At 34.9% G+C, this 57,671-nt stretch carries 46 protein-coding genes and 4 pseudogenes; 20 read left to right on the top strand and 30 right to left on the bottom strand.

Features of this window, described 5'->3' with window-relative positions; all coding sequences use genetic code 11:
• Nucleotides 1–61: 61 nt before the first annotated feature.
• The 5 genes from H344_RS0108535 (at nucleotide 62) to H344_RS21665 (ending at nucleotide 4,325) form a co-directional block, all read left to right on the top strand.
• A complete protein-coding gene (locus tag H344_RS0108535; RefSeq protein ID WP_026809938.1) occupies nucleotides 62–442 on the top strand; it encodes a DUF6876 family protein in 381 nt (126 codons plus the stop codon).
• A 505-nt stretch (nucleotides 443–947) separates the two neighbouring features.
• Nucleotides 948–1,319, top strand: a complete 372-nt coding sequence (locus tag H344_RS0108530; RefSeq protein WP_026809937.1) for a BfmA/BtgA family mobilization protein — start codon at nucleotides 948–950, stop codon at nucleotides 1,317–1,319.
• Nucleotides 1,320–1,329: 10 nt separating this feature from the next.
• On the top strand, nucleotides 1,330–2,367 hold the full coding sequence (gene mobB, locus H344_RS0108525) for a MobB family relaxase (RefSeq protein WP_026809936.1): 1,038 nt from the start codon (nucleotides 1,330–1,332) through the stop codon (nucleotides 2,365–2,367).
• A gap of 25 nt (nucleotides 2,368–2,392) precedes the next feature.
• A complete protein-coding gene (locus H344_RS0108520; RefSeq protein WP_240484961.1) occupies nucleotides 2,393–3,952 on the top strand; it encodes a type IV secretory system conjugative DNA transfer family protein in 1,560 nt (519 codons plus the stop codon).
• Between the two features lie 220 nt (nucleotides 3,953–4,172).
• Complete coding sequence (locus tag H344_RS21665; RefSeq protein ID WP_157378196.1) at nucleotides 4,173–4,325, top strand: hypothetical protein; 153 nt, start codon at nucleotides 4,173–4,175, stop codon at nucleotides 4,323–4,325.
• 604 nt (nucleotides 4,326–4,929) lie between these two features.
• Here H344_RS21665 and H344_RS22405 read toward each other — a convergent pair.
• Nucleotides 4,930–5,154, bottom strand: a pseudogene (locus H344_RS22405) (transposase); the annotation flags it as partial.
• 1,356 nt (nucleotides 5,155–6,510) lie between these two features.
• Here H344_RS22405 and H344_RS0108495 point away from each other — a divergent pair.
• From H344_RS0108495 to H344_RS0108465, 7 genes are all read left to right on the top strand, one after another.
• Nucleotides 6,511–8,244, top strand: a complete 1,734-nt coding sequence (locus tag H344_RS0108495; RefSeq protein ID WP_026809934.1) for an AAA family ATPase — start codon at nucleotides 6,511–6,513, stop codon at nucleotides 8,242–8,244.
• Between the two features lie 168 nt (nucleotides 8,245–8,412).
• Nucleotides 8,413–9,558 carry a HEAT repeat domain-containing protein gene (locus H344_RS0108490; RefSeq protein WP_157378193.1) on the top strand — a complete coding sequence of 382 codons (1,146 nt, stop codon included), beginning with the start codon at nucleotides 8,413–8,415 and terminating at the stop codon, nucleotides 9,556–9,558.
• An 11-nt stretch (nucleotides 9,559–9,569) separates the two neighbouring features.
• Complete coding sequence (locus tag H344_RS0108485) at nucleotides 9,570–11,006, top strand: glycosyltransferase family 2 protein (protein WP_026809932.1); 1,437 nt, start codon at nucleotides 9,570–9,572, stop codon at nucleotides 11,004–11,006.
• A 66-nt stretch (nucleotides 11,007–11,072) separates the two neighbouring features.
• Entirely contained in the window at nucleotides 11,073–13,928 is a 2,856-nt protein-coding gene (locus tag H344_RS0108480) for a YaiO family outer membrane beta-barrel protein (protein WP_034256347.1), read from the top strand.
• Nucleotides 13,929–13,989: 61 nt separating this feature from the next.
• Nucleotides 13,990–16,062, top strand: coding sequence for a DUF4838 domain-containing protein (locus H344_RS19900; protein ID WP_169514956.1), 2,073 nt, complete (start codon nucleotides 13,990–13,992; stop codon nucleotides 16,060–16,062).
• A gap of 9 nt (nucleotides 16,063–16,071) precedes the next feature.
• Nucleotides 16,072–16,593: a DUF1573 domain-containing protein gene (locus H344_RS0108470; RefSeq protein ID WP_026809930.1), complete on the top strand. Its 522-nt coding sequence runs from the start codon at nucleotides 16,072–16,074 to the stop codon at nucleotides 16,591–16,593.
• Between the two features lie 316 nt (nucleotides 16,594–16,909).
• Nucleotides 16,910–17,602: a LytR/AlgR family response regulator transcription factor gene (locus H344_RS0108465; protein ID WP_026809929.1), complete on the top strand. Its 693-nt coding sequence runs from the start codon at nucleotides 16,910–16,912 to the stop codon at nucleotides 17,600–17,602.
• 399 nt (nucleotides 17,603–18,001) lie between these two features.
• Here H344_RS0108465 and H344_RS0108460 read toward each other — a convergent pair whose 3' ends face one another.
• The 3 genes and pseudogenes from H344_RS0108460 to H344_RS0108450 form a co-directional block, all read right to left on the bottom strand.
• Nucleotides 18,002–18,409, bottom strand: a complete 408-nt coding sequence (locus H344_RS0108460; RefSeq protein WP_026809928.1) for a response regulator — start codon at nucleotides 18,407–18,409, stop codon at nucleotides 18,002–18,004.
• Nucleotides 18,410–18,532: 123 nt separating this feature from the next.
• A pseudogene (locus H344_RS22350) lies at nucleotides 18,533–18,619 on the bottom strand (DUF6747 family protein); the annotation flags it as partial.
• Between the two features lie 440 nt (nucleotides 18,620–19,059).
• Complete coding sequence (locus H344_RS0108450) at nucleotides 19,060–19,572, bottom strand: ferritin family protein (protein WP_026809927.1); 513 nt, start codon at nucleotides 19,570–19,572, stop codon at nucleotides 19,060–19,062.
• A 207-nt stretch (nucleotides 19,573–19,779) separates the two neighbouring features.
• Between H344_RS0108450 and H344_RS19895 the strand changes: the two genes are divergently transcribed.
• Both H344_RS19895 and H344_RS0108440 read left to right on the top strand, forming a co-directional pair.
• Nucleotides 19,780–20,451 carry a recombinase family protein gene (locus tag H344_RS19895; RefSeq protein WP_084148753.1) on the top strand — a complete coding sequence of 224 codons (672 nt, stop codon included), beginning with the start codon at nucleotides 19,780–19,782 and terminating at the stop codon, nucleotides 20,449–20,451.
• Nucleotides 20,452–20,462: 11 nt separating this feature from the next.
• Nucleotides 20,463–22,328, top strand: a complete 1,866-nt coding sequence (locus tag H344_RS0108440; protein ID WP_026809926.1) for an AAA family ATPase — start codon at nucleotides 20,463–20,465, stop codon at nucleotides 22,326–22,328.
• Between the two features lie 202 nt (nucleotides 22,329–22,530).
• On the opposite strand, the pseudogene H344_RS19890 reads toward H344_RS0108440, so the two are convergent.
• The 13 genes and pseudogenes from H344_RS19890 to H344_RS0108375 form a co-directional block, all read right to left on the bottom strand.
• Nucleotides 22,531–23,677: pseudogene (locus H344_RS19890) on the bottom strand (IS256 family transposase); the annotation flags it as partial.
• A gap of 443 nt (nucleotides 23,678–24,120) precedes the next feature.
• The gene (locus tag H344_RS0108430) at nucleotides 24,121–24,810 is read right to left on the bottom strand and encodes a hypothetical protein (protein ID WP_026809925.1); all 690 of its coding nucleotides are present in this window, start codon (nucleotides 24,808–24,810) and stop codon (nucleotides 24,121–24,123) included.
• Between the two features lie 234 nt (nucleotides 24,811–25,044).
• Nucleotides 25,045–25,374: a hypothetical protein gene (locus tag H344_RS0108425; protein ID WP_026809924.1), complete on the bottom strand. Its 330-nt coding sequence runs from the start codon at nucleotides 25,372–25,374 to the stop codon at nucleotides 25,045–25,047.
• Nucleotides 25,374–25,844: a hypothetical protein gene (locus H344_RS0108420; RefSeq protein WP_157378190.1), complete on the bottom strand. Its 471-nt coding sequence runs from the start codon at nucleotides 25,842–25,844 to the stop codon at nucleotides 25,374–25,376. Before H344_RS0108420 ends, H344_RS0108425 begins: the two co-directional genes overlap by 1 nt.
• A gap of 244 nt (nucleotides 25,845–26,088) precedes the next feature.
• Nucleotides 26,089–26,454: a nuclear transport factor 2 family protein gene (locus H344_RS0108415; protein ID WP_026809922.1), complete on the bottom strand. Its 366-nt coding sequence runs from the start codon at nucleotides 26,452–26,454 to the stop codon at nucleotides 26,089–26,091.
• Between the two features lie 6 nt (nucleotides 26,455–26,460).
• Nucleotides 26,461–27,312 (bottom strand): DUF4138 domain-containing protein, encoded by an 852-nt coding sequence (locus tag H344_RS0108410; protein WP_026809921.1) that lies wholly within the window; start codon nucleotides 27,310–27,312, stop codon nucleotides 26,461–26,463.
• 29 nt (nucleotides 27,313–27,341) lie between these two features.
• On the bottom strand, nucleotides 27,342–28,271 hold the full coding sequence (gene traM, locus H344_RS0108405) for a conjugative transposon protein TraM (protein ID WP_026809920.1): 930 nt from the start codon (nucleotides 28,269–28,271) through the stop codon (nucleotides 27,342–27,344).
• A 24-nt stretch (nucleotides 28,272–28,295) separates the two neighbouring features.
• Nucleotides 28,296–28,910, bottom strand: coding sequence for a conjugal transfer protein TraK (locus H344_RS0108400; RefSeq protein WP_026809919.1), 615 nt, complete (start codon nucleotides 28,908–28,910; stop codon nucleotides 28,296–28,298).
• The gene (locus H344_RS0108395) at nucleotides 28,910–29,749 is read right to left on the bottom strand and encodes a hypothetical protein (RefSeq protein ID WP_026809918.1); all 840 of its coding nucleotides are present in this window, start codon (nucleotides 29,747–29,749) and stop codon (nucleotides 28,910–28,912) included. The genes H344_RS0108400 and H344_RS0108395 overlap by 1 nt, the downstream gene beginning before the upstream one ends.
• 3 nt (nucleotides 29,750–29,752) lie before the next feature.
• Nucleotides 29,753–30,325 carry a hypothetical protein gene (locus H344_RS0108390; RefSeq protein ID WP_026809917.1) on the bottom strand — a complete coding sequence of 191 codons (573 nt, stop codon included), beginning with the start codon at nucleotides 30,323–30,325 and terminating at the stop codon, nucleotides 29,753–29,755.
• 4 nt (nucleotides 30,326–30,329) lie between these two features.
• Nucleotides 30,330–32,732 carry a TraG family conjugative transposon ATPase gene (locus tag H344_RS0108385; RefSeq protein WP_026809916.1) on the bottom strand — a complete coding sequence of 801 codons (2,403 nt, stop codon included), beginning with the start codon at nucleotides 32,730–32,732 and terminating at the stop codon, nucleotides 30,330–30,332.
• Nucleotides 32,719–33,003: a hypothetical protein gene (locus H344_RS0108380; RefSeq protein ID WP_026809915.1), complete on the bottom strand. Its 285-nt coding sequence runs from the start codon at nucleotides 33,001–33,003 to the stop codon at nucleotides 32,719–32,721. Before H344_RS0108380 ends, H344_RS0108385 begins: the two co-directional genes overlap by 14 nt.
• 34 nt (nucleotides 33,004–33,037) lie before the next feature.
• A complete protein-coding gene (locus H344_RS0108375) occupies nucleotides 33,038–33,325 on the bottom strand; it encodes a hypothetical protein (protein ID WP_026809914.1) in 288 nt (95 codons plus the stop codon).
• 198 nt (nucleotides 33,326–33,523) lie between these two features.
• Between H344_RS0108375 and H344_RS0108370 the strand changes: the two genes are divergently transcribed.
• The gene (locus tag H344_RS0108370) at nucleotides 33,524–34,195 is read left to right on the top strand and encodes an N-acetylmuramoyl-L-alanine amidase family protein (protein ID WP_034256346.1); all 672 of its coding nucleotides are present in this window, start codon (nucleotides 33,524–33,526) and stop codon (nucleotides 34,193–34,195) included.
• A 151-nt stretch (nucleotides 34,196–34,346) separates the two neighbouring features.
• On the opposite strand, the gene H344_RS0108360 is transcribed toward H344_RS0108370, so the two are convergent.
• The 10 genes from H344_RS0108360 to H344_RS0108315 all read right to left on the bottom strand — a co-directional run bounded on the left by H344_RS0108360 (nucleotide 34,347) and on the right by H344_RS0108315 (nucleotide 46,561).
• Nucleotides 34,347–35,474, bottom strand: a complete 1,128-nt coding sequence (locus tag H344_RS0108360; RefSeq protein ID WP_026809912.1) for an endonuclease/exonuclease/phosphatase family protein — start codon at nucleotides 35,472–35,474, stop codon at nucleotides 34,347–34,349.
• A gap of 2 nt (nucleotides 35,475–35,476) precedes the next feature.
• The gene (locus H344_RS0108355; RefSeq protein WP_026809911.1) at nucleotides 35,477–36,139 is read right to left on the bottom strand and encodes an ATP-binding protein; all 663 of its coding nucleotides are present in this window, start codon (nucleotides 36,137–36,139) and stop codon (nucleotides 35,477–35,479) included.
• Complete coding sequence (locus H344_RS0108350) at nucleotides 36,123–36,794, bottom strand: hypothetical protein (protein ID WP_026809910.1); 672 nt, start codon at nucleotides 36,792–36,794, stop codon at nucleotides 36,123–36,125. The genes H344_RS0108355 and H344_RS0108350 overlap by 17 nt, the downstream gene beginning before the upstream one ends.
• Nucleotides 36,795–37,028: 234 nt before the next feature.
• The gene (locus H344_RS0108345) at nucleotides 37,029–37,859 is read right to left on the bottom strand and encodes an RteC domain-containing protein (protein WP_157378188.1); all 831 of its coding nucleotides are present in this window, start codon (nucleotides 37,857–37,859) and stop codon (nucleotides 37,029–37,031) included.
• A 184-nt stretch (nucleotides 37,860–38,043) separates the two neighbouring features.
• Nucleotides 38,044–40,203 (bottom strand): prolyl oligopeptidase family serine peptidase, encoded by a 2,160-nt coding sequence (locus H344_RS0108340; protein ID WP_026809908.1) that lies wholly within the window; start codon nucleotides 40,201–40,203, stop codon nucleotides 38,044–38,046.
• 57 nt (nucleotides 40,204–40,260) lie between these two features.
• Nucleotides 40,261–40,389, bottom strand: coding sequence for a hypothetical protein (locus H344_RS22285; protein WP_262482277.1), 129 nt, complete (start codon nucleotides 40,387–40,389; stop codon nucleotides 40,261–40,263).
• 87 nt (nucleotides 40,390–40,476) lie between these two features.
• Entirely contained in the window at nucleotides 40,477–42,135 is a 1,659-nt protein-coding gene (locus H344_RS0108330; protein WP_026809907.1) for a helix-turn-helix domain-containing protein, read from the bottom strand.
• A 77-nt stretch (nucleotides 42,136–42,212) separates the two neighbouring features.
• On the bottom strand, nucleotides 42,213–43,508 hold the full coding sequence (locus tag H344_RS0108325) for an HlyD family secretion protein (RefSeq protein ID WP_026809906.1): 1,296 nt from the start codon (nucleotides 43,506–43,508) through the stop codon (nucleotides 42,213–42,215).
• Nucleotides 43,509–43,513: 5 nt separating this feature from the next.
• Nucleotides 43,514–45,688 carry a peptidase domain-containing ABC transporter gene (locus tag H344_RS0108320; RefSeq protein WP_026809905.1) on the bottom strand — a complete coding sequence of 725 codons (2,175 nt, stop codon included), beginning with the start codon at nucleotides 45,686–45,688 and terminating at the stop codon, nucleotides 43,514–43,516.
• 537 nt (nucleotides 45,689–46,225) lie between these two features.
• On the bottom strand, nucleotides 46,226–46,561 hold the full coding sequence (locus tag H344_RS0108315) for a hypothetical protein (protein ID WP_026809904.1): 336 nt from the start codon (nucleotides 46,559–46,561) through the stop codon (nucleotides 46,226–46,228).
• Between the two features lie 779 nt (nucleotides 46,562–47,340).
• On the opposite strand from H344_RS0108315, the gene H344_RS20995 reads away from it, so the two are divergent.
• The 4 genes from H344_RS20995 (at nucleotide 47,341) to H344_RS0108300 (ending at nucleotide 55,361) form a co-directional block, all read left to right on the top strand.
• The gene (locus tag H344_RS20995) at nucleotides 47,341–47,667 is read left to right on the top strand and encodes a hypothetical protein (RefSeq protein ID WP_051254213.1); all 327 of its coding nucleotides are present in this window, start codon (nucleotides 47,341–47,343) and stop codon (nucleotides 47,665–47,667) included.
• 27 nt (nucleotides 47,668–47,694) lie between these two features.
• Nucleotides 47,695–48,276, top strand: coding sequence for a PepSY-associated TM helix domain-containing protein (locus tag H344_RS19885; RefSeq protein WP_051254210.1), 582 nt, complete (start codon nucleotides 47,695–47,697; stop codon nucleotides 48,274–48,276).
• A 640-nt stretch (nucleotides 48,277–48,916) separates the two neighbouring features.
• Nucleotides 48,917–53,467 (top strand): PAS domain S-box protein, encoded by a 4,551-nt coding sequence (locus H344_RS0108305; RefSeq protein WP_026809903.1) that lies wholly within the window; start codon nucleotides 48,917–48,919, stop codon nucleotides 53,465–53,467.
• A 544-nt stretch (nucleotides 53,468–54,011) separates the two neighbouring features.
• Nucleotides 54,012–55,361, top strand: coding sequence for a GIY-YIG nuclease family protein (locus H344_RS0108300; RefSeq protein ID WP_026809902.1), 1,350 nt, complete (start codon nucleotides 54,012–54,014; stop codon nucleotides 55,359–55,361).
• Nucleotides 55,362–55,423: 62 nt separating this feature from the next.
• On the opposite strand, the gene H344_RS0108295 is transcribed toward H344_RS0108300, so the two are convergent.
• Nucleotides 55,424–55,783 carry a DNA-directed RNA polymerase subunit alpha C-terminal domain-containing protein gene (locus H344_RS0108295; protein ID WP_026809901.1) on the bottom strand — a complete coding sequence of 120 codons (360 nt, stop codon included), beginning with the start codon at nucleotides 55,781–55,783 and terminating at the stop codon, nucleotides 55,424–55,426.
• Between the two features lie 274 nt (nucleotides 55,784–56,057).
• On the opposite strand from H344_RS0108295, the pseudogene H344_RS22400 reads away from it, so the two are divergent.
• Nucleotides 56,058–56,422 (top strand): annotated as a pseudogene (locus tag H344_RS22400) (transposase); the annotation flags it as partial.
• 174 nt (nucleotides 56,423–56,596) lie between these two features.
• On the opposite strand, the gene H344_RS0108290 reads toward H344_RS22400, so the two are convergent.
• Entirely contained in the window at nucleotides 56,597–57,235 is a 639-nt protein-coding gene (locus tag H344_RS0108290) for a DUF6563 family protein (protein ID WP_026809900.1), read from the bottom strand.
• An 81-nt stretch (nucleotides 57,236–57,316) separates the two neighbouring features.
• Nucleotides 57,317–57,671 (bottom strand): IS1595 family transposase (locus H344_RS19880; protein WP_157378160.1); only part of this gene is annotated, 355 nt, incomplete at its 5' end.

The raw sequence follows: 57,671 nt of genomic DNA, 5'->3' as shown, positions 1-57,671 counted from the left end.
AGGGCGTATCTGTAGAAAGTTGCGCCCTTTTTTCATTATCAACCTCTAAAATGAAATCACAATGAGAGCACATAGCAATGAAATATTAAGGGGATTACAACATTTTCACGGTTCGGAAATACTATACATTATCCCATTGACGGGTACCAGATATACCGAAGGAATAAAATATCTTGCCAATGTTGCGGAATGCTATTGGCTGATCACCGATGCTTCGATCATGGCCATAAGCTTGATGAAGCAAAGCAGCTTTATTACCATAGACTATAAAAGGTTATCCAAAGAAAAACAAGATTATATTGGCTATGAAGCAGAAGTTATCTATGGGGATGGCAATGACAACATCTTTCAATCTCATAGGTACCGAGTGACAGATTTTCCATTAAACGAACTTCGCCTTTTTTATGTAAACAATACGTTGATGCTACCGAGTGAATATTAGAATTCAAGATTAATATTCGTTCGCGAATCACACAGATTAGATAGGAAAAAAAAAGGCACTTTTCTGCAAAATTTAAATAATCCATAAAGTGTATTATTTAGAAGGAAATTCACGACCGATTCAACTGATAATGTCCTTGACTTTTCAAGGGCATTTTTTACTATCGTCTTAAAGGATTCGCAAAGATTTTATCATTTTAATACTGATTCAAGAGAGTTTTACTTTTTTAAATCTTAAATAATCCATTCTGCTTTCCGTATCCAAAAGGAGCCATTAAATTACTATTGAACGGTTCGAAAGTTTGTCCGCTCGGCGGACAAAAAGGAGAAGCAAGAGGGTAACGGGCAAAGCCACGTTACATATTTTTACCTATCATTAAATAGCTGATAACTAAGTGCTTACAAATAGTTGAGGATTTTATGATTTTACGATTTGCGTCAAATGCCCTCAAACAGCCCATAAATAGGGATGAAATTGCGTCATAACCCCTTAAAATCTAAAAAAAATGGACTCCTTTATAACAATCAGAATAAAGCGTAAAACTGCTAAGCGCTTTCAGTCGTTTTCGCGCACTCATTTCAAGTCCCATACAGAAGCCATGGAGACTATGCTAGATTTTTTCTTATATAATGAAATCTCCCCAAAACAAATTCTTGGACCTACTGGTAGAACCCTTGAACAGGTTTTTAAAAAACGTACAAGTGCAATCATTGCCATTTTACGCGATATGGAAAAGAGCCAGACCAAACCTACACTGGCCATGATACATTCATTATTTGAAATGGAGGAGCCAACAAAAAGGCCTTTAATTTTAGAAAAGAAGGAAATTGAGGAGGTTCAACCAAAGTTTCACGAACGTAGAAATCCAAACCATTAAAATGAATATTATGTATATCACTATTACAGCCCAAAAACTAGGAAACACCTTTTCCCCAAGTTCAGCTGATTTTGTGGATTATCTGGGAAAAGAAAATCAAGGTATGGAAGAAGGAGACGAAAACATGGAATATTTTTTCAACCAGTATAATGATCAAATTTCTGCGGAAGAGGTTGTAAGGGAAATCGATGGCAATACTGCAAAATTGGAAAAATCAGAGCCTAGGTTTTATTCCATCACGATTAACCCTTCCAAATACGAACTTAAAGCATTGAATAATCCAAATGTCGATCTGAAACTATACACTCGAGAACTGATGAAAGATTATGTGGCATCCTTTAATCGGAAAATAAATGGACGGGCCGTGTCTATAGATGATATAAAGTACTATGCCAAAATTGAACATCAACGGACGTTTAAAGGAACGGATAAACAAATCCGAGAGAATCAACCTTATGCAACCAAAATACTTCAACTAAAACACAATATTGAAAAAGTGGAAAACGGTACCCTAAAGGGAAGTATAAAAAAAATGGAACGACGAATTAAAAAATTAGAACGACAGGCACCTCACCAACAAAATGGGCAACGGATTGTACAAGATATGGTTAAAGCTGGGAGTCAAAGCCACATACATATCGTAATGAGTAGAAAAGATGCATCCAATTCTTATAGTTTGTCTCCAGGGAGCAAGTACAAAGCATCTGACACAGAGTTAAATGGACAGATAGTTAGAAGAGGTTTCAATAGAGACCTTTTTTTTGACAAGGCTGAAAAGACCTTTGATAGAACCTTTGGGTATCAAAGAAGCTTTACAGAAAAGTACAGTTCCCGAAAGGAGTTTATCAATAATCCCAGAATGTATTTTAATTCCATAATCCGATTACCTACGAACGAAAGGGCCATTGCACTCAAAGTATTGCGAGAAACTGGCCTTCCTATTATGGGCAGTATCCCGGTAAATAAAGTACAAATAGCATTGAAAGCATTCAATAAATTGCGACAAGGAGTAGAAATAGCCATCAAATCGAGTTCTATAGGAATCTAATTAAATAGAAATAATGGATCCTCTAATGATAATTTCAACAATCGGAATGGCTAGCGTGGTATTCTATGTATTGTTCAAGATTACTAAATATGCATTTCCATTGAACAACTTTCTTGTATTTTGGATATTGGTGGACATTACCTCTTTAATGCCGTTGGTCTACGGGATACTATATCTAGCCTGTCCCTTATTACTGATTAATACCGTATTTCTAGTTTTCTTTCATAAACCGGATATATCGGTCGATATCAATAAAAAATATCAAGTCAACTTTAAAACCACAAAGGGAAACTTTAAGATCAATAACATCAAACGTGGGGTTTCCATTATCGGATCTGCCGGAAGTGGAAAGACGGAAAGTGTGGTCTATGGATTTTTACAACACTTTAAAAAGCATGGGTTTTGTGGGATTATTCATGATTATAAAGATTTTGAGATTACCGAAATGGCCTATCCTCTATTCAAAAATTCCAAAGTGACTTTTAAAATAATCTCCTTTGATAAAATAATTCATCGAGTGAACCCCATAGCACCCCGATATTTGGAGAGTCCAGAAAGTGTAAACGAAGTTTCAAGGGTGTTGATAGAAAACCTTTTGGAACAGAAAGATTCCGTTTCTGTTGGTGCAACCAAGTTTTTCCACGATGCAGCAGAAGGTTTAATAGGTGGATTAATATGGAGACTTAAATCTTCCTATCCCCAATATTGCACTTTACCTCATGTAATCGCCATTTATCATTACCTAGATACAGAGAGCCTTATTAGATTTTTGAAATCCAATACAGTCTCAAAGGGAATGGCAGATGCGTTTATTAGTGGGATGGATTCTGACAGGCAGACTGCAGGAGTGAAAGGCACACTTAGTAATGCATTAAAAAGAATAAGTACCCCAAGAATATTTATGGCCCTTTCCGCAGATGAAGTGCCGCTTAACATTAACCATAAAGATAACCCTTCCGTTATTTCAGTGGTTAACAACCCTAGATATGAAACCTCCTACTCCCCCATAATTGCCACAATTATCCACACCATTACCAAACAGATGAGTGTTAGACATTCAGAACCTTCTTTTCTATTGATGGAAGAAGCACCAACGATTAAGCTCTTAAACATGCATCGTATTCCAGCAACACTTAGAAGTTATGACATTGCTACGGTCTATGTAATGCAGGACAAGATTCAAAACGATATGATGTACGGCGATAAGGCTAGTCGGGCTATATTATCTAACTTGTCCTACCAATTCTTCGGTAAGGTCAATGATCCGGACACTGCTCAATACTACGAACGTTTCTTTGAAATTATTAAAGACCCAACAAAATCAATCAGCCGAGGCCATAATCTTAACTTTGACACCAGGGAAATAACTGGGGAACGGGAAATCTCAAAAATTAGGGCTAATTCATTCTTTAGGCTAAAGCAGGGAGAATTCGTAACCTATGCTGATGGAAATGATAAAAAAGTGCAATTTAAATTACAGAAGATACAGAGAGGGCTACCTGAACCTTCCAAAGCATTTTCCATAGCTGATCTGGAAGCTAATTTTGAGAGGATTTATAGGGAGGCTAGGTCCATTTTTAAGTGAGATTTTCTGATAATACTTAAGGAAGCGTATTAATTGAGTAGTTAAACTAATAGCATTTTCAGTTTCATTAAATCGCTATTTATGGAATCAAGAAAGTATATTAAATCCACCGTTTATTTAAACTCGCAGATTATCAAGTTAATATCTCCTAATAAGTTCATTTTTTTTTCGCTTAAAGCAAGAAGAGTCCGTTTCATATACCAAAGAGAAGAACAAAAAAGTGCAATATAAATTACAGGAGATCAATCGTGAGCTTCCTACTACTGCGTTAGAATTTTCCAAAGCAGATCTAGAAGCAAATTTTGAGAAGATTTATAAAGAGGCTAAATCTATATTTGATTGGAACTTTCTGAGCGAAAATAAGGCCTATTAATGTGACTCTGAGAAAAATCCTAATTATTAGAAACCACCCAATTTAAAAATATACCTATTAATAAGTATTGTTAATTAATGAAGGTATCAATAAATTTAAATAAATAAAACACATCACTAGTGTCCACTTAAAATAGACTGATTTCAGTTGATTATATTCAAGCTCTTTGATATTATTGTAATATACATTGATTAACAGCTCACTTACAGGGGTTTTGTCCAGTAGGGATATTCCCAGACCTCTAATATTTCGTAGGTTGAACGTTCAATTTTCCGGTCGTGCCGTACAATTGCTTCAAGGCAATATATAATGATGGCGGTAAATTTGCATTCGGACTGCATTTTCCGATGTTCTCCAAAAGGATTTGATCTTTAAATGCTGTTTGATCCATTTATAAAGAAGAGCTCTACCTGTCAACGGTTTTATATAAAAGGGCTATATCTAGGGTGGATAATTCGTTGTTGTTGGTCAAGAAAACGAAAGTACGTCCAGTTTCTTGATCATGGAATTTAACCCTGTGCAACTTGTCCGGATAGTCTTTGGAAACATAGAACCCTGTTAGTTTGCCCAATTGGTCAAATAGAACTCCGGTCGATCTACCGGTTTATTTTGGGGAATACATCCGCCTAAACTTTAGGTTAGATTTGGCTCGAACCACAAAGTAGGCTTGAAGCCTTGCTATTTTGCGCAGTCTTTGATAGTCTACATACCCACGGTCAAAGACGTAATGGGCCAATGCTTCATATGGCATGACATCCATGGCATTCATGTCATTTACCGTTGCGGCCGTAATGTGGATAAATACCGGGATCTGGGTGGTTTTTTGAAATGCGTGTGAAGCTTGATGCCCTCTTTGGTCTTAAGGAACTTAGCCCAGCAAAACACCATACGGTCAAAAATACGCCGTGGAAGAAATTCTGTCAGTTGTGAAAAAACATATTTGCCTTTGTTCATAGATTAAGAAAAAACATGATCAAAGTAATTCAAATCGTCACGCCATAAAAAAGCGCCGGAAACCAATGATTACAATACTCTCAAAGAACATACATTAACTTTTAGTAGACACTAGTGAAATTAGATAATAAACTACTGAAACACATAATTCATTGATCAGCTATATATCAACACATTAGCCAGCGACGATAATGGTAGCAGCAATAATGACGTGAATTTTAATCACATTTACCGATTTGCATAATATGCTAATTCACAAATTCCACTGTCTTTTAGCAAAAGACGTTAATTATAGAAGGAGTAGAAGATACTGAACAATTTTAGAAAGCTTTATTGATCGCTAATTTCTATAGCTTTTCAAGAAATTCGTCCCTTCTCCTTCCTTTTTCCCTTTAATCCTTTTATGGACTAGGATATAGGGAAAAAATCCTGTTCCGAACATTTTTTACCATACTAATGACATCGGAGCAAACCGTACCACTTTGGAAGATTATACAAGGATATAAAACATTAACGATAATCTATTTTTAAACTGCCATTTCTCGACGACTCCCCATTTAGATATATCCTGTGAGAAGGTATCCACCCCAGGAACTATATCCTTTAAATTGCAATATTAATTTTAAAGGGAGACCTGTCCGATTTGAGGGGATTACGCACTATGACGTCCCAGTTTATGATATTCTGGATTTTAACAAAGCTAACATCACCAGGTCACAGTGAACACCTTGTAGTTGATTTACTACAAGAATCCACAATATATACTACACAAGTTATTAAAAGTTCCAGCTATGTTTACAGCTTTTTAAAACGCAATAGGAGCTAAAAATAATCCATTAATCGATATTCAAAAAATTCAATTGTTAATACAATGACAACTCATGAAGTATTTAAAAATAAAACTAACCAAGTTCAGGGCCAAGAATTCACTTAAACAATAGTGAACATCACCTTAGCTAATTTACTCCCAATCATTCCCCGAAATACAGATGACCTAGAAACGGTAAATTTCGCAAGTTATAGGTAAGCGAGGATTCAGAAAACTTTAGCATTCATCGGAGCAAAATATACAATGTACTACTTAGAAAAACTAAGACGATATAAAAAAACTCAGATTAATAAAAATAAGATCTTAGAAATGTTAGGAAACATAATAGCATTAACATTTAATAATAGCCAAAGAAATAGGGCCTGAATAATTCGTTAAATCTAAAATTAAAAGGACATCAGCATGGAAATTAAAAAAGCCGAATTGATCGATGATTTATACTCTTGGGATAATGATATAACCAAAGAGGAATGGATATCAATTTTACAAGATAAATATTTAATTAATGAAGAGTTAATCTCCACTCTCTATAAATTTTATCTTGAACCCAGACATCGGAGCACTTGTCGTGAGTTAGGTTTAAAACACAAAATTCAACCTAGTGTTATCCATGAAAGCGTTTCTGCATTGGGCAAGTTAGTACAAGGTAAACTCAACCGATTTAAAATTATCGGCTCGGACAAACAGCTGACAAACTGGGTAATTCCTATGTATGGACAACTTAACAATAATGTATTGGAATGGGTAATTAGACCTGAATTAATTGCCGCAATGGAAACCCTTTATGTTCATGGTGATCCTTCTAAAGTAAGAACCTCAAAACAGTTAAATACGATTCAAAAAGACACTAATTCGTTTCAACAAACTACTGAAAACAACGCCAAAACCAACTTTTCTATTGAAAAGTATGTTGAACTATTAAAATTCAGCAAGAACTTGGTACTTACTGGAATTATTGGAACGGGAAAAACCTATTTAGCTAAAAGAATAGCTGAAAAAATGCAAGCTGAAACAAAACTAGTTAGATTCCATGCTGCCTATTCTTATTCAGAATTTATTGGCGGGTTACGACCAATAACTTGGTGGGAAAATAACAACGAACGTAAGGAATCATTTAACGATGGAGATTTTACAGCATTTTGTAAGGAAGCTTTACAAAACCTGATAGACAGTAAAAAAACGAAAGAAGAGCTTGAAGAGGATAATTCTATTCAACAAACCATGACCCATTTTATCAAAACAATTGGGAATAAAATCTTTGAAGATGGAAAGTATTTATTAAATAAGGATAATAGTTTTTTAGATATATCTATTACAGACTTAAACGAAGCAACAATTACCGTAACCTCTATCCAGGGTGGTAGCATAACCATCCCCTGGATAAATATGGCCTCGAAATATAATATATATAAAAAACACAAAAATATAAATTGGTCCCTATTAGAAATCGAAAAAAAATTAAAGGTACATAATCATCACAATGTTTATCTCTTGTTTTTAAAAGCTTTCGACAAGTTTATGGAGGATAATTTGGTAAGGATAAATGCAGAGGTTGTTAAAAGAAAAGATTACGTTTTCATTATTGATGAAATGAACAAAGCCAATATCACCAATGTTTTAGGGGAAGTATTCACCGCAATACAACCAAGTAATCGAGGACTTAATGGCAAAACCACTACACAGTATTCACACTTTATCCCTGAAAATGATTTATTTCACAAGGGCTTTTTTGTACCTGAAAATGTCTATATCATTGGCACTATAAATGATGCTGACACAGAGAATAAAATCATCAGCTATAATACCATAAGCAAATTCACCTGGAAACAAATAAAAGCTGAGGATAGGATTGCCATGTGGGATGAAGTGATCCCTGAATATAAAGATAAAGCGTATGAAATAATGACCACTATCAACAAAAAGATAGATTCAATACCAGGACTCAACGAGCATTATCATATAGGCCCAACCTATTTTCTTAAATTAAGGAATTTTGAAGGTGATTTTGACGCATTTTGGGATAATTATTTAAAAGGTATCTTGACACGTTACTTGATATCCCAGCCAAATTATTCAAAAATTATTACTCAACTGAAAGAAGCTTGTAAAAATGAACAAAGACTAAAAGCTGTATAATATATCAGTGTCCTTCTAACCTGAAGGATAATTAACAAATTAAAATTTTATTAACCAAGTACGATCACTCTTCATTTTTTATAGGTGTTTTAGCACTAAGCCTATTCTTTCTGCTAAACATTTAATATAATAGAGGCTAGAGTTCAGAACTACACCAATAGGGGTCTCATGAGTATATTAGATTATTATTTTTATTATTATTCCTCAGTATTTGCAGGATACCCAATCGTCATTAAGATTGCTATTTTCATCATTCTCATCCTACTCATTCTATCCCTTATGAGCTTATATCGCTTTTTTCATATTCGTCGAAAACAACTTTTAGCAGAAAAGCGTAAAATAAAAATTGAAGATAAGTATAAGGAAAAGTTGATAGACCTACTATATTTTTCTTTTCGAGAAGTAAACGTGACGGATCTAAAAGAAGGAAAAGATTTTCCAATACCCAGAAAAAGTTGGCAAAACGAGATGCTTACTGAGCTTATTTTGAAAATTAAATCCGACAAATCATATGAAATGAACGGAGGTGTGTTTCAAAACAGCAATTATTACAATCTAATGTCCTACACCAAATTGTTTGATTTCTGGGTGAAAAATATTTCATCTACAAACTCCAATAAAGCTATAAAAGCGTTAAGAATGGTCAATGAAATTGGAGAAGGCATCAGTGGATCAGCTTTTTCACGTGTCGTTCATCATCAAAACCGATATCTGAGAAAGTTTGCTCGCATGACCTTTTCACGATTTGACGATCACGACCCCTATAAATTCTTAGAGCAAGGTTTTGACGTACACTTCAATAAGTTTGATGAAAAGCGATTGCACTACACCCTAATCGAAATAAGCAAGGACTATACCATTCCACCTTTATCAAAATGGATAAACAATTCAAAAAAGAAAAATTATAAGTGCTTCCTTATTAGAGAGATTGGATTTTTTAGACAAGAAGAGGCTATTCCTTATTTAGTTGAGCTCTTTAAAACCGAGCCGAGCATTCCCATTCAGAGTCAAATTATGGAAACTCTGGGAGAATTGAAATATGAGCCCCTGATTAATTTGGTAAAAGAAGATTTTAGATTTGCTTCTCAATCATTACAAGCAAGCATGCTTAAAGGATTAAAGCGATTAAAATCTAAAAAATGCCTTCCATTTTTGAAAGAGGCTTATCACAGTAGTCAATTCAACGAAAATAAAATTCGAATAGTTGAATTGCTACAAGAATTTAATAAAGACGGTGTAACAATTTTGACTTCACTCTCAACAGATAGCAATTCTGAATTTGAAGCCAATTTATTTGATTTTGCTTTAAAATAATCCCAACTACAATGGAACAGATATTTCACTTTTATCAATATACCATTTTCTTCTATTCTGCCGTCATCACATTCGGATATGTCAGCCTAGCTATTCTGGGATATTTCAACATAAATAATAAAAAATCTATCTATACTGAGATAGAAGACAATCTACTCAATAGTTTTCCTGAAGAAGCCCCAGGTATTTCTGTAGTTACTCCAGCTTATAATGAAGATCTCATTATTATAGATAGCGCACACTCTTTATTAAATTTAAACTACCCCAATTTTGAAGTTATTATTGTAAATGATGGTAGTACAGACGACACCCTAGAAACGTTGATAAAAGAGTTTGAACTCGAGACTATACCTTACCCATATATAGAAAAAATTCGTTCCCAACCCGTTAGACATATTTTTAAGTCGACAAATCCACGCTATTCTAATCTTACCATTGTTGATAAGGAAAATGGAGGAACCAAGGCCGATGCCATGAATGCCGGAGTCAATATTGCTAAATTTGATTATTTTATTAATACTGACATCGATGGGTTATTAGACCCTAATACTTTGGCGAAAATGATTGTGCCCGTATTAGACTCTGAAACCCATGTCATTGCTGTTGGTGCTACTTTACGAATGGTAAATGCATGCGAAGTGGATAAAGGTAGCATTACGCGCGTGAGGCCACCTAATCATATGATTCCAATTTTTCAAGAAACGGAATATCTGCGTTCGTATTTGATTGGAAAAATGGGATGGTCTACTTTAAATATGATCCCTAATGTCTCTGGAGGTTTTGGCTTGTTTGACAAAAACGTTGTTATTGGTGCTGGAGGATTTGATCCCCTATCGCATGCCGAAGATATGGATATGACTTTACGAATGATTGCCTATATGCATCACAGTAAAAAGAAATACCTAATTAGACAAATTCCGGACACTTGTTGTTGGACAGAAGGTCCCTCTAATCTAAGGCTTTTGTACAGGCAGAGAACACGATGGGGCAGAGGGCTTTTACAGATATTCTTTGTTCATCGTCGCTATTTATTTAATCCTAAATATGGAAGGATGGGCATAATACTATTGCCCTATTCACTCCTATTCGACCTTTTGGCACCTATTTTAACAGTAACAGGGCTTTTCATGCTTATATATTTATTACTCAACAACCAGGTCAATTTTGAAACCTTTTGGCTGCTTTTATTCTTTGTTTATATGATAGGAGTAAGTATGTCGTTGGTAGCTATCACTTCAGATTTGGCCAATAAGAAATTGTACAAAAACTATTCGGAGTATGGAAAGTTAATTCTATACAGTCTATTTGAAGTGATTGCGTATCAACCTTTCAACACCATTTTCTACGTAATTGGTTATGGACAATTTTTATCTAACCGAGAATTTAAATGGACCAGTATGACCCGTCAGGGATATACCCGAAACATAGAAGAAGAATCTTCTAATTAGAAGCATTATTGAATTTATTGTTAGGGTAATAACAATCGAAACTATCATTTCCAATTTAAATACATTATGATTAAGGTATACAACGCCATAATAGGGATTCTATTTGTTCCGCTTTTATTAATAAACCTCAGTGTTAGCGCTCAAGAGACTACTTCACCACAAAATGCAGCGCCCATTGTATTAGATCCTGCATCCGATAAAAATGATAATTATGTGATTCTTGCCAACAATGAATTTATAAAGGGAGAATGGGAATCTGGAAAAGAAATCTTAGATGAAGGCTTGGCACAATATCCCAAATATTCTGACTTTCATATGTTGGCAGGCAAGTATTATTTAAACTATAAAGAATATGACAAAGCCCGTTATTCGTTACACAAAGCCCTAGAATATAATCAAAACAATGTAGAAGCTAAACATATATTGGTTAATGTTGAAGAGCAAACGCAACGCTATTCTAGCGCAATTGGTTATGTCAATGATCTTTTAGAAGTAACCCCTTATTGGAAAGGATTATGGCAAAAGAAAATAGAGTTATATGAAAAACAGGGAAATAAAGAAGAGGCAGCCCGTTTGAGAAAAAGAATTTTTGAAATCTATCCAGGGGACAAAAGCATCCAAGATGATTATTTTTATTATGCTGGTGGCCAAGCCCGTGAAAAAGCAAAAGAAGGGAAAGTTGACGAGGCTATTAAAATTTACAAAGACATTGTTAATAAGCAACCAAATGAAATTAAAAATTATTTCTACCTAATTAATGAATATACGAAAATTGGAGACCTTTACAATGCTCTGATATATACGGAACAGGGTTTAAAACAGTTCCCAAATAATGAAGATCTAATTCTTAAAAAAGCAGGAATCCTATCCGAGCAGAACAGATATAGCGAATTACTCCCCTTTTTACTACAAGAGGGAATAATGGACCAATACGATTACTATCAATTACAAGCAGCACAAGCAGCCAAGAACCAGGAGGCAACCGTTATATATGGTAAAATATTTGCTCGTAACCCAGGTAATTATGAAGCTTTCTCTCACGTTTTTGGGGATGCACTAAGTAGACATCAATATCAGGAAGCACTTAATATTTTAAACACCTACCGCCAAATAGGAGGGAATACTAAGGATCTTGCAGTGATGGAACTTGAGGTGTATCAAAAAATGGGAAATACCTCCAGAGCTGATGCGCTTATCCTTCAGCTTTTTAATCAATTTCCTGACGACTCCGATATAAGACAAGCATATGTTGAGGTTAAAATGAAAGAGGCGAAAGATAAAATAAATGCCAAAGAATATGAAAGTGCCATTCGAGATTGGAAGGAAGTAATAAGATATGGAGAACAAGACGTACAACTCTTGGGTAAAAATGCTGTTTATGACGCTTATTTACAATTAGACGAATTTGATAAGGCCAGTAATATTCTAAGCCAACTTATTGAGGAGCAACCAGAAAATATAAATTTACACGTTAAAAGAGCCTCTATTTATTATAAACAAGAACAATATAACCAAGCACTCACTGCTTATGAAAGGACCATCCAATTAGCAGAACCAAGTGTTAAGGAACGACACCTATCCGGTTATGCGGATATGATGGCTAAAATTATTAAAACCCTTAATGAGCAATACAAATATGATGTGTCCTATGAACTAGTTAAGCGTTGGATAGATCTGGCCCCTACCAATAGCTTGGCACTTCATTATGCTTTTAATCTGGCCCATTTAACTGGTGATCATCAGGCCAAAAAAAAATATGCCGAAATAGGAAACAGTCTTTATCCCGAAAACATTTATTTCACCATTAAACTAGCAGAAATAAAGAGTGAGGCCTCTGATTTATATTATAATCAGATATTTCATAATCTGTATAGGGAATTAAACAAATACCCCCATAATCAGGAATTAATTGATGCTTTAATTAGTTTGACCTCTAAATACGGAAGCAATCTACTTAAGCACAAACAAAGTCAAGAAGCAATTGAAAAAATTGATACAGCACTTTATTACGCCCCAGACAATAAGGCTTTAAAATACACCAAAGGATTGGCATTTGAGCAGCTACATCAATATGATTCAGCTTATTATTATCAATCTTTCTATGAGCCTGAGATAATGGAATACAACAGTTTTAAACAACATCTGCAATATCTTGGCTTTAAAAGCAAGGCCAATCAGGTAGGTATAATTCATCTGCTGAGTCGTCACGGGGATAACCACTCCATCAGTTCTGCTTCTACACTTGAGTATACCCGATTTGAGGATAACAACACGTATACTGGAAGAGTCAATTATACGGGGCGCCCCTTAGGTAAAGGAATACAAATTCAAGGAGAGTGGTCCCATAAATGGAACAAAGAAACATATACCATGATTAATGTGGCCTGGGCAAATAGATTTTTCCCACATTGGAACCTCAACGGATCTATTTTTAGATATGTTGACTTTGCAGGCGGTATGCAATTTGAGGTTGGTTTAGGATATAGAGAATTCTATAAAAAAGAAATGCAGTTAGTTTTTGAAAGTTCAGCCATGTATAATGTTGTTGTAGGAGCAACAAAAAATATAAATAGCTATAGATTAAGTGCCAAATTCAACAACTTTTTACTGCATGAAACTTATATGTTTAATTTATCGTTTGACCATCGTTATTTCTTGTCATCCCCCAACACTTATATTATGGCAGTAGGCTCTATCGGAACTTCTCCCGAGGTAGAATTGGTCGATTATCAACTTTATGACGGTTTTGATATTTTGAATACTATGGTAGGTGGTGGTTTTGGTCATATGCTGTATGAAAATATATCTATTGGAATTCTAGGAAGTTGGTACAATTATAAAGCCAACACCTCTCCAACACAAAATCTCGAGAATTATAATAATTTATATAATATTTATCTCCAGCTCCATGTTGCTTTCTAATAATAAATGCATAAGCATTACACTTGTTATATCACTGTTAATCAGCTACGTAACAAAAGGCATGCACAATGACAAATGGGATACTTATATCATTTCTTCGGCTCAAAACGAAGCAAGTGAACAATGGGCAAACTATGTTTTTAAGCAACTTTCCAACCGAGCCACAGAACCTAATTTGGTTAAATCAGCACAAATTAGTCACCAGAAAAAGTGGACTCAAAATCATAGGATTATCTCTATAAACGTTTCCGGAAATATTGAACAAAACTACTGTGTAAGTAGAGAACGGAACACCTTGCAATTACAGCTTAAAGAAAATGGGAAGCTAAACCAAAAAATTATAGAGCAGCTTATACTTAAAATTACTCATCAGGACCTGAGATTTACTTCAGCCGATACTCCTCCAAGTATCCTTTCGTTCAAGGAAGGTTGTCACGGGTTTGATTTTAAATATCGTGAACCTTTTTATGCACCCAATCTCAAACCAGGAAACACGGAATTATTCGTTACTAATAGTATAGACATCGACTGGGGAATATGGGGACATAATTTAAAAAAGCTTTTTGCAAACGAAAAAGATTCGACCTTATATGCGCTGGTTGATCGGAAACGAATCAGGGAACAATTATGCTTTTCTTCAACTGAATTATACCACAATATATCTAATTACATTTTAGATAATTTTGGAGACGGACTAGCGCAAGGATATCAATTTATGATTGCACCCCAAGACAATAATTTAGTGTGCCAGGGTTCAACGTGTCTGCAGTTAGGCAACTCTATAACAAACGCTACTCCTGCAGTTACCTATTTGATAAGAAAATTAGCCAAGCGGTATCCAAAACATCAATTCTTCACTATTGCATACCTAACAACGCTTACTGCTCCCACCGAGAAATTACCAGACAATGCTGGTGTGTTTTTAAGTACTATAGATTTACCAAAAGGAGTAGCCCTAGATCCAATTCAATCAAAAACTCAAACGTTTCTAAACTTGATAAACGATTGGAAAGCCAAAACCTCTACTATTTACCTATGGGATTACGCTTCAAATTTTGATGATTACCTTACCCCTATTCCAGTTTTATATAGTTTACAGCAGCAATTGCGATTTTACAAGGAACATAATATAAAAGGGATCTTTCTAAATGCATCAGGGTATGAGTATGCTACTTTTGACGGTTTAAAAACCTTTGTCTCCGCAAGCTTAATGATTGACAATCAGCAATCTATTGATGCCTTAGTTCAACGCTATTTTAAAAACTATTACCCTGAAACCCATCAACTCCTAACGGAATATTATATAAAATTAGAACGCGATTTCGCAAAGAAATCACAAGGATATCCACTATACGGTGGAGCAAATGAAATCCTAGAAACTTATTTGGATAAAGATGATTTTATCCAATTTTACCATCAGTTAGAGCAGGCTTTAACAAAGACAAAAGGAGCAGAAAAAAAACGTCTTCATAAGTTATTTACAGCACTGTCTTTTACCCGATTACAAATCGCATATGAAAATGGGTCTAATGCACAAGGCTTCATTGAACAAGAAAATAAAACTTTAACCGTACTACCCGAAGTAAAAAAATGGATCACAAATTTAGAACAATATACCACCTATAAAAACTTATATCAATATCGGGAATCTTCAGGAGATTTAGCTATCTACATTCAGCAGTGGAAAAATTTAATTTCTAAAAAAGAGTTTACAAATTTACTTTTAGATATCCCCATTACCATTCATTCAGCACCCGATGAAGGCTTTGAAAGCTCCCACTTGTTAAATAATGGAATACTAGGATTTACGCCAGACTATCACCAAGGTTGGTACATAAGCTCTAAAGATTTAAAAATTGGTTTTACCCTACCAGATACAATTGGTGAAAAAGAAGTCAGAATACGATTTTTAACCGATTCATCCCACGGTTTTTATCCTCCAGATAAAATTGAAATTAAAGCTGACGGCCAAATTATACATACAATTTTGAGCAATGAGTTAAAGCCCAATAAGTATACCACTAACTTTTCTTTTAGCTTGGATTTGAAAAAAGGACAACAAATTGAATTCCATTTTATTCGAAAATTAGGGCCCAACATCAAAATTGCCTGCGACGAGATCCAAATATTTTAAGTTAAACCGATGAAATATAAATTCTATCTTTTACTTATATTACTACTTTCCATAAGTTTAAAAAGCTGCAATATTAAAGACAGAAAGACCACTATTGAAATTGTAGATAATAACAGACATTATTACCCAATTTTAAGAGGACAAGAGAAAGAAATTGTCTTTAGAATTAAAAACACGGGAAAAAATCCCTTCGTATTAAATGACATATTCACCTCCTGTAGTTGTTTACAACTTTCAAAAAAATCATCCATTAAAAGCATTCCTGTTGGCAGAGAGGGTTTTTTAAGGTTAAATTATACGGCTATAAGCAACATTGGCTATGCTAAATATTATGTTACTTTGTACGGAAATTTTGACTCAATAGATAAGAAGGAAGTAATATTTGATATCAATATTGTTCCCGACGCACTTTACACCAAAGACTATGAGGAGATATTTAAAGAAGTAAGTGATAAATCTAACCTCAAAGAGAGTGTAGATGGGAAAGAAATTGAAAGAAGATATTATATGGATAGTGACATAGAAAACTAACATACTCTTGGAAGACCCACAAAATAAATATGGCAAGACTATTTTACTCTTAAAAAGAATTTAATATTCTAAGCCTTAGAAAATGAGCTATCTGGATGTTCTAACTTTGCCAGCACTACACGTCAAGTACAAATTCCGGCTTTTGGGGAAGTCTATACGATGACTTACCCAAAAAAAGAAATTAACTTGACGAAAACTTTAGAACCATAATTACCTCTATCTACACCACAGTTAATGCCACTTTCACAACTTGGAGTGTGGTGAATAATGTTGTTTACGTACTTTGTCGATGATTTCAATCCCCAAATCTGCCCTTATGAAATTAAGAAGTGTAATCGTAGACGATTGGTCCATGCTGCGCATGGCCGTGGCCAATTTAGTGAACGATCATCCAAACTTAGCACTGGTACCGGAGTACGGCAACGCCATTGTAGCAAGGAAAGGTATCGCAAACAATGGGATAGACCTTGTGTTTCTGGATATTGAAATGCCGATTATCAATGGTTTCGATCTTTTGGAGTCCATGGACGACCGACCGCAGATAATCTTGATCACCGGCATAGCCGATTATGCCCTTAAGGCCTTTGATTACGATGTAACGGATTACCTTCACAAACCCCTCACCACGGGCCGTTTTAATGTCTCTATCGAGAGAGCTATAACCAAATATGAACAGATAAATAACGTTAACCAAGATGAAGAGCATATTTTCGTAAAAAGCAACAAGAGAAAGCAAATAGTCTTTCTTGACGACATAAAATGGATCGAAGCCCTTGGCGACTATATTAAATTCGTCACGGATGAAGCCAATATCGTCACACTATCTACCATGAAATCCATCATACAACAGTTACCGGAGAACAAGTTCCTAAGAATCCACAAATCCTTTATCGTAAACCTGGAAAAGATCGAGAAGTTCAATAGTAGAAATGTTGAAGTTGCAGGAAGACAGATTCCATTAAGCCGAAACAAAAAAACAGAGTTGGCCGAGGCGGTGAATAGTATTTAGGGATTATTCGAGTACCTAATATATACAGTCTCCTTTGAAGGGCAACCATATATGCCGCTTTAATTTGGAAATAACATTAGAGGATTTCTCTATCCTGCCGAAGTGATTTTTGGTATTGGGCATGGATCGGTTTTATGGGTCTCCGACCTATATTCCTAAATTTATAAATTGGGTTGGGTTAAAAATTCGGTGAATTGTATACCAGATAAAAAATTATCAGGATTTCTCTTGAATTATGGCTACCTATAGCATAAACCTAAGGTTTTCGTTATATATCCTTTAAAGAAATGGTTGTCCCGTACTTTTAATAGACGGGGAAATATATTTCATTCTCAAGAATGGCCGGGTGCATTTTGATAAAGCATAACATAAAATTATTTCGAGGTCTATATCGCCGGCTTATTCTTTTTTGCCCTTTTTAAATATCTTGTCCACGCTACCTTTACTTATAGGCTTATCGAAATAATCCTTAACCATAGGATGTTCCTTGGCCAATTTACGGTCCGTTTTATTGGAAAAGGCAGAAACAATATAAATATAGATGTTTACGCTGTTGATATGACCTCGAAGCTTTTCCAACTCACTTAGAAAGTGCCACCCGTTCATTTCGGGAAGTACAAGATCTAATAATATTATGTTGGGTAAGCGGCATTGAGTTTCCGAAGACTCTTTAATCATGGTCAAAGCTTCTTCCACAGTATAAAAACCAATGACTCGGTTGTTTGGGTATGACTGTTCTATTTTATACACCATAGCAAATTGTGATACCATATCATCATCGATAATCCAAACAGTATTCTCTTCCATATATACCTACATTATAAGATGGGATTTTATGGAATGAGCTGCTCATTACTCAAAAAATAAAATCAATAATTTAAACCAATAAAACTTAAAAAGAACATTAGTCAGGGCCATGGCTACTTTGACTCAATCAAATGCAAAACCAGTAGTTACTATATAGATAAAAGCATATAACCCTATTGTATACATGATGAAACTGAACCATGCAAGGGTCTTGAAGTATTTTTAAACTATCAAATTCCCTATGTTTATAATACCATCTGCATAAATCTTTATAAAAAGTACTGCTGTTTTCATAATAAGGGTATAATCTTGGCGCAAAAATAAGACCGCCAATCGACCTCTCCTTACTATTTCGTCAACAGGTATTCGAGTCGGGTTAATCGGTGCCTACCGATCAGGCAAACGTTTTTTATGGAAGTTCTGGCAATTATCCATTTGCAGAACGAACAAAGGATATTCAAGCAATCTGGGCCGTTGCCGAAAACCTCTATTTTTTTGCATAACCACGGCGCTATATTTCATGATCGATTTAATGAAAAGCCACAATTACATGCTGATGGCGCTGTATATTATTAGGTCCGGACAATAGACTTGATTACAAGGATATTTTGCTGGGATGTAGTCACCATTGGAACTGGAACGACCCATTATCAATGTAGATCCTTGATTTTACTCGCCTTGTGCAGATCCAGTTCTATAAACATTTTATGTTTTCTAATGACATGGTACACGTCAAATGGTAGCGAGTATTTTTCCAACAAGACAGCATATTCCCTCACCGCCGCCCTATCACCTTGAATGCATACTTTCAACATGGAAGCATCATCCGACAAGCGGACAATGGTCTCGGTATCGATCCAAAGGTCCTTATTGCTGTTCCTCCAAGCAACGGGAGGGAGTTGGGAAAATGCGACAGACACCTCGCGGGTCAAGGTTTCGTCAAATCTTTTATGTTTCGTAAATTTGTCCTGAAAATGGGCCTTAAGGTCGGCACTGACCGCCCTTTCCATAGCTTTGCAATAGGCACTTTCCGATTCTTTGTTCTTCAGGATTACGCCATGCAATAGGATTGCTAATTTTGCCTCATATTCATTGTCGATGTTTAGATGCATCATCTTCTTGGCTTTGGTAGAACCACAATATAGTTTATTGCAAAAGACCATGTTGCACCTATCGCCTGAAAGTTTGACACAAATGGAGAAAGGGAGGGGGCTGGCCATATTTCAGGAAGATCACCTTTTCAAAACTGTTAAAGTATATTAAATCTACCGTTTATTTAAACTCTCACACTATCAGGTTAATAACTCCTAATAAATTCATTTTTTCGGTATATTAACTTAGTTTATTTTTATAGGTATAATTATACCATCATGCAATTTGGATATGTAAGGGTAAGTACTAAAACCCAAAATCCCAATTTACAAATTGATGCTCTTTTGAAAGAAGGAGTTTCTGAGAAAAACATCTACCGAGATGTTTCTTCTGGGGCCAAGGCAGAACGCCATAACTTGAATTTAATGATATCAAGGCTTCGGGAGGGTGATACTGTTATTGTTTGGAAACTAGACCGTATTGCCAGGAGTATTTCCCATCTCTTGAAACTTGTAGATCAATTTGAAAACCTTGGGGTAAAATTCAAAAGTATTAATGATCCCTTTATTGATACTACTTCTGCACATGGTAAATTTGTCATCACACTCTTTGGAGCCGTTGCCCAATTGGAACGTGATATTATTATTGAACGGACAACTGCTGGTCTCGATAGTGCACGCAGAAGAGGAATACAATTAGGCCGGAAGAAGGGGTTAGGAAAAGAGGCCAAACAGAAAGCAAGGTTAGCTGCTTCATATTACCAAGAAAACAAACATTCGATTGCTGATATAATGAAATTGGTTGGAATAAAATCTAAGCCCACCTTATATAAATATTTGGCTATCCAAGGAAGAAGGAACTGTAAAGAATGTGGGGTGGTTTTTTGGGATGAGAAGCAGGAAATTGAAAATTCATATTGTAAACTACATGTCAATCTAAAGGCTTATTAAAAACTAATTATATGCTCAAAGGAATTAAACTTAAAAAAAACTTGGAAGGGTCTTTTAGTGGCACTAAATATTTTGGAATCATCAATAACATAAAGCAGGTAAATACTTTCGTGGGTGTTAACAATTCCGGTAAAAGTAGATTTTTAAGAACAATTTTTTCTGATGAGAATAATATAAAATTCATTTTTAGCGTTGATGAAAATACTAAGGAAACATTAAAAACGCATTTAACACAGATATTTACGCAACTTGATAGTTTAAATAATTATGGGGTTACATACAAATATCGAAGCATCTTAAACACCTATGCAAGAGATATTTATGAGAATAACGATAATATCATAAACAGTATTCTAAGTTTGTATTGCTTTTTAAGCACAATTAAAGAGCAAGAATTTGATTTGACAAACGATTCAATGACATACAAAATTACTAGTGTGATTTCTCAAGTTCATACGCTTACAACTTCATTTGGAACAACTGTTGATAGTTTGGGAATTGAAAATAGTAAGGTGGATAAAATATATATTCCAATCTTAAGAGGTCTACGACCAATAGCTCAAGAAACAGAAAGTTTTTCGAATACAGATATTTATTTAAATAGAACTAAGCATGATTATTTTAAGAACTCGATTACGAAGGGTCTGATTTTTACCGGTTTATCCATTTATGAATGGATAAAGAAACTTCTATTGGGAGATGAATCTGAAAGGAAGGAAATAATGCTATTTGAAAGTTTTTTAGAAGATAATGTTTTTAAAAAGAAAATAAACTTAATACCCAAATACGACGATGATGTTCTACACATCAAAATTGGAGATGATTTGCAGTTCCCTATTTACAAACTTGGTGATGGTCTCCAGACTCTAATCGTTATTCTATTTCCAATATTCATAAACCGAGAAAGACCTCATTTAGTATTTATTGAAGAGCCTGAAACACACCTTCATCCGAAGTGGCAAAGACTTTTATACAGATCAATATGTCTATTTGAAAAACACCATTATTTCTTATCTACACATTCCTCAGTTTTCATCAACTCCCCTGAAAATTCAATATTTATCATTTCCAAGAAAAAAGGGAAAACCCATATTCTTCATTCTGATATTAAAACAGAAAAAATTTCAATATTGAAAGATCTTGGATATAAACCAAATGATTTATTTCAAACAAACTACCTTTTGTGGGTCGAGGGACAAAGCGATAAGATTTATCTCAACTATTTAATAAAAGTAATCGATGATTCCCTAATAGAAGGAGAGGACTACAGTATAATGTTTTATGGAGGTAGTTCTTACAAACATTTTTTAATGAATAATGGCGATTTAAATTTAGAATTCATCAAATCTCTGAATCAAAATTACGCACTAATTATGGATAGTGACAGAACGAAATCTGGGCAGAGATACAATTTGAAGAAGAAAGAGATAGTCACCTTGTTTAGAAAAAATAAAGCATTTTGTTGGTTAACAAAATTAAGGGAAATTGAAAATTACATTCCATATAATCATTTTGAAGCTGCCGTGAAAGCGGTTCACAAGGTTAAAAATATTGAAATTGAAACCGGTGATTTTGGTGATCGATGTAAATATGTCAATTTAGACGCAAAACCAACTTTTAGACCAAGCATAAAACTAAGTAATAGCTTATTCAGTAAGATTCAAAAAAACAGAGATGGCTCCCTTACTGGCATAAAAGCTAAGGAACTAAGACAGGAAATAAAACTTAGTTTAGAGAAAACAAGGAAAAACTATAACCAAATTGATAAAATAAGGGTAGCCGAAAAAATTGTTCAAAATGGGTTTGTGATAGAAAGTGATGAGCTACAAAAAGTAATAAGTACTATAGTGAAAGATATTAATAAAGCTAATGAATAAAATTGTCTTTAAAGCTTTAATACGCCATGAATTAATAGGCTATTTCGAGAATAATGGTTAATTATTAGAGGGTTGTGTAAATTAAACTCTGTCCAATTTATTTTTTCTTCGTTTCAAAATTGGTCAAATCCTGTATTTGATCGATTTTGGAATGAGACCTAGCATCAGCGACCCCTAGTGATTGGTTCCGGTTGATGTCGAGATCAATCCTGTTCCCAAATCTAATATAAAGTTGTTGGATTGTCAAACTCCAATTGTGGAGTGGGCTTGTCCATTTTTTCTAGATGTTCATTGTAGCTAGGTATACAAGCTTTAGCAGAGCCATGTCGCTGGTAAACGCGCCCTTGGTCTTGGTGACCTTACGCACCTGGCTATGGTAACCCAACTGCATTTGTTGTATAAATGATCTTTCGTATGGACTCGGTGTACTAAAAATACTGTGAGAGGTGTTCCCAGTCGTTTTGCCAGCTCTGGATCACTACCGGATACCTGTCTCCCCATTTGTCCTCAAGTTCCAATAGGGCGTCCTCAGCCAACTCCTTGCAAGTGGCTCTGTACACTTTCTTAAGGTCTCTCATAAATTCCTTCTGATCCTTAGATGCCACATACTTTAGCGAGTTGCGAATCTGGTGGACGATGCACAACTGGACCTCGGCCTTTGGAAAGAAACTCAGTATCGCACTGGTAAACCCCTTGAGGTTGTCGGTGCAGGCAATCGGGATGCCCTTTAGTCACCTGTTGTTGAGATCGGTGAGGACCTGTAGCCAGAAGTTGGCCTCTTCGCTTTCGGACAGATAGATTCCGAGAATCTCTTTTCTGCCCTCTGTATTAATACCCAATATATTGTAGAGTGCCTTATGGACAATTTTTCCATCTACCTTTACTTAATAATTCATTGCATCCAACCAAACGATGCAGTAAAGAGACTCCAATGGTCGATTTTGCCAAGCCTTCACATCTGGTATTATGCGATCGGTGATCGGGCTCAGGACCGTGTAGGAGATCTCGGTATCATACCTTTCCTTTATGTGCGACGAGATGTCACGATAGCTCACACCAAGTCCGTAAAGACCTATAATCTTATCCGATAGGTTTTCGGCTAGGATACTCTGGCGCTTTTTGACTAGCTCGGGCTCAAAGCTGCTGTGGCGATCCTGGGGAGTCTCTATATCGAAGGTGCCAAAACCGCTCTTGACGGTTTTCTTGCCCTTGTCATTGTGCTTATTCCCCTTGGATCGCTCTTGCTCGTCCAGATGACCTTCCATCTCTGATTCAAGGGCTTTCTCTATAAAATTCTTCAGCATAGGAACGAATGCACCGTCCCTGCCGAAAAGGCTCTTGCCGGACATAAATTATTCCAGTGCCTTTTTCTCTAACTCTTGTAGTTCTTGTGTAGTCATAATATCTGATTAAAGTAAATAAAATTTTTAATCAGACAGAGTTCAGTTTACACTTGGAGCTAATATTATAATTATAAAAAGCAACACCACTACAAATAAAGAGCCTACTGGTATAAAAGAAAAAGCTAGTTCTTGTACTGTAAGGTAATATAAAATGTCTACTCCGAACTTATCGAAATACAGGCTTTTATTAAAGTAACCAAGGCAAACTAAAAAAATATTAACTAAAGGTATTAATTCTTATAGAAGGTTTAAAGTAGAGTTTTTCTTTTCAGACATTTATTTATTGGATATTATCTTTTTTTATCCAAAACCGAAAGACTTGGTGGACTTGACAAACACGCCTAAGGCTTTAAATTTAATGCTTTATCCCCAACTTGTTATAACAAATATTATGTACCATATTTTTGGATATAAATATTCTCCAGCGTCATTAAAAGTCTGTGTTTCGATTTTAGTCTCATATTTATAATTTCTCTTAAAACTGAATTATCGAAAAGCCAAACGAATATTACGATTCCAACCATTCCAATTGCAATATTCTTATAGTGTTTTTCAAATTCTTCGAAATTTTCATAAAAACCAGATTGACCACTTATAAGCCCTCCAAAATAGACACTAATCAATATGATAATCGTATTCCACAAGAATCCTAACTTATATTTATTTTCCGAATGGAATTTGACCGATTCTATCAAAAAGATAAGGTTTTCTTTTTTGAACAAATCCTTATTATTTAAGTATTTTTTTAGTTCTTTTTTTCTTATTTTAAGTATCGTTACATCTGTCCAGTTTTCATCATCATCCAAGGCATAGGAATAATATCTTTTGATGACCTTTTGAGTATTTAAATTATATACGATAGAATAAATTATCCCTAATAGAAATATCGGAATAATAAGCAATAAAGGCAGTATTTTTGGTGACGGAAAACTGTTATAAACAAAAACGCTAAAAAGCGATAAAATTCCAGCAAGTATTATGTAGATGAGAACCTTTACTCTCCAGTTAAACTTGTTAAATATTAAATATCTAGTAGATAAATATTTATTTAAAAGTAAAATTTGCTCGATGTTTTTCACTTAATAATATATTTTCTATATGACACAATACAAGTGTATTTAATACCTCTTGACTATGCTTATACCATAAGTATAGTAAGATAGCACTAATTTAAATATGACTCAATTAATTACTATGCCCAATGCTCAATTGATATAACAACCTGATAATACTGTAGTTGTTCAATTTACCACTAAACAGCTACAACTGATTGTGTAATATCATCGAATTGAATATTTGGTTAGTGCCTAACCTTATTGCTTCTTATTTTCACCATCGGGACTCTGATTCGTTGTAATAGCATTAAAGCTTACATTTAATCCTAATCCTATCCATAAATCTCTATTATAAATCCATTGAACATCTCTATCATTTGCACCTAAAGTATCACTTCCTATAAATAATCCAAGGTTAGCAAATTTAGAAGGTTTTACTACTATCCCACTGGATATCGTAAATGCCGATGCAGTTCTTTGGCCAGAAATATTGCTATTATCAGAGTTTAAATTAACCCCTGTTAAACCAATTCCTAAAGAGATATCAATCCAAGAATACTCCTTAGTTCGTGTTCCAAACCCAGCCACTAGATTTGCCTGTAACGATAAACTTGATTCAAAATCAAAATCCCCCCACTTCCTCTTAATCTAAATGGAATAGTATAAACACCAACACTTGTCCCTTTATATCTTTGGTAAAGAGGTTGTGTTATTTTTTTGAATGTTTCTGATGGAAGCTCAAAAACCTTCTCGTTATAAACATCTGCTTTTTCATTAGGTGAAACCCTTTTTTTACCAAAAAGATGATTTTTAGTTATTTTAGTCGGATAATATTCCCAGTATTTTATATAAACTGTTTTTAAATCGACAGACATTCCTACAACGGTTATTTTACTACCTTGAAAAATTTCTGTTGAATCCTTAGTACCCTTTACTTTCATTTCTGAGAAATCTTCAATAATGTTTGTAGTAAATTGATAACTACCTTTTTCAATTTCAGTTTGAGCGTTAAGGTTAATCACAATTAATGATAAAATAAATAATAGTACATTTTTCATATGGTTGGTTTTAATGGTTGCAAACGAGTTGTCAAAGTACCTTTTAACAACATCTTTTTTTATCTTAATCAAGATAGTACTTAAATAAGTAATTAACAATCATCTGGTAACCTTGAAGTTATTACAATAATACTATCCCCCTACAACGCATAAAACCTCATCTGTTGTGGTATGGTGAGGATTCAATGAAATTTAAATTCAAAATTTCTAAAAAACAATCCTTTTTAATAATTTGTAACTGACTTCAAAAAGGCACCTTTTCCCTAGGCCTTCTTTCGGTAACCTTCCACTGCTCATCTTCCTTTACTAACTTAAATACGCCCGGCTTTTGTTCATAAGCAGTGGAATACTTAACCCAAGCTACACTCCCATCAACTAATTCATCAATTACCTTAAAATCGGAAGCTGAATTTTCATCCTCAACAAACATTCCTTGCAGGCTAATAAAGTTGGTATAACTTTCAGGGGTGGTATGTTTTTCTAAGGTTGTTTTATCGCCATTGTAAAAACTTTCTATAACGATTTTTGCTGTTTCGGTATGGGACAAGTCCTGCTTAGTAGTACAGCTAATCAACAAGAGTGCCATCAAAGGTATAATCAATGCTTTCATACTAGTTCAATTTGGATTATTAATAAATCGGTGTGATACCTTCAATTCTATATCTCGTTGCCCGTTCTTTTCATTTAGGTTAAAGGTCATCCTGCGATCATTGCTCAAAGAAAATTTAGGAACAACATAAACCAACCTTACCATCCCTCCTTTTACAACTCTATTTGGTAGATTATATTTAAAAACGGGCTCTTTAATTAATTTTTGCAATGATTTTCTTTTCCCCTTTTGCCTCGTTTCAAGTGATAGATCCAAAAAATTCAAATCATAATCTAAAGAAGAGTTGTTCACTAACTTGATTACGAAATAAAGTTCTTTCTTGTTAAAGACAATATTATCTAAACTTAAAACAATGCCTTGGTTCCGCTTTTTAATCCTTCCTATTTTCTTCTTTTCCTGTAAAAGGTATTTACAAAATCTTTTGTAGTAGGGAACCTCACTGTCAATCGTATCCAAAAATTGAGCCCTGTTTGAAACTACAGTGCCAATTTCATTTTCCTTACCAATGCTATTAGAGTCAGTTATGAAATAATTAAGTTTGGTAAGCTCCTTATTATACTTTACAATATACGAAAAAATTGAACCGTTTGAACTGACTACGAGCAAGTTGCTCTCTTCCCCCGGGGTTGCCTGTAGCAAACCATAATATTGTTCCCGTTCCCTATTATAGGTAAAAATGTAGTTATTAGAACCAGTAATTCCTTGTCGAATTGCCTCAGGGAAGAATAGAGCCACATTTTTTTTATCGTTAGCATATATAGTGTCAAGTGCTATTTGCGGTTGTTCTGGCGTCTGTGCTGTACAAATTCGTAAGGCAGAAAGAAATAGACAACCAAAAATTATAGCATAGTTTTTCATGAGATTAGATTTTAAATGCCCCTCCAATATTAGGGTTTGGGCTTTAGAATTAGTTTATAATTATTCAGCACAGTAACCTTTATGTTTTTGTTCTTACGCCGAAGCACCTTGGTCACACCACTCAATTGAGGCACGCTAGGGATATTAATGTCTTCTATAATATCGTCTAGTACCTCATTGGTTACTTCTTCCCTAAAACCGTTTTCTACATAAATCCCCTCGCTCCCATCCTGAAGATCATAAGCCTTTAAGTTAGTGAGCTGATGACCGATATTTTCGATTTCGATCAAGGCACGGTTCGGCCGAATTTTTATAAAACCGAAAACCGGGGTATGCTTAGGGATTTCTGTACCATTTATGATCGTTGTTTGGGCCAATCGCATCCGTAAACGGGAATTTACATGAACCACTTGATCCCCATCTACAACCGCATAAATTATTGTCTCCGGTGTGCCAGGGACTGAAGAATCATTTTCTAGAGGATCCGAAGCAAAGAAGAGCTGGTGTTCCAATCCCATCTCTTTGGCTTTTAGTTTTTGATCATTTATATATTCTGTTGAATCCTTTTCAATAGGTTCGTTAGTTGTAACTTTATTACGCCCACCACGTGGAGTGGTCTTTTCTGAATATCTAATCCTTCCTGCTTTATAGATACTGTCCACAATCCGTTCCTTTTCCTTTTCTGGTAAATGGGGATCATAGTTGCCAAGGGAATCAATTAGTTTTTCATCATATATGCTGGGAGCGTTGGTTTCACGAACTTCTTTTAGATCGTTTATTGCATCCAATTTTGAATCGTACTCTTTTTGTTCTCCTGCCAGTTGAGGAACCATTGTCTGTTTTAGGTTCATATTATCCTCCTCTCCTTCGCCCATAATCAGTAGGGAATAGGAAATTAAGAATGCCAATATCATCGTGAGAACCGAGGCAAATACAATTTTGTTTTTTTCTATTTTCATTTCTAGTGGTTTTGATATGTGTCACTATGGGCTCTCGCTTAACTTCCTTAAACTATTTTCAAAAAAGTTAGTGATTAACAAACCATGGGGGTTGTTCGGAAAGTTCCTGTCCACGTTGATCAGGTTTCCAGTAGAAACCAACTCATAAGTATCGACGATCGTGCCCCTATTGATCTCGAAAATTGTGGTGGTCCTAAAACTATAAACACCATTCTCTTCCTGAATTTGAGAATCGATGCTCAACACCTTCTGTACAAGAGAATATTGTAATAGACGGTTGTAAACGCCATCGGCCTTCTTCTGGCGATACAGATTATCCACCGAGCTATCCCCTACCCATAATGCTTTCTCTAAATTGCTCTTATAATTACTTGCATCAATATTGTAGAAATAGGTGTGGAACAATTCCAAGTGTGCGAGAACTTCAACTTTAAAATTCTCTTTTTGAACCATCAACTTTAAAGGAATAATAGATCCATCCGTATTTATGGCGAATGCACTGTTCATTGATTTATTGTTGATGTGGAATGCCATCCAAACGGAAAATACGCTCGATATTGTAGTGCAAACGACTATAGCGAGCACGATAAATCGATTGATCTTAAGAACGGAGTATATGTCTTTATAAGGCGTTTTCATTAGGTGAATAATCTTAATGTGAACGAAGTAGCACGTTTGTACAGTTTAAACTTGAGAAATACGATAAAACCAATGGACCCCAAATCCACCACTGGGGCAAATAAAGAGTTGCCTAGATTGGTCCCAAAGAGGTTAACCCAAAAAGTGGTATTGATCTCCGTATAGATTGCGTTAATAAATACATTGACCAAAAAGAAAGCTGGGACCAACATGTAGACTGCAGCATATAACTTAAAAAAGTTGTATGCCATGGATCGGAACTTTTCAAACACGGCCAAACTGATGACCAAAGGGAAAAATGCTTGCATTATTCCCAATAGAAAATAACGCTCTGCAAGAAATAGGGGATAGATAAATAAATCTAAAATCCAAAGAAATAGGCTTATGACAAAAGCGAGTATTCTAAAGCTATACATCGGTGTAATCAAAGCTTCATATAATAGAACCATAGCCATCTTTGCTGAATCTAAAAGATTTATGTCCTCTTCAAGGGGGAAATCTTGCATTTGTAAGGGTAATAACGCTGGAGCAGTATTTCGGTATTGACTTTCTACTGCGGTTAAAATCCCATCGAAAAAACCAAGTATCTGAGTAGAAAAAATAACTAAGATTACCACTGCAAAATTCTTGGCCAGTTCTCCTGGGCTCAACCCCCAAGTATAGCCGTACCTGTCCGCGATACCTTCATTATATTTTTTAAGGATATTTATTAAAAAGAATAACACGGCAAGTACTTTTATCCCTGCAATTGTATACTGCGAAAAATCACTGTTCTGTATGGTTTGGAAGACGGCGTCTATGTACTCCAACCCTATCCCTAAAATAATATTTGAGTTCATAGCCTAATAATTGGTTCTCCTGTTATTTACTTTATCCTGCATAGTCCTAAATGATATGATGTCATTATAGCGTTTGGTTTTGTAGTGAATGTCTGTTACCATTACTTTAGACTGCACTTCCATTTCTTTGAGAATTTCAGTTCGTTCGGAATCGCTCATTTTTAAATAATCATTTGATAGGATTTGCTCTATGAAATCCATGGTCACCAAGGAGTTTTTGACAATACTGTTAAAAGACTCCGTTACCCTTGATACTTCACCTGGTTTGATATAGGGGGAATTTAGAATGTCCCTTAGGTCGTTTTGCATCACATTTATAAGACGTTGGTTATTCCTACCGATTTCCCGAACCGCTTTCAATTGCCGAACTACACTATTTACCTTCTCCAAATTCTCTTTTTGTTCCTTTAAAAAATTGACGGTCTTAAGAAGGTTGGCCGTCTGCTTACCAGATTCCAATAGCTGTTTTACCAAACTGATGAAATTAGTGTTGTCATAAACGGGCAAGCCCTGGGCAGTTGTATTAAAGCCAAATAGTATTAATGCCAATGTGAATAGTACCAGAGTTTTTCTCATTATCTTAGGTTTTAGAAGTGTATTCAATAATTGCTTTTTCCATATCTTGATGCTGCTCGTATAACTGCATTATTTCATCATTCTCCAACCCATCAGTGAGATAGGCGGCATATACTTCTTTAGGAACCTCGAGGCGAAATATGTTACTCTCCTTCCCTATCTTGATAAACATTTCTGTGTATTTGCGAGGTCCCGTAAAATTGTTCTTTATTGACTTTAACTGGTTCAGGTCGTGGTCGGTTAGATTAAGCCGTTTAACCAAGTCATCATACCCTTTCTCATTATTTAGACTATAAATGACTTGGGTGTTTTCCAATAGACTAGCAGAGATTGAGTTGTTCGGAAGCTGATTGATAGTCTGCAGAATTATACCGATAGCACCATTCTGCTTTCGTATTGCCTGATAATAGAACTCTACACTTTCCAGTACGTTGTCGAACTTCAATTGTTTAGCAAACTCATCAAAAAGAATAATCCCTTTTTCGGAACGATTTTTCCAAATCGTACGCTGTATGGCCGTCTTAATCAGCTTTAACATTACGGATAGGATCTCCTTATTGTCCCTCACCTCGTCCAGTTCAAACACGATTAAACGCTTATCTTCTATTTTGTAGGATTGGTCCTCGCTCATTTCAAAAAGGAAGCTATAGAGCCCATTACCCACATATTCGGACATGATGTGAAGGAAATTATTAACGTTAAAATAATCTGGATGGATATTTAACTTACCCAAGAGTTCGTGCTTGTTATCCTCGATAAAACAATAGAAACTATCTAAAGAGTGACCCTCAGAAAGAGTATTATAATAATATATCAATATCTTTTTGACCGAAACCGATTGTGCCTTCGTAACCTTCCTGTCAGCCCCGAAGAGTTCAAAAAGAAACACCGACAAATCCTCCAAATGTTCTGGCAAAAGGTCCTTTTTATCGCTAATGTAAAAGGGGTTAATACCTAAACTCTTCCCGCTCTCATATCGCAGGATTGTATACTTACCAGGATACAACTTGGCAAATTTTGTGTAAGAACCACCTAAATCAATGATGACCAAACGGACCCCACTTTCAAAATATTGACGCAGGATATTATTTGCCAAGAACGATTTCCCCTCACCTGTAGGAGCAAATATGGCAAAGTTTCGTGCCTTGATACGCACTTTATGGTCATCCCAGACATCTTTAATTACCGGAATATTATAAGATCGGTCGTTAAAGATAATTCCTGTTTCATCAGATTTATAATTAGTGCTATTTAAAAACAGACAGAGCGCATGTTTCAAATCTGTTACATATAGATCGGAATTGGAAAAATTGGACGAAAAGCAACAGTAGCTGTTCAGTATGTAATTTTTGCGTTCCTCCCCCCTTGGATAATAAGGAAAGATATCCAGTTCCTTAAACGCTGTTTTTACCTTGGAAGTTATTTTTCTCAATTCCCTAGCCTCCTTGGCCCAAAAGATAATGTTCAAATGGCCACGGATTACCCGTGAACTATCATCTGAATTAATCTGTTCCAAAATATGCTGGATTTTCCCAAGAACAACCTTGTTCTGGGAACCAAAATTGGAGCTTTTGTTCAACTCCTCAATTTTGTAATCCAGCAACTTTCGCCATTTCTGCTTATCGTCCAGGTAGAGAATCTGGTTCACGATATGATTTTCATTCAGGGTCAAACCAAGACCATCGATAAAACCTTGGTGGAATACAAATTCATTGGAAGTGTACTGCTCATTGTTCTTACTGCTCTGCACATTTTCATTGAAGCAGAGCTCGTTATTTACGGCCAATACATCAAAGTAGTTTTCACCAATATTAATATGTGATTTATCCAGGATTATATCAGTATCAAATCCTTCACTGAAACCATTAAAATAATCGGTGGTTAAGTCTTGTATCTCATTAGGTTTAAGTGAAATGAATTCCATTTTTCGACTATTATTGATATAAGAAATTGAATCTCTAACCGCAGCAATAAAACCACTTGCTTGATCATCCAACTGTTGTACCAAGTCCTTGGAAATTTTTCGGAAAGGATTTACATACTTTGGATTGTTTAAAGCTCTATTCTTAGTTAGCGTAAAAAATAAAAGACAACGATGCTCAATATATTCACGCCCCTTAAAATAATCATGGGTTACTTTTTCTAGGAAGGTACTTTTAGGCAGTTTATTAGAAGAATATAGTTTTTTAAGATAAATATCCTGTTTGTGTATAACACATCCTGTAGGAAGAGATTTTAGTGCTTGGAACCATTCTCCATGTATATCCTCATAATCTTTTTCTGAAAGAGAGTGAATCTCTGGCAATAATCCCTCATAGCACAACAACACATTACCATTATTGGCAAAGATGATATTATCCTGAATATCTATAATAGGGCGATATGCTGACAGGTTAATCTTCTTCATAATCAATACCGGAGTTTCTTTTATTACTAATGATATCTGGGAATATTTTTATAATTGGCTGAAACCGAAAATTATTGGCCACACGGATCAAGGTGATGTATAGAAGGATATTAAAAATCACAGCACCTACAATCAACCCTAAACTGAAAGAAAAAATAATGACCATTAGCGATACCACTATAGAAACTATAATTAAGGCAAATAGTGATATTGGAAGACCAAATATGACTGCCCGTTTTCTTATGTTTCTATACACTTCAAATTTTTTCATACTTCTTTTGATAAAATTCTAACATCCAGATTTTTTAAACTACAATCGTGATCAGGTAAGTAAATATTCCTACAACTGCTCCCGCAATTAGTACAAAGACAAGTACACGAGTAATTCCCTTTTTGAGATCGGAATTCTCCCCAAAGAAATGCCCTGCATTAAATAAAAATCCAACTAGAAAAATTACTCCTAGAATTATTGGGAAGATGGTTCTAATGGTATCCGAAACATCGTTTACAGAATCTTCGATTCCACCGATCTGTCCAAAAGCGGGAGTTATCATGAGCAGTATTACCGTTAACATATAAAGTGATTTTTTCATAACTGGTTGATTTTAGTTATTAATTCCCTAAGTCGCTAGCCATCTACACAGGCTATGTCGACTAAACTTTATGAAATCTATTGCATAATGTGGCTCAATATGAAAAATCCCTAAACTTTAACTCAAAAACCTGTTAAACTTTAAATAATAATCAAGAATAGCAGAAAAACATTGCACATTGTTTAAAAACCAGAATCAATGTTCAGACCTAACCTTACATTCTCATTTTTAATCACAATTCTAATTGTCGGGTATCCTTTCACCTTATATCCTCAAATAGTACAACACCTGAAAAAGGTAATTATCATTGACCCAGGACATGGCGGAATCGATTCTGGAACTACTGGAGTAAATAGGATAGTGGAAAAGGATGTGGTATTTAAAATTGCCAAAAAGATGGTCTACTACAATCGATACTTCCCTAATAATGCTTTTGAAATATATCTCACTAGAAGTACAGACACCTTGATCTCCCTATGCGATAGGGTAAATCTGATAAATAAACTGAATGCAGATCTCTTTATCTCCTTGCATGTTAATCATTCAGCAAACCATAGTGTCAAGGGGATTGAGGTGTATATTACAGAAAGTGATAGTCAACATGCTAACGAAGCTATATTCTTGGCCTACTCCCTTCAAAAAGCCCTGAGTAAAAATATAGGCTATGAAAGTCGCGGTGTTAAGTTTGCCAACTTTCAAGTACTCAGGGGAACAATCGATCAGGTTCCCTCTGTTTTAATTGAACTAGGTTATTTATCCAATCAAGATGAAGCCATGTTTATGGATAAGGAAGAAAATATTCAGGCAATTGCATTGACCATCCTTCAGAGTCTAAAGCATTACAAAATGGTTGAAATTAACCCGCAATAATAATCCAAAGTTTTAATTTGAAATTACATCCCACAGTAAATCAAACAGAAAAAAATGAAAGAAATTTTTACAGCCGTATTTCAGAATATTAGAGAAGTCCTAGTTACTGTAGCTTTAGGATTTCAAGTTGTCATTAAAAGTTTTAAAAAATTTAAATTCTAATGTCTGCCCACAATGCAGGGTGCTCACTAGCCTGCAACGTTTTGTCATAAACCGTGGAATAAACAGACCACATTGGTTTCATGGCGGGCCAAAGGGCTTTACGATTAAGTCCACATACATTAACTTTTTTATAAAGTTCTGGAGATAACAGCAGATAATCTTTCTGCTTTATGTTGACCCCCATTCGATATGCTCCCATACGAAAGTAAGTGGCATCTTTTCCCTGGTCTATATCTACGTTGAACGATGCATGTTTGGTAATATCCTGAAGATCGGTCTCTCGGAGTAGAGGAGAGAGGCAGTCACTATAGGGAACGTTGTTAAGGGTCCCTACGATAGCAATGTTTTGCTTCCCATCCTCTTGTAGGTTGTAATATATTTCTGCGGTTTTTATTGCTTGGGCCTTTCGCACCAAATCGGTGCTATTAATATCTGTTGTACGTTCCTGAAAATATGCTGAGATAATGTGGCATGTAGTCCCGGAAGGGTTCTTGACTTCATATTCCAAAAGATCCTTTTTAAAGAGCGGGTTTCCCAATCGATCACGATCGTGAACATGGCTTCGAATCGCCTTAAGCTCAAATCCCCTTTTGGTCATAATTGCCATTTCCTGTCCACGATAATCATTTCCTTGCACCACGAATATTTGATCAAATGGGCTACAGCCCATTTCCGGCAGAAACTCTTCATTAAACTCTTCCAACGACCCTCTGTCCTCAACTTCCTGCAATAATAAAATATCAGGATCCATATCGGCGATTACCTTCGCTTTATTTACTGTGGTTAGTCTTTGAATGGGAACGGTCTGAAGGGATACCCAGCCATTCCAATCAGTAATTTCATTAGCAGCCAGCTCCTTAGAGTAATTCTTACCCTTTAAAAAAAGAAATCCCGCCCGTCGGCGCATTACAGCATAGGGCTGGTGGAAGGTCTTATCGAACCCTAGCAAAAAGGTCAACTCTTGAATGCGGTCGGAATTCGAGCTGTTCTGAGTATTTTTAATTAAAAGATCATCGAGTTCTTTTACCCAATCGGACATGCATTTCCCGAAGGCTTTTTTAGAATTGCTCCGATCCCTATGAAAAAGGTTTTGAATATTAAAAGTGGCAATTTTCATAATTACTTACGTTTATCGTTTGTTTTCTTATCAAATGCGATCAGGTTAAAAAGGTCGCGCATACGGCTGCGGACACGATTCCCGTAAAGTTCTTCCAATTCCCCTGCATTCAAGTTGGTAGTGGCATAGGTCTTTACCTTGCCCTTAGTTTGTAGGAACAATTCATATCGGGAGAGAAGCACTTCGCCCAATACGTTGCAGTCATGGCCATAATAGCGACCCATTGGTTCTATACCTAGGTCATCAAAACAGTAGGATTTACTGTTCCCAAAGTCCTCAATGGTTTTATAGCCTAAATGATTAAAACTGAAGGTTATATTTCTTGAGGGGATTACCACGTATGGACGTTGCATTGGGACAATATGGCGTATCAGCTTCATCAAACTTGTCTTACCACAGCCCACAGGGCCAGTCAGCATCACTCCCTTTTGAATATCAATATGCTCTTTTTCGCAATACACCCTATCTTTGATAAAGTAATTGCAGAGTTTAAATACGATGTCTCGGTCTTGGTCGTAAATTTTAAACTGATTTCCAAAAAGCAGTTTCCCTTTCGCGTTCAGGTAGATAAGAATCTTATCAAAATCATATAACACCTCATGACCGTCAAATATCCCAAGGGAATATTCAATACCATTCTCAATTATTTTAGAGGGGTTGTCCATAATCCTTATTTTTAGATACTTTTAGGTTGTCTCGTTTTTGGGATGGTCCATTAACCACATTTTCTTTATTTATTTCATCGGCTTTTAACATCCAATTCCTGGCGGTAGAGTGCCAATCCTCTATCATGATTTTTCCTCCCAATTTCCAACTTATTGAAGTGTAATGGTTATAAAACTTTTTCCCTTCTATAACAGGCCATTTTTCTTTTTTAAAAAAAATTAAAACTTCATTTTCACTTTTGGGTAGCTTAAGTTTATTAATGTTTTTATTTTGTTTATTACTGTTTATAAAAGGTACTAATGCTTGTCCCATTACTTGGTCTCCACCTGCACCATTAGTTGACTCAGAACTAGCACCACTAGATATATCAAAATTGAGCATGTGTACCCGACTTCCTTTGTACGGATTATGAGATGGTAAATACCGGATATATTTCCAATGATCCAATTCCTTAAGACAGCGATGATAAGTGTTCTTTGAGCCTACCTTTGCTATGCGCATTACTTCCTCTCGGTTCAAATAGAAAGTATCTGTAAAACGATTAATATTCCACAGTTGGAACAAAGCGATATAAGTACTAATGTGAGTAGGATTCAATCTTTGATCCTTTGTGAACAGGGCTAAAATGGAATTTAAATGTCTAATATAATTCATCTCTTTAATTTTAGTGAGACCAGCAGAATTGCATTAGTCTATGATTACAACACAAAAATGAAAAAGAGTTTTGGAATAAACAGCCAATTGACATTCCCTTGACAAAACTAAAAATTGCATTAAATTAGAAGAATATTGTAGAATAAAAACCTAAATCAAGGTGGAAATTGGCATAATTTGGTTGATTCCTACGTAAAGTATTAAAATGTCAATTGACATTCACTCTACATTTTTTTAATCGTCTAGATCGGCCACCCAATCCTGTAAGGAATCTCTAAGTTTATCCATGAATTTTGTGGGGTTGGAACGGTTTCTGATCCGGATTGCGGTATGATGATAATTTCCCAGATCCATCCCTGTTACCTCTTCCAAAAATTGCATTATAGATTTCAAACTAGCATTTCCATGATTTATAACACCGCTATAGAACAAGGCGAACCCTAATTCGATAAGGGCAGTCTTAGATTTTGTCCAGTTAATTTGAGGAATGGTAAAATCTGGATTGAGACTAGCAGAACCTAATTTCTGTTGTAAAAATTGAAGAAATCCCTGGTAACCAAATATATTAGCTAGAAGCACATCATGGGAGGAACTAAAGTCTGGGTCAAAACTAAATCCATTAGAACTGGGAGAAATACAAAATCCCCTATTTTTTCGTAAAAAATACTGTTGATCTAAACTATCATTTCCAAGTTCGACATATAGCACTATGTCTCTATGATTGAACAGGTAGGTGTTTACTTCTAGAATCTTTTGGGGAATAATCCTCTCGTTAGCATCATAAGCAATTTTCGCATATTCAAGTTCAAAATTCAATTGATGTATATACCGTAAAAGTTGTCCAAAAAGAAATGGTTTTTCTTTTTTAAAAAATTTAATTTCAGATGCTTCATCAGGAAAACCCTTAGATACAACTTTTGAGCGATATTGCTCCAAAATACGTTGACAATAAGAAATGGCATTGTTGTAAGCTACAATGGTATTTAGGAACGATTGCTCTATCTGAATTAATTCTGATTCAATTTTTTCATGTGATAATAACCAATTCATTTTCTTTCTTTCCAATGAACCGCTTTATTCTATTTAAAACCATCCATTTTTGTTGTCATTCTAAATATCAATAGAAAAGGAAAGAATAAAAAATCTGATAGGAAGTCATTTATAAATGAAGGGGGCTATTTATAAATGACGACCATTTGATTGGAAAGAATTGTATATAAATGGAGTTTAATATTAATATATTATAATTCTAGTGCTGCATATTCGTTTTTGCGAAGCTAAAGATACGTGCATAGATTTCAATCTCCGCGTCGTAACCCGCTGAGTTCTCATGTCCAGAATCATAATCTATATCCATTAAAACAGGAGTATTAGCAGTGTTGTTAGCCTGAAGTTTAGCAATATATTTTGCGCTATCCCATAGAGGGATACGATCATCACTGCTGCTAGGCATTAATAAAGTCGCTGGATATTCGGTATCTGATTTAAGATTTAAATAGGGGTCCATCTTTAAAAGTCCAAGAAATTCTAGACTATCTTTTACTGTACCATATTCCATATAGCTAGTACTGCTACTACTAGTCGAGGATTCAAGGCCCAACGGGTGCATTCTAGGCACCTCAGCTATAAAGGAAGAAAATAGTTCTGGACGTTCATTAACAGCCATTCCTCCAGTAATTCCCCCCGCACTATTGGTATATAAGGACAATAATCCTTTTTTAGCATATCCGTTTTCAATAAGGTATTCTGTACAAGAGATGAGATCTTTCCATGAATTACTTTTCATACCCTTCATTCCTTGCAGGTGCCATTCCCTTCCTTTTTCCCCTCCCCCTCGTACATGTGGGAAAGCGAGTATCCCCCCTTGTTCTACCCAATCCAAAAATATAGGAGAAAAAAAGGGATTCATACTTACACCATAAGCGCCGTAAACATTTATAAAAACCTCATTATTGGAGTCCAACTCCAAATCATTTCGATAAATTAAAGAAAGTGGCACTTCTTCTCCATCATGAGAAACAACCATTACTTGCTTATAGACTAAATTTTCATAGTCGGGAATTGATGCTGTTTTATATAAGCCCTCCTTAGCTATATTACCTATAGAGTCAATACAATATCTTACATAATCAGAAGTCCAACCATCCAAACCCAAACCAATATCATTATGCGTTATAGACTCCCCAAAAAAGGAAGCATAACCAGGAACAAATGGAAGAGTAAGCTGACCCTCAATATCATTTTCATCAATTTTAAATAATGATATTTCAACTCCATATTTTTCTTTTACAAAGTATATGTAATCCTTAGTTACCTCAAATTTAGTTATGGGGTTATCCCGACTTCCTTTCGCCAGAATCAATGGATTAGAAAAGTTAGCATCCTCGATATCAACTAGGCAAATTTCATTTCCATCGGGAGTAGCCCTTCTGTAAATAAAGTGCTTACCTCTAATTTCGCCTTGATTATAATATATCTTATCGGTAGTAGTAAAAAAAGGTTTCCAATTGGGAATACCTGAAAGGACATCAATAGTATTAGCTATAAAACTATCATAAAAATCTCCAGATTTTGCAGCATATGCAACAATATAGTTATCTAAACTAGAACCAGTCTTTATTTTTGGATAAGAATCCGAAGGAATCTTATAGGATTCTTCCTTACCAAATATCACTGTTCTTCTATTGGGATTATCCCCTAGAAAATGGATTACAGAATAGGAGTTTTGCTTATAATTAGATTTTGTTAGATCTATGTTAGGAAAATACAGATATATAAACCCTGAACTATCTGGCAACCATTCAATTCCCCCAAAGTCTGGATTAATATTGGAAATTTCTTCTTTTAAAATAGTTTTCTCCTCTAAGTCATAAATAATCACTTTTGTAGTAAAGTCTCCCATAGAATCAAAGCCAATAGCTATCTTCTTTCCGTCATAAGAAGGCTCTAGATAAGAAATGATTGGATTATCAGGGTACCTTTTAGAAGGATCAAAAATTTCCATCTCTTGCTCAGAAAAATTTTTCTTATAAAATAATACATCAACTTCTTTCAGCTCATCATATTTCAAATAGAAATAACTACCTGATTCACTGACTCTCACCATACTAAAATCTCCTACAATTCTGTTTTGCAGGCCGTAAAAACGATCTCTATATTGTTCTAAAAGTCCATTATTCAAAAAGTAAGCTTCCGCCAACGAATCTTGCGCACTAAACCAATCTTGAACTGCTGTATCTTGTAAATTCGATAATTGATGGTAATCATCTAAAACCTTAGTCCCGAAATATTCTATAGTTTTAGGACTAGGTTCTAGTTTTGGATAGGTCCACACCTCTTCTGTCTTATAATGATTACAAGACATAAGAGTAATAAGTGCACCACACACTAAGCTTATGTTTTTTACCATAATTATAATCCGTATTTAATCAAAATTAACTCCAAATGATTGAATTTATAAATCTGATTATTCTCTACGTCTCCGTTTAGGCCTTTTTATCTTATCCCTATCTATGGGTCCATCATCACCTCCACCTTTTATTTTGGTCAGGTCCTTTAAAGCTCTACTTTTAAACTCTTCCATTTTTTTCTTCATGATCGTATCTATTTAAGGTTTGCGATATTCTTAATAGTATAATTTAGCATTAATTACTAAAACCTCCATTGACAATTAGGTCGTCATTTATAAATGACGGGCATTCTCTCTACTCTTTAGTTCTTTTAATAATTTGGAAGGATATACTCCAGTCCGAGAATAGAATGCCTTTGAAAATGATTCTCCGGTTTTAAATCCAAAAGTTTCTGCTAACCCTTGATAGTTATATTTTAATAGATCTGGATCATTAGAAAGCCTTTCTATTGCTTTAGTAATTTTTAAATCTTTAATGTATCTAGGAAAACTCTTTTGTTTATAGTGATTAATAATAGTTGATAAATAAGAAGTATTAGTATCCATCTCTTGGGCCAACTGAGCCATATCCAAATCTTTTTGTAGATAGAGGTCTGACTTCTCAAATGCCTCTAATTTCATCAACAATTCATTTCGAATCCCTTCAGGTACAGACTCAGGATGAGTTCCCACCCCTCTGTTGGATTTTTTAAATGGAATGGAGCCATCCAACATTTGTTTTACTTTCATTTTAGTTTTCCGAGCTCTTATGTAGAAGTAAAATGCTATTAGTAAACCAATACCTGCTATAACACCAAAAATTAGTATCCATATACTTTTAGATTTGAGCTCCTCCTCTACTTTCTTTTTTTGAAATTTAAGATATGGAATATCATAAGCAACAATCGCCTGTTTTATGACCCCTTTATTTTCCGTGGAAATTAAGCTATCATAAAAGATTAATTTTTCAATTGATTCTATTTCTCGTTCCTGATCTCCTTGGAGTCCATAATGCAAAACCAATTGCTGATAAACGTCTTTAATATTTTCAAATGGTCTTTTTGTTTTCTCTACAATTAAATCTATCTGCTTAAAGTAGTCAATGGCCAGAGAGTTGTCCCCGGAATTTTGAGCAATTTTACCTAAATAATAATACTTGGTGGCTTTACTATTCTCCTCTAACTCATCGGTATATTTCATAAGGGTATCCTTGGCGCTCTGAAACTTATTTTCATAATAATCCAACTGAGCACCAACTAATACTAAATCACGGTACTCTACTGTGTCATTTACCGAAATAGCTTTACTTATACCTTTATTCAAATAGTAACGTGAAGAATCCAATTGGGATAACCTTAAATGTGCAAGAGAAAGATTGTACATCAACATTAAATAATCCCTATCGTATCTATTTTTATAATCTTTCTCCTTTTGCAAAAGCTTTAATGATCTGGTGTAAATATCTGCTGCTGCGTGCGGTTGCCCATTCAAATTTCTTATAGCAGCTATAGCCATAGAGCTCGTAAATTGATCTGTTAAATTCTTCTTTTCTACGGCCAGATTATATGCAACTATATAATTCTCTAACGCTTGCTGATAATCAGCCATATCATAGTAAATTATAGCCTTAAGAATATAGCCGAATGTTGGGTGCTCTGGGTGATTACTATCTTTAGTCGCTGAAATGATAGAGTCCGAATACGCAATAGCCATTATAGGCTCTTCAATGATTGTTCTATAATAATACCCATTAACCATCTCTAAGGCATTGTCCTCTAGCTTAGCTTTATGGATATGTATATCGGTTAGTTTTCTAAGTTTATCATAATCGCTACTCTCATATGCTTCATCCTCCTGGTCCATTATAAACTCATAATCTTGATGAAGGAACTTTTCAAAATTAAATTTTAAACTATCTGTTGAAGGTTCAACTTTCTGTGCAACACCGCTCACTATTACAAAACAGAGAAATGAGGCCCTAATTATAAGCCTTAATGCCTTAACGCGATATTTAATTGAATAACATCCCACTACTCTTCAAATTCCCATATTTCCCGAAATTGATAAAATACACGTTTTAAAAGTGATACTTTAGCTAGTATAATTTTTGCATTCCCCTGCATTTCTTGTTTAAAAACTAATGTTTTCCCATAGGTAGTAATTAGATCCTCAACTTCTACTAAAACATCATAACCTCCATTATCTCCCGGATATGGAACCTCTGAAATAGTTTTTACGGTACCATTGAGAGCGCCCCATTCCCGGTAAGGGTAATTATCTAGCTTTATAATAACACGCTGTCCATGCCTAATTTTACCCGAGTTACGAATAGGCACACGGCACCTTCCCAGGAGTTTTTGATTTCCAAGTGGAACAACTGTGAAGATTACTTGTCCCTTCTTTAAATTTTGATTCTTTACCCAAATGTTGGAATAGGAAATGCGACCAGAGATAGGGCTTTTTAGAACGAACATCTCTTCCCACTCCTTTAAAAACGCCAATAGCTTTTGCTTTTCAAACTCTAACGTAGAAGCATGGACACTTTTATTTCTTATTCCAGAGTTCTTAAATAACAAATCATTATTCTTAATCTTGAAAAGTTCAGTGTTTAATTCGTATAGTTCTTTAGTTACATTGGAATATTGTCTTTGAATACTTAAATACCCCTTCTCTACTCTTTCCAATTCCTTTAAGGACACTACACCTTTTTCAAACAACTCCACATAACGATCATAATCAGTTTTATTTATTTCAAGATTACGTTGAAGTATTAAAATCTCATTCTTCTTATTTTGTATGGTAAGATTCTTCCCTACATATTGGCGTTTTAAGTCTACTTCTTTTAACTCTTTATCATTTAGATTATGATATAATATTAGGTTTCTATATGCATCTAAAAACCCATTATAAATAGGTCTAATCTTATTCCCCAATTCTAAATTACTGGGGTAGTGTTTATTGAGAATCGTTAAATCCGATAGTAAAGTGGTATTTAAAGTCAACTTATTTTTTAGTGACATAATATCTTGTAAGTTTCCAGTGCTTTCCATTACCGCCAAAATATCTCCTGAAATAACAGTATCATTATGCAGATTATTAATATCTAGAATTCTACCGGTATGCTTAGACATAATATGTGCAGGTGGAGTTTCGGTAGTTAATACCAGAGAAGCATTTAAATTCTCGTTGTAACTAAAAAATGAAGCAAACACCAAAACCATAACGAAAAACCCAAATAACAATAACACACCCCATCTTAGCATCCATGTTGGTTTTCTTTTTATATAAGCGCTTTCATCATAAAGCCATATATCCTTGTCTTTCATTGCGCTTATAGTTGGTTTAAAATTAAGTCATAATAAAGTCCTTTATGATTCACCAAAACTTGATGGTTACCTTGCTCAACGATTTTACCTTTATCCATCACTATAATCTGATCTGCATTTCGGATAGTGGACAATCTATGAGCAACTTTAATTACGGTTTTACCAGAATAAAAGGAAATTAATTTTTGAGTTATCGACAATTCATTTTTAGCGTCCAGTGCACTGGTAGCTTCATCGAAGAAAAGGTACTGAGGATTTTTATAGATAGCTCTTGCGATCAATAATCGCTGTTTTTCACCCCCACTAAGAATGTTTCCCCACTCCCCTATTCTTGTATTGTAGCCCAGTGGAAGCCTATCAACTAACTCCGTTAGATTCACCATTTCCACAGCCTCACCTAACCAGTTCCTATTGGTGGGTTCATTAGAGTTTGATTCTGTTATATTTCGTTCCAGGGTATCATTAAATAACACACTATCTTGGAGAACGACGCCGCATCTCGCTCTCCACATTTTGGCATTTACATATTTTAACTCCTCATTTCCTAAAACTATTTTTCCCTTGTTGGGAGTATAAATTTTTAGTAGAATTTTTAATAACGTGGTCTTTCCAGAACCGCTAGGACCAACTATTGCGGTAATCTTATTTTGAGGAATAATTATATTAATGTTTTCCAATACATTGTTTTTAGTGATTTCTCCATATCTAAAATTTAAATTAGATATTTTGATATCCCCAAACTCCATATCATTGGGTTGAACATTTATGCTATCCTCCTGTTCCTTAGAATGTATTTCAGAGAGCCGTTTTAAGGAAAGTCCAGCACGTTGTAACCCGACAATAAAATCCAAAATATTGGAAATTGGAACAGAAAGGCTTCCCACAATGAATTGGATCGCTAACATAGCACCTAACGTAATATCACCATACACTACTGCTTTAGCAGACCAAAAGATTATGAATATATTGGTCATTTCATTAAAAAGAGAACCTCCTTTTAACTGTATCTGATCTGTACGCAAAAAAGTAGATTTTAGGCGATATAAACTTATTTGAACCTTCTTCCATTCTATTTTACGACGTTGTTCCGATCCATTTAATCTTATTTCTCGGATTGCACTAATCATTTGAAGCAATAAGGATTGTTCTTTACGATTCAAATTAAAAAGCTGATGATCCAAAAAGGCTTTTCGTTTTAAAAAAAGCAATGTCCACGCCATAAAAAATATAGTCCCAATCAAAAAAATCATTAAAATTTCTGTACTGAAATAACCTAGAACCACCGCAAATATTAAAATACTAAACAGATCGAAAGCAATAGATAGTGAGCGTCCGCCTAAAAAATCTTCTATGCGTTGGTGATCATAAATCCGTTGCATAAAATCCCCTGTAGATTTGGAATCAAAAAAAGCAATAGGTAACAACAGTAATTTATCTAAGAAATCAGATATCATGGAAATATTAATTTGGGTAGACATGTGCATTAGTAACCAATCCCGTATAACTTCTGACGCAATACGTGTTAAAAAAAGAAAAACCTGAGCAATAACTATTAGGTGAATAAAATTGAGGTCTTCATAGTCTATACCATAATCAACAAGGCTCTGGGTTAAAAAAGGAAGTAAGATTTGAATGATAGCAGCAAGAAAAAGTCCTAAACATAATTGCCCCATATAATCCTTGAAGGGTAACAAGTAGTTATACAGAAACGACATATTACCATTGGATCCCTCATCATCATCTAGTTCCTTAAATATGCGGGTGGGTTCCGCCAACAAAAGAATACCCTTTCCGTTTTTAGCTGCCCACTTTTCCATAAATTCATTATGCCTATATTTCACCAACCCTATTGCAGGATCTGATACATAAATAGACCTCTTAGTTGTTTTATAAACTACTAGGAAATGACTATTGTCCCAATGAGCAACAGCAGGTAGAGGAATATCGTTTACTAGCTCACCCATATTGGATTTAATCCCAATTGAGCTTATACCTATTACATCCATAGCTTGGGATAAAGCACCCAATGATACTCCTCCACTTGTTAAAGAAGATATTTCTCTTAAATATTCTAGATTTAAATCTTTACCGTAATGTTTAGCAATGATTTTTAGACATGTGGGACCGCAATCCATTTGATCGAGCTGACGATAATTCGGAAATGTTATGGTCTCAAACATTTACTGCATTTAAAGTGCACCATTCCAAAATAGATTAAAAACCTACCAGAATAGCTTGACTCCTAAATGGTTTACAAATCGGAACCAAATGATATAAGGCAAACTATACCCTAAAAATCATACAGAATTTGTATCTATATAATTGGTAAGGATTATAATAAATTAAAATACTATTTAAAAACAAAATAGTTAAGGAGGGAACATGGAAAATCAATTCAGATTATTCCAATAACATAACTAAAAAAGTCCGCTGAAAAAGTAAGGGGAAGCTTAAGCTACAGACCACATAAAAAACTTTATAAAACATAGAAAAGCGAGGTAAATCGCGTTTTCCAATTTAAAAAGATACAAAAAATGTTGGGATATCAATTCATAATCTAGTACAATAGTAAAAATTTGACGCTCGTTATCAAGTAACTGCAAAAGGCAAATAGTAAAAAAAGCTATGTAATAAGATCCCATAACTAAGGAATCCCCCCAGCTATCTCTACCTTTTCATTGGAAGGTTTACAAACAAACAAAGCTCTTGGAATTCATCTATAGTTTTAAGTCCGGCATGTGGAGTTTTAAAAGATCCCGTAGTGAAGTCTTTGCTAGATCTTCGGTAGTACCTTCTAACACATCTATACCATCCATAGCTTTTAACACATTCATTGCGCGGGTAGATAATGGCAAACGGTAGATTTTAGTATCCTTACTAACTCCAATGAATTTTGATAGGGAAACAACTTCTCCATCTACTTCGCGGAAAAGTTCAGAAATTTGCTTCCTAAAAGCCTTCACAACGGCTAATGCTTCTAAAAATTCATGGTAAGTGAGTAGGTCTTTTTTTTCATAATTATAAGTTTTTAAGATTATCCAAGGGGAATGCAACGATGGGGATTTTACCCTCCAGAGATTTTAAAAAATTGCGGTGGCTAGGTATATTCCATTTTTTCAAATACTTCTTTGACAGTCAAATGCCGCTTGATCAAATTGCCCATAAGTATGAAAAATGAATATTCAGACAGGAACCTACCATTGATGTTTGGAAGAACTCAAATCATTTTGAGAGGGTTCGATTCCGTCGTAAAATAAATAGCCCTTATTGAAAAAATATTAAAATTCATTTTTAAAACATCCAAAATCAAAGTTCTCAAAAGAGTTTTCTACCCTAACTTAAGAACACTTAATAATATGACAAACAAACCATCAAATTAAAAACTGTATTCTCAAATTGAAGATTTATTACAAGTTGCAAGAAATATAGTTGTTTGCACCGTTAACCAATTAATAGTATCGACCTATTCCGAAATCGGAAAATGTTGGTAGAACAACAAGGAGGAATTGAACGAGTAAAATATGGGTAAGAGCTTTAAAAAGGATTTTCAGAGACGCAAAATAAAGAATTCGGTAAAGTGTTTTCCGTTAAAAATTTTGAAAGAATGTGTTTTTTTTATCAAGTTCAAGGAAAATCGTGAACAATGTTGTAGATATCTGGGAACTAGAAAAATGATCAGAAACCGATTGAAAAATCAATCTCGGACAAGTTATTGATAACTGAAACAAGGTGACATTTTGTTAAGCTAGCCAGATTATCTGAAATTATTCCTTTACTTTAATCTTTTCTTACATTACGATTCAGTTCTAATTGTTCCCTTTTCGGTTAATTTATGTTATATACACCAACTGCATCTGCATTTACCTCGAATTTATCAACAGTTTATCGGATAGTTACCACATATGAAGAAACATTGTTGCAAACGGCCTCTTATTTAATGAAAAGGCATAAGGATAGTTTAATAAGAATTAATCTGCCTTATAGAGAACAACAGACCGTATCCTTAATTTTTGAAAACGGGGAAACTCATTACCACCATCCACGGACCGCAAGCTATCTAGGTACAAAATCAATCTCGATACAGTTTTTTGAAGATTTGTTAAATATTCACCGTACTCTGGATGTTCCAAAAAATTGGCAAATATTTAATGGGCAGTAGTACCATTATTTTTCTTTTATCCAAATTGTGTACCAGGATCTATATTATATATGGTGGAAAGCCTATGGAAACAATTTAAAAAGGGGCTTTGCAATAAAATGGAAAGCCAAGAAAAAGAAACTTAATTATGACCTACATAAAGTACTGGGAGCTAGCTTTTTTATTCCACTAGCCTTAATTGTCTTTTCGGGTGCGTATTTTACTTATAATAGTTATTACAAGGCTGCCTTCACCCTACTAGATAGTTCCAAGAGGACACAAAGCAACAATTCTGATATACAGCCAAAGTTTACCGAGTTGATAAGGAAACCTGACTCTATTTATACTTTAAGAGCTATATATTTCCCTTGTAAAAATAATAAGGATTTTCACTTTAGATATATCCAAGATCGTTTTATAGAACCAAGATTTAGAAGAAGCAAAGAATTAAAAATAACTAAAACCGACGAAGTATTAAGTTTAACTGAATTTCACACTGATCTAAATAGCAATAAGATTGCAGCCCAATTTTATCCAGTTCACACTGGAAAAATTCCTGGGATATTTGGAAGGCTTTTGGTTTTAATTTCTGGGTTGGTGCGGATAACGCTTTATATAACGGGTTTTTGAATATATCTAATTACAAGAAAAAAGCGGTTTAAAAAGGACTAAGGAAGTAATAATTTAGTAAGACATCGAGCTGACTACCATATATAAATTCAATTCGCTTAAAAGCATTCTTCATAATTCTCAAGTTTTATAGAAATTTACCTATGTACATTGGCTAGGTAAGTAAAGCAAAGAATTTCTAACCACCTTCACTTAAACTATTTTTAAAACTAGATATTTAGTCTATATTTATCAGATTTAATAAAGTCTTTTTAAGGGCATTGTTGCATCGAAATATCCATAATCGTCCATTTAATCACATCAATGATGAAGTAAGTAAAGAATTATTATGAAGAGAGAATACAGATTAAAAATAAAACTGAGGCAGAACGAATATAACATCTTTACCTTATAACAAAAAAACTAAGTTTAATTAAAGAATTAATTATCTGAACTATTTAACACCCCATAAATTATGAAAAATCCATGTTTATATTTTATGTCTTCATAATAGTAAGTGAACCGCTATAAAACCTATTGATGAAATTAGAGCAGAAGTCAGAAACATTGATTAAACAGTAAAACCTAATTAAACGTTTTGTCCCCACAATCCTACCATTACTTAGCAATTCCACATAAACTCTATAATGATGTATGTCACATGGCTTCCATATTACTGGATGTTCCAACAACTATGGTTGCCCTATTGGAAGCATCTAAGAAGAAACATAATTGCCTGGAAGATGTTCCAGAACCATTGTTTTTAATAGCACACCTTATCAACAATTTCCAATCCCAATCTCCAAATGATATATTAATCATTGAAAACGTCTACCAGGACGAAAGAACAAAGGATTTATGTGTTGATTTAAATGATACCTCTCCCCCCTTTATTGCCATAGCTCCTTTAATAGATGGCAAAGGTCAATGTCAAGGTTTTCTTTATTTTTCCGATACTCACAGTAGACATGTTGGTCCGGAAATATTGCGATCAATCAAAACATTGACCAATCTTATTGCTTCTTCTATTACAGTTGAAAATCACAAGCAAAATCCGAACGAAATAAATAGCAATATTGCGTTAGACAACTTCTCAGTAAATGAGGGTGTAGAAACCAATAATATTTCATTTTGGAAATTAGAAATTGGTACAGACAATTTTTATGTCACCCCTAAATTCTCACATATTCTCGGGTATACCCCCGCTGAATTGGATATGAGATCATTAAACAATTGGATGGAGCTTATCTACCCATGGGACAGTCATAAATTTAGTACTGAGCTAGAACTATGGTGCCAAAACAACCAGGTTTATAAAGAGCTAGAGTTTCGAATGTTCCATAAAAACGGTCAGATAATCTGGATACATTTTTCTGCCAAAAAAGTTTTGAGGAATGAATCAGGTCTCCCCGTTTTCGTGGAAGGTGAAATTTTTGAGGTTACGTCTCAAAAAAAGGTTTGGGATCAGATCGATTTTGTTTCGCCCAAGTTGACTTCAGTGATCCAATCAGGATACAACTGGCTCAGTATTATTGATAATAAAGGATATTTCACCTATGTAAGTACGAGTTCCGGTCTGGCTATGGGCTTTCCCTCGGAAGATCTATACGGTAAAAACTATTTTAATTTTATACATAATGAAGAGCGCGAGAAGGCGTTGTATAATTTCAATAAATTTATTAAAGGTGCACCCTTTGCGTCAAGGCCATTTAGATTTAAACATAAGGACGGAAGTTGTAGATGGATTGAAGTATTACTGTTCAATTTATCTAACGACCCGGAAATACAAGGTATTGTTGTAATCGCCAGAGAAATTACCGATAAAATATCCTTGAGCCATAATTTAAAATCTTCACAGGAGAACCAAAGACTACTATTCAATTCCAGCCCATTGCCCAAATACCTCTTGGATCTTGGGACCTATAAGATTTTAGAGGTCAACGATACGATGGTAAAGTGTTTTGGTTATAGTAGACAAGAGTTAATAGGGATGGATCCTATACGACTTAAGCCGAAAACTGATTCATCGGTATTCATCGATGCTATAGAAACCGCCAAATCTAAAAAAGGAACAAATCGATATGGTCTATTTACGCACCAGAGCAAGACCGGTGAACTATCCCAATTGGAACTAGTAGGCTATTCCTTAACAGTTAGGAATCGTGACTGCATTTTGATCAGTTGTATCGATGTTTCAGAGCGCGAGTTATATTTAAACGGTTTGAAAAGATCAGAACGCCAGCTAAAAAAAGCGGCCGCTATTGCCAAATTTGGCTATTGGAGCATGGAACTGAATGATAATTCAATTTCTTGGTCAGAAGAGATGTATACTATCTGGGGAAGAAACAATGAAACTTTCAAACCTGATCGGGATAATTTTCTAACCACCGTTCATCCTGATGACCGTTTCCTATTCTCGAAAAGGGATGGGGTCATATCTTATAAAAATCAGAATTACGACCTTACTTATAGGATTATATTGCCAGATGGATCTACACGGAGGGTACATGAAATATCTCAACTAGTTCTGTGTAATGACGGTCTTGCGAATATTATGGAAGGTACTGTACAGGATGTAACAGAACAGAAAGAAAATGAACAGCACCTTAGATTGATCGAGTCGGCAATCTCTGATTCCAAGGATGCCGTAATGATCATTGAAGCGGAACCTATTGATCTTTCTGGACGAAGAATCATTTATGTCAATCAAACATTTACGACCATGACAGGGTATGCTTCCCATGAAGTGCTTGGTAAAACCACAGCAATGCTCAACGGCCCCAATACAGTTCCTTTAGTACTAAATGGAATGGAGAAGTTGCTAAATACTGGAAAGGTCTTTGATGTAAACCTTATAAGAAAAAATAAAATCGGAGAGCAGTATTGGGTCAACCTGACAGCAAATCCGTTAAAGGACGAAAATGGCAAACCAACCCATTGGGTTTTCTATGAGCGGGACATAACCGTTAAAAAGAATTCCCAGTTACAAAAGGAGGTATTGGACCATATTGGGAATTTATTCAATAGTGATCATTCATTGGAGTTTTGTCTGGAAAATGTAGTAACTCATTTAATTGATAGGCTAAACTATAACATAGGACAAATTTGGTTGCCAAGTTCAGATAAAAAAAACTTGACCCTTGCTGCCAGTTATTCTGCCCCTGGAACGAAGAAATCCCTGATTAAGGGATGCAGAACACTGACAACGTGCTATTTTGGTGAAGCACTTCCCGGTACGGTATGGAAAAACCAAGAAATAATAATATGGGAAAGTATAGAAAAAGAAAAGGTTTTTGCAGGAAGCACTGTCTCAGATACTTCCTGTAGTCAGGCCTTTACAGGATTTCCCTTAATATATAACGGAAAAGTTAAAGGAATTCTGATTCTTGGTATGAATAAATGTTATCAGAGTCCAATATTTTATAGCAAGCTGTTCAAACAATTGCAAACTAAACTTGCAGAAACTATCAAACGTAAGCGATTAGAGACCGAGCTTGATCAAATTTTTAAATTTACCCCTGATATCATATGCAAAATTGGTGAGGATGGTTTTTTTAAAAAAATTAATCCAGCTGCTACAAAACTTTTAGGCTATTCTGAAAAAGAATTGCTATCCAAAAAAATAATCGAATTCGTACACCCCAAAGACAGAGAGAAAACTTTGAAACAATTAAAACGGTTATATCTAGGGCATCCCCTCAATTACTATGAAAATCGATACATTACAAAGGGTGGCCAGACCAAATGGCTCAGCTGGACTGCAAACCTTACCCATGAAAAAGGAATAACCTACGCAGTTGCAAAAGATATCACTGAGAAAAAAGAAATGAAGGAATTGCTTAAGGATGTTTCCAATTTGTCTCGAATCGGAGCATGGGAAATCAACTTTGAGAATGGGACCGTTTACTGGTCGGAGATGACCAAAAAAATTCATGAGGTGGATAATAGCTATAAACCCAATCTTCAAAGTATTCTTGGATTTTATAAGGGTCCGGAGAATACCAGTAAATTTTCTGAGGCTATAGATAATGCGTTTCACCAAGATGGAACATTTGATCTTGAAATGCCGATTATAACAGCAAAAGGAAAGGAAAGATGGGTACGGGTAATTGGAAATCCAGAGTTTCTAAGCGGTCAATGTATTAGGATATATGGGAGCTTTCAGGATATCCATGAACTTAAGACAAGTCAGTTAGACTATATAAGGACGAACGATGAAAAAAATGCAGTCTTGGAAAGTATCGGCGATGCCTTTATCTCCTTGACAAAAGAAGGGGTAATTACCTATTGGAACAAAAAGGCGGAAGACTCTTTTGGAATAGACAGGGAAAAAGTTTTGGAAAAGCACATAGAAAAGGTGTTTCCTAAAATAATCGAACACGAGATTTTTGTGAAAATAATTAAGTCCGTCAAGAGCAATAGCCAATTTACTTTTGTGGAGTATTTCCCCAGTTCCAATAAATGGTACGAGATAAATGCTTATCCTTCTAGTAACGGTCATTCTATCTATATCAAAGATGTGAGCGAGCGTTTAAAGGCGGAGAAGGAGATTAGACTTGTAAATGAACGTTTCACCAGAGTAGTACAGGCAAGCACGGATGCAATTTGGGATTGGGAGATTGTAGATAACACCTTGTTCCTGAGCGATACTTATAAAACCCTCTTTGGACATGAGATCAATGTAAATTCTAAAAATTTAAATTTTTGGATAGATCAGTTGCATCCGGATGATAAAGTTCAGGTAGTGGACTCTTTTTACAAAGTAATAGAAGATGTTAAAACGAATCTATGGGAGTCAGAATATCGCTTTTTAAAAGCTACAGGGGAATACGCATATGTCTGGGATAAAGGGACCGTAATTCGTGATCAGAATGGCATTGCCACTAGGGTTGTTGGAGCCATGACCGATATATCCTTTAGAAAGACCTATGAAAAATCACTGGAAAAGCTCAATTGCGAATTGGAAGAACGGGCACAAAACATTGAAACACAAAATAAAAAACTTAGAGAAATAGCTTGGACCCAGTCCCATATTGTAAGGGCTCCTTTAGCCCGATTGATGGGGCTCGTAGGTTTGATTAGGGATGAATTGGTGACAGAACAAGAAAAAATGGAGCTATTGGACCACATTTATGATTCGGCAACAGAATTTGACATAATTATTAGGGATATCGTTAGTAAAACACAAACTGTGGTGGAGAACGATGAATGAATATATAATGGAGTGTCTTACATAGCTCACGTCAATATTTATTTTGAAAATAGTGCTATACGATTATATAATCCAATTTCTTACAGCCTATCATATACATGCAATTTTCATTAAAGACTATTGAACATCGGCATTTACGACCTTAAGATTAGACGCACCAAATAGATTTGGGAAATTGGAAATTAAGTGATTAGATCAACTATGAAATGTAAATCCATTTAATGCCCAGGCATTTTCAGAAATTACAACCTTTTAATCATTCTACAATTTCACTTGCGGACTTTTTAGTAAATGTAGAGATCTAGATTTTCTCCGCCAGTACCCTACTCTCTATTAAATGTGCAGCCCTCCCTACGATCGTTATAGTTTATTAAATACCAGCGCCGGCCAAGAGTAAAAGGTGTTTTCCCTTAAAAGTAATAGCTTCTTTTTGCTCCTTATTGTATTGCTCCAAAATAATATATTTTCGGTTTAAAGATAAAAACAATATTTCTCTTATGGAAATATTCCATATTTTTGTATTATTTCCAATAAAAATTCACGAATGAGGTTTTCTTATATTTCAATAATCTGCTCAAGTAACAATTTAAGAATTTCAAAATTGATAGGGTTAGCCATTATTATTATTGAAGAGGGGAATATTATTTCAGAATTTGAGAGCTTTGTAAAAGTTGTACCTCGTTTATCTAAGGCAGAAAGAGCAGCGATTAACTTAGATTATTCAACAATAAGATCCGCCCCAACTTTAAGTGATATTGCTCCAGAAATTATTGAGATAATCGAAAACACTTCTACAGTTTTCATAGATCAATTTTCTTCTTCGATCTTCAAAAAAGCTTTTAGAGAAATTGGATATCCAGCTGGGAGTGCGAACATTATATTAGATAAAGTTTATAAAAATTATATAAAGTCCACATCTCCTTTTAGCTTGTACCATGCTATGGAACTTTTAAAAATAGAACAGCCCCTAAATTCTTTAAGGGACACTTGTCTGGCAATGGAGAAAATATTGGACACATTAAATACAGTAGGCCCTGATAATAATTTCGTTTTATCTAGCACGGAACACGAACGTTCTGACGGAAATGAAATTGACTTCAGCAACCTACCAAAATCTCCTGGGGTTTATTTTTTTCGAGATCATAACGACCAAACAATCTATATAGGAAAAGCTAAGAACATTTCTAAACGGGTTAGAAGTCATTTTACCAGCAAATTAAAATTTGAGTTAGATTTGTGCAGACAGACCACGAGTATTGATTTTGAAGAAACGGGGAGTGAAGTTATCGCTCTACTTTTGGAAGCTTATTATATACATTCTTTAATGCCAAAATACAATACGCTTCAAAAAGAAATTATTGATCCCTATATTATTACCTCTAAAATGGATTCTAAAGGTATTCTAAGGATTCAACTTATTCAGAAATCATATTCCGATAATCAAAACGAATTCTATTACAACAGAACCTCTGTTTTGCAGAAAGTTAAGGAGGTACAGCAAAAATTTAATTTATGTAAAAGATACGCTGGTATTGAGCGAACAGCTAAAAAATGTAACGACCCTGTTTTTTGTAAGGGAATTTGTGAAGGCAAGGAAGATAAACAAACATATAATCAACGAGTTCAGAAAGCGCTGGATTATATTTTTGCGCAGCGACCAAGTTATATTTTAAAATTAAGAGGTCGCACTACATTTGAGGAAAGCCTTGTTTTGGTAAAAAATGGAATTTATCAAGGTTTCGGATATATTGATAAAGAGTCAAACATAAATTCCATAGCGGATATTGAAAGCTTTATAAAGTTTTATCCACATAATTATTTTACAGCAAGAATATTAGATCAATACTTTAAAAACACTAGACCAAGCTTACAAAACGTAATACGTTTAACATAAAAAGTCAACTTCTCTTGTCGTAATTCAAGTTTCACTAATTTAAAAAAGATAATTAATTTCCTCTACCTTTTCATTGGAAGGTTTACAAACAAACAAAGCTCTTGGAACTCATCGATAGTTTTGTGACCGGCATGAGGAGTTTTTAAAAGATCCCGTAAAGAAATCTTTGCTAGATCTTCGGTAGTACCCTCTAGTACATCTATGCCATCCATTGCTTTTAAAACGTTCATTGCACGGGTTGACAATGGTAAACGGTAGATTTTAGTGTCCTTATTGACTCCAATGAATTTTGATAGAGAACCAACTTCTCCATCTACTTCTCTAAAAAGTTCTGAAATTTGCTTCCTAAACGCCTTCACCACGGCTAATGCTTCTAAAAATTCATGGTAAGTGACTTCATCCTCTTTATTAATTCTTCTCATAAGATGATGTTTAAATTGATTAGGTTGGTATTCACTCCACAATATACGTGATAGAAAATTGCGAAAATCATAACCATCTACAAAATACAATTTTTGAAATTAACTTGTAGCCTTTTTAGATAAACGCTCCATAAAGCATAAGGGAACTCCAATATTAAAAGTAGAAATAACCGGAATAAAAATGATGAATATCTTGGCTATCGGCCTAGGAGTAAAAGTTCACAGGCAACTATCCAGTGTCGATGAATGACTGCTCTCGTTTCTTAATAAGGTGCAACAATTGCAGCTCACTCTTTTAACCACCGTTCCAGGATAATAAACAAAGACTGCATAGTTTTTAATTGTGTTAACCAATGGTTTTACTAAATTCGAGACGGGAGCACAGCTTTTAGTTATGTGGGCATAAGTCCCACTATTTGGGTGTCTGGAAACAGTTTACGTGGTCATAGCAGGATCAGCAAGGTTGGCCATACGAAACTCCGCAATCTATTATTTCTTTACGCCTTCATTGCCTGTAAACATAATTAAGCTTGTCGAGAACTCTATGAGCGGATTGGTAACAAAGGAAAAAGTAAGAAGTTGGCGCTTATTGCGGTGGCCTACAAGCTGCTAAAATAATGTTTTGCCATTGCATTATAGGTACTGCCGTATGATCCGAAAATTGTTTCACAGCCTACATTAAAATAATCGAATTTCAAATGTAAAAGTAGCTCACAGATCTATTTTGGTATCTATAAGCCTTGAATAATAATGTCAAAAATTAATGAAAAAAAGTGTTGTTTTTATACTTTAGTTCTTTGTTGGCACCAGTAATTATTTTTCACTTATCCACTTTGAAAGGTATTTGGTCAACATCTCAACATCGTCTTTTTCCGGTTCTTTTTCATATTCCTTAATCAAATCAGATGATTCTCCAATTAAATCTCTGATGTTTTTTTCAGACACCAAAATTACTTCTTGTGTGTGTTTGTCCATTACGTAAGGTAATCGTATTAATGCTCTTTTTGCTGCACTAAAGGCAGAAATAATTCCTCCGAACATATATGAAATATCAGAAGATTCCATTCCATATTTTTTCATATTCATTGGTATTCCTGCATTAAAAACGAAATAATTTTCATTTTCTCCCTCAACTTTGCTATACCAAAATTGTAATTCGTGTTTGAAACCATTTAAAAACAAATCATTTCCATCAGAGTAGGCATAGACTTCTTTTTTTAAAATTTTCCTTTTGACATTTTTATCAACTGGATTTAGTTGATAATCATTTCCTCCGTTCATTTTTATTTTTCCTTTGGTTCTTTTTTCCAACTCAACGGTATAGTTTTCAGAAGGGTAATTATCTATCACCTCTTGAAAACTCATATAAATTCCTTGCGGGTACTTTTCTGTTTGGGCTTTCAGAGTATAACTAATGATAAATAAAAAGATAAATAATGCTATTTTTTTCATTCTGTTTTTGTTTTAATTCCAACTAACGTAAAAATTCAAGTATTGATTATCAATGACTTATCAAATCCGACGGGCTCTAGTTTAAGTTTGCGTTGATATTAGTTTTTCATACCTAGTGTCTATATTTCTGTATCTGGCATAGGTTCCAATGTCTTCAACGGTCTTGGGAACAAAGGCCTGGAGCATGTCCTTACTACCCTTGAGGTGCTCCTTTACCCTAAACCAATTCAGATACTGCTGAAGATATTTGGTCGAAACGCCCCAAAAAGTGCCGTCTATCCATTTCTTTAGTCTATTGTGCGTGGAATTCACATGTTGTATATGGTAAACGCCTTGCTTTACCCGTTGTTTTATAATTCCCTTCAGGGCATGGTGTTCCAGTTTTCGATCCATTGCAAAACCTTTGTAGATTACCGATGCATCACTGCACAATATC

The sequence above is a fragment of the Arenibacter latericius DSM 15913 genome (assembly GCF_000424985.1).
Taxonomy (GTDB): domain Bacteria; phylum Bacteroidota; class Bacteroidia; order Flavobacteriales; family Flavobacteriaceae; genus Arenibacter; species Arenibacter latericius.
Note: the sequence above shows the minus strand (reverse complement) of the source record. Positions and strands in the feature narration are given on the sequence as shown.

Coding starts and splice junctions, on each gene's coding strand:
- H344_RS0108295 (WP_026809901.1), bottom strand. CDS start 55,783: ATGAGAAGAATTAATAAAGAGGATGAAGTCACTTACCATGAATTTTTA.
- H344_RS20995 (WP_051254213.1), top strand. CDS start 47,341: ATGTTATATACACCAACTGCATCTGCATTTACCTCGAATTTATCAACA.
- H344_RS0108375 (WP_026809914.1), bottom strand. CDS start 33,325: ATGAAAAAATCACTTTATATGTTAACGGTAATACTGCTCATGATAACT.
- H344_RS0108400 (WP_026809919.1), bottom strand. CDS start 28,910: ATGAAAACGCCTTATAAAGACATATACTCCGTTCTTAAGATCAATCGA.
- H344_RS0108325 (WP_026809906.1), bottom strand. CDS start 43,508: ATGAAAGACAAGGATATATGGCTTTATGATGAAAGCGCTTATATAAAA.
- H344_RS0108355 (WP_026809911.1), bottom strand. CDS start 36,139: ATGGACAACCCCTCTAAAATAATTGAGAATGGTATTGAATATTCCCTT.
- H344_RS0108370 (WP_034256346.1), top strand. CDS start 33,524: ATGTTCAGACCTAACCTTACATTCTCATTTTTAATCACAATTCTAATT.
- H344_RS22285 (WP_262482277.1), bottom strand. CDS start 40,389: ATGAAGAAAAAAATGGAAGAGTTTAAAAGTAGAGCTTTAAAGGACCTG.
- H344_RS0108415 (WP_026809922.1), bottom strand. CDS start 26,454: ATGAAAGCATTGATTATACCTTTGATGGCACTCTTGTTGATTAGCTGT.
- H344_RS0108340 (WP_026809908.1), bottom strand. CDS start 40,203: ATGGTAAAAAACATAAGCTTAGTGTGTGGTGCACTTATTACTCTTATG.
- H344_RS19900 (WP_169514956.1), top strand. CDS start 13,990: ATGCACAATGACAAATGGGATACTTATATCATTTCTTCGGCTCAAAAC.
- H344_RS0108490 (WP_157378193.1), top strand. CDS start 8,413: ATGAGTATATTAGATTATTATTTTTATTATTATTCCTCAGTATTTGCA.
- H344_RS0108440 (WP_026809926.1), top strand. CDS start 20,463: ATGCTCAAAGGAATTAAACTTAAAAAAAACTTGGAAGGGTCTTTTAGT.
- H344_RS19895 (WP_084148753.1), top strand. CDS start 19,780: ATGCAATTTGGATATGTAAGGGTAAGTACTAAAACCCAAAATCCCAAT.
- H344_RS0108420 (WP_157378190.1), bottom strand. CDS start 25,844: ATGAAAAATGTACTATTATTTATTTTATCATTAATTGTGATTAACCTT.
- H344_RS0108360 (WP_026809912.1), bottom strand. CDS start 35,474: ATGAAAATTGCCACTTTTAATATTCAAAACCTTTTTCATAGGGATCGG.
- H344_RS0108300 (WP_026809902.1), top strand. CDS start 54,012: ATGAGGTTTTCTTATATTTCAATAATCTGCTCAAGTAACAATTTAAGA.
- H344_RS0108290 (WP_026809900.1), bottom strand. CDS start 57,235: ATGAAAAAAATAGCATTATTTATCTTTTTATTTATCATTAGTTATACT.
- traM (WP_026809920.1), bottom strand. CDS start 28,271: ATGAAAATAGAAAAAAACAAAATTGTATTTGCCTCGGTTCTCACGATG.
- H344_RS0108530 (WP_026809937.1), top strand. CDS start 948: ATGGACTCCTTTATAACAATCAGAATAAAGCGTAAAACTGCTAAGCGC.
- H344_RS0108470 (WP_026809930.1), top strand. CDS start 16,072: ATGAAATATAAATTCTATCTTTTACTTATATTACTACTTTCCATAAGT.
- H344_RS0108320 (WP_026809905.1), bottom strand. CDS start 45,688: ATGTTTGAGACCATAACATTTCCGAATTATCGTCAGCTCGATCAAATG.
- H344_RS0108495 (WP_026809934.1), top strand. CDS start 6,511: ATGGAAATTAAAAAAGCCGAATTGATCGATGATTTATACTCTTGGGAT.
- H344_RS0108520 (WP_240484961.1), top strand. CDS start 2,393: ATGATAATTTCAACAATCGGAATGGCTAGCGTGGTATTCTATGTATTG.
- H344_RS0108450 (WP_026809927.1), bottom strand. CDS start 19,572: ATGGTCTTTTGCAATAAACTATATTGTGGTTCTACCAAAGCCAAGAAG.
- H344_RS0108380 (WP_026809915.1), bottom strand. CDS start 33,003: ATGAAAAAATTTGAAGTGTATAGAAACATAAGAAAACGGGCAGTCATA.
- H344_RS0108395 (WP_026809918.1), bottom strand. CDS start 29,749: ATGAACTCAAATATTATTTTAGGGATAGGGTTGGAGTACATAGACGCC.
- H344_RS0108480 (WP_034256347.1), top strand. CDS start 11,073: ATGATTAAGGTATACAACGCCATAATAGGGATTCTATTTGTTCCGCTT.
- H344_RS0108410 (WP_026809921.1), bottom strand. CDS start 27,312: ATGAAAAACTATGCTATAATTTTTGGTTGTCTATTTCTTTCTGCCTTA.
- H344_RS0108460 (WP_026809928.1), bottom strand. CDS start 18,409: ATGGAAGAGAATACTGTTTGGATTATCGATGATGATATGGTATCACAA.
- H344_RS0108485 (WP_026809932.1), top strand. CDS start 9,570: ATGGAACAGATATTTCACTTTTATCAATATACCATTTTCTTCTATTCT.
- H344_RS0108390 (WP_026809917.1), bottom strand. CDS start 30,325: ATGAGAAAAACTCTGGTACTATTCACATTGGCATTAATACTATTTGGC.
- H344_RS0108305 (WP_026809903.1), top strand. CDS start 48,917: ATGGCTTCCATATTACTGGATGTTCCAACAACTATGGTTGCCCTATTG.
- H344_RS0108350 (WP_026809910.1), bottom strand. CDS start 36,794: ATGAATTATATTAGACATTTAAATTCCATTTTAGCCCTGTTCACAAAG.
- H344_RS0108535 (WP_026809938.1), top strand. CDS start 62: ATGAGAGCACATAGCAATGAAATATTAAGGGGATTACAACATTTTCAC.
- H344_RS0108465 (WP_026809929.1), top strand. CDS start 16,910: ATGAAATTAAGAAGTGTAATCGTAGACGATTGGTCCATGCTGCGCATG.
- mobB (WP_026809936.1), top strand. CDS start 1,330: ATGTATATCACTATTACAGCCCAAAAACTAGGAAACACCTTTTCCCCA.
- H344_RS0108385 (WP_026809916.1), bottom strand. CDS start 32,732: ATGAAGAAGATTAACCTGTCAGCATATCGCCCTATTATAGATATTCAG.